This window comes from Bacillus sp. ATD, from assembly GCF_050585765.1.
In the GTDB taxonomy this organism is placed as follows: domain Bacteria; phylum Bacillota; class Bacilli; order Bacillales; family Bacillaceae; genus Bacillus; species Bacillus stercoris.
Map to the genome: position 1 here is coordinate 1 of NZ_JBOBQH010000005.1, position 56847 is coordinate 56847.

At 42.1% G+C, this 56847-nt stretch carries 60 protein-coding genes, 2 tRNA genes, 4 pseudogenes and 1 riboswitch (1 of these 67 only partly in view); of the genes and pseudogenes, 30 read left to right on the forward strand and 36 right to left on the reverse strand.

Features of this window, described 5'->3' with window-relative positions:
* Positions 1-53 precede the first annotated feature (53 nt).
* Together ACQXR1_RS12940 and ACQXR1_RS12945 are read right to left on the reverse strand one after the other, a co-directional pair.
* Positions 54-127 (reverse strand) — tRNA-Gly (locus tag ACQXR1_RS12940).
* Between the two features lie 14 nt (positions 128-141).
* Positions 142-218: transfer RNA gene (locus ACQXR1_RS12945), tRNA-Arg, on the reverse strand.
* 288 nt (positions 219-506) lie between these two features.
* Here ACQXR1_RS12945 and ACQXR1_RS12950 point away from each other — a divergent pair.
* Positions 507-848: pseudogene (locus ACQXR1_RS12950) on the forward strand (manganese catalase family protein); the annotation flags it as partial.
* 131 nt (positions 849-979) lie between these two features.
* On the opposite strand, the gene gmuG reads toward ACQXR1_RS12950, so the two are convergent.
* The 8 genes from gmuG to ACQXR1_RS12990 all read right to left on the reverse strand — a co-directional run bounded on the left by gmuG (position 980) and on the right by ACQXR1_RS12990 (position 8225).
* The gene (gmuG, locus tag ACQXR1_RS12955) at positions 980-2068 is read right to left on the reverse strand and encodes a mannan endo-1,4-beta-mannosidase (protein ID WP_430772275.1); all 1089 of its coding nucleotides are present in this window, start codon (positions 2066-2068) and stop codon (positions 980-982) included.
* Positions 2069-2086: 18 nt separating this feature from the next.
* A complete protein-coding gene (gene manA / locus ACQXR1_RS12960) occupies positions 2087-3034 on the reverse strand; it encodes a mannose-6-phosphate isomerase, class I (protein ID WP_430772276.1) in 948 nt (315 codons plus the stop codon).
* Positions 3031-3930, reverse strand: coding sequence for a fructokinase GmuE (gene gmuE / locus ACQXR1_RS12965; protein WP_430772277.1), 900 nt, complete (start codon positions 3928-3930; stop codon positions 3031-3033). The genes manA and gmuE overlap by 4 nt, the downstream gene beginning before the upstream one ends.
* 28 nt (positions 3931-3958) lie before the next feature.
* Positions 3959-4672 (reverse strand): transcriptional regulator GmuR, encoded by a 714-nt coding sequence (gene gmuR, locus ACQXR1_RS12970; RefSeq protein WP_014662999.1) that lies wholly within the window; start codon positions 4670-4672, stop codon positions 3959-3961.
* 147 nt (positions 4673-4819) lie between these two features.
* Entirely contained in the window at positions 4820-6217 is a 1398-nt protein-coding gene (gmuD, locus tag ACQXR1_RS12975; RefSeq protein ID WP_430772278.1) for a 6-phospho-beta-glucosidase GmuD, read from the reverse strand.
* Positions 6218-6234: 17 nt separating this feature from the next.
* Positions 6235-7563 carry a PTS cellobiose transporter subunit IIC gene (gene celB, locus ACQXR1_RS12980; RefSeq protein WP_040084020.1) on the reverse strand — a complete coding sequence of 443 codons (1329 nt, stop codon included), beginning with the start codon at positions 7561-7563 and terminating at the stop codon, positions 6235-6237.
* An 18-nt stretch (positions 7564-7581) separates the two neighbouring features.
* Positions 7582-7914, reverse strand: a complete 333-nt coding sequence (locus ACQXR1_RS12985) for a PTS lactose/cellobiose transporter subunit IIA (RefSeq protein ID WP_071581909.1) — start codon at positions 7912-7914, stop codon at positions 7582-7584.
* Positions 7914-8225 carry a PTS sugar transporter subunit IIB gene (locus tag ACQXR1_RS12990; protein WP_014475989.1) on the reverse strand — a complete coding sequence of 104 codons (312 nt, stop codon included), beginning with the start codon at positions 8223-8225 and terminating at the stop codon, positions 7914-7916. Before ACQXR1_RS12990 ends, ACQXR1_RS12985 begins: the two co-directional genes overlap by 1 nt.
* A 175-nt stretch (positions 8226-8400) precedes the next feature.
* A riboswitch (purine riboswitch) is annotated at positions 8401-8500 on the forward strand.
* Between the two features lie 55 nt (positions 8501-8555).
* Here ACQXR1_RS12990 and pbuE point away from each other — a divergent pair.
* Entirely contained in the window at positions 8556-9722 is a 1167-nt protein-coding gene (gene pbuE, locus ACQXR1_RS12995; RefSeq protein WP_014662995.1) for a purine transporter PbuE, read from the forward strand.
* A 13-nt stretch (positions 9723-9735) separates the two neighbouring features.
* Here pbuE and ACQXR1_RS13000 read toward each other — a convergent pair whose 3' ends face one another.
* Positions 9736-10356 (reverse strand): YdhK family protein, encoded by a 621-nt coding sequence (locus ACQXR1_RS13000; protein ID WP_430772357.1) that lies wholly within the window; start codon positions 10354-10356, stop codon positions 9736-9738.
* A 145-nt stretch (positions 10357-10501) separates the two neighbouring features.
* Positions 10502-11479: an HD domain-containing protein gene (locus ACQXR1_RS13005; RefSeq protein ID WP_430772279.1), complete on the reverse strand. Its 978-nt coding sequence runs from the start codon at positions 11477-11479 to the stop codon at positions 10502-10504.
* Positions 11480-11560: 81 nt separating this feature from the next.
* On the opposite strand from ACQXR1_RS13005, the gene ACQXR1_RS13010 reads away from it, so the two are divergent.
* The gene (locus tag ACQXR1_RS13010) at positions 11561-12040 is read left to right on the forward strand and encodes a GNAT family N-acetyltransferase (RefSeq protein WP_304592961.1); all 480 of its coding nucleotides are present in this window, start codon (positions 11561-11563) and stop codon (positions 12038-12040) included.
* Between the two features lie 17 nt (positions 12041-12057).
* Positions 12058-12543 (forward strand): YdhH/YoaO family protein, encoded by a 486-nt coding sequence (locus ACQXR1_RS13015; RefSeq protein WP_251199389.1) that lies wholly within the window; start codon positions 12058-12060, stop codon positions 12541-12543.
* A gap of 93 nt (positions 12544-12636) precedes the next feature.
* On the opposite strand, the pseudogene ACQXR1_RS13020 reads toward ACQXR1_RS13015, so the two are convergent.
* Positions 12637-12970 (reverse strand): annotated as a pseudogene (locus ACQXR1_RS13020) (iron chaperone).
* Between the two features lie 267 nt (positions 12971-13237).
* Between ACQXR1_RS13020 and phoB the strand changes: the two are divergent.
* Together phoB and ACQXR1_RS13030 are read left to right on the forward strand one after the other, a co-directional pair.
* On the forward strand, positions 13238-14626 hold the full coding sequence (phoB, locus tag ACQXR1_RS13025) for an alkaline phosphatase PhoB (RefSeq protein WP_251199391.1): 1389 nt from the start codon (positions 13238-13240) through the stop codon (positions 14624-14626).
* Positions 14627-14691: 65 nt separating this feature from the next.
* Positions 14692-15396: a membrane lipoprotein lipid attachment site-containing protein gene (locus ACQXR1_RS13030; RefSeq protein ID WP_430772280.1), complete on the forward strand. Its 705-nt coding sequence runs from the start codon at positions 14692-14694 to the stop codon at positions 15394-15396.
* Between the two features lie 38 nt (positions 15397-15434).
* Here ACQXR1_RS13030 and ACQXR1_RS13035 read toward each other — a convergent pair whose 3' ends face one another.
* The 3 genes from ACQXR1_RS13035 to ACQXR1_RS13045 all read right to left on the reverse strand — a co-directional run bounded on the left by ACQXR1_RS13035 (position 15435) and on the right by ACQXR1_RS13045 (position 18845).
* A complete protein-coding gene (locus tag ACQXR1_RS13035) occupies positions 15435-16622 on the reverse strand; it encodes a macrolide family glycosyltransferase (protein ID WP_430772281.1) in 1188 nt (395 codons plus the stop codon).
* A gap of 160 nt (positions 16623-16782) precedes the next feature.
* Positions 16783-18045 carry a glycosyl hydrolase family 18 protein gene (locus ACQXR1_RS13040; protein WP_429766827.1) on the reverse strand — a complete coding sequence of 421 codons (1263 nt, stop codon included), beginning with the start codon at positions 18043-18045 and terminating at the stop codon, positions 16783-16785.
* Between the two features lie 125 nt (positions 18046-18170).
* On the reverse strand, positions 18171-18845 hold the full coding sequence (locus ACQXR1_RS13045) for a GntR family transcriptional regulator (protein WP_069149052.1): 675 nt from the start codon (positions 18843-18845) through the stop codon (positions 18171-18173).
* A 247-nt stretch (positions 18846-19092) separates the two neighbouring features.
* Here ACQXR1_RS13045 and ACQXR1_RS13050 point away from each other — a divergent pair, with 247 nt between their 5' ends.
* Positions 19093-19830 (forward strand): sulfite exporter TauE/SafE family protein, encoded by a 738-nt coding sequence (locus ACQXR1_RS13050; protein WP_069840397.1) that lies wholly within the window; start codon positions 19093-19095, stop codon positions 19828-19830.
* A gap of 35 nt (positions 19831-19865) precedes the next feature.
* Here the strand turns inward: ACQXR1_RS13050 and ACQXR1_RS13055 are convergent, their stop codons facing one another.
* Positions 19866-21074 carry an MFS transporter gene (locus tag ACQXR1_RS13055; RefSeq protein WP_148343849.1) on the reverse strand — a complete coding sequence of 403 codons (1209 nt, stop codon included), beginning with the start codon at positions 21072-21074 and terminating at the stop codon, positions 19866-19868.
* Positions 21075-21384: 310 nt separating this feature from the next.
* Here ACQXR1_RS13055 and ACQXR1_RS13060 point away from each other — a divergent pair.
* A pseudogene (locus tag ACQXR1_RS13060) lies at positions 21385-21878 on the forward strand (MarR family transcriptional regulator).
* 15 nt (positions 21879-21893) lie between these two features.
* Positions 21894-22523, forward strand: a complete 630-nt coding sequence (locus ACQXR1_RS13065; RefSeq protein ID WP_069840395.1) for a nitroreductase family protein — start codon at positions 21894-21896, stop codon at positions 22521-22523.
* Between the two features lie 161 nt (positions 22524-22684).
* On the opposite strand, the gene ACQXR1_RS13070 is transcribed toward ACQXR1_RS13065, so the two are convergent.
* The gene (locus ACQXR1_RS13070) at positions 22685-25342 is read right to left on the reverse strand and encodes an MMPL family transporter (protein WP_430772282.1); all 2658 of its coding nucleotides are present in this window, start codon (positions 25340-25342) and stop codon (positions 22685-22687) included.
* Complete coding sequence (locus tag ACQXR1_RS13075) at positions 25339-25797, reverse strand: MarR family transcriptional regulator (RefSeq protein ID WP_069840414.1); 459 nt, start codon at positions 25795-25797, stop codon at positions 25339-25341. The genes ACQXR1_RS13070 and ACQXR1_RS13075 overlap by 4 nt, the downstream gene beginning before the upstream one ends.
* A gap of 161 nt (positions 25798-25958) precedes the next feature.
* Here ACQXR1_RS13075 and dinB point away from each other — a divergent pair, with 161 nt between their 5' ends.
* The 3 genes from dinB to vmlR all read left to right on the forward strand — a co-directional run bounded on the left by dinB (position 25959) and on the right by vmlR (position 29993).
* Positions 25959-26477, forward strand: coding sequence for a damage-inducible protein DinB (gene dinB, locus ACQXR1_RS13080; protein ID WP_430772283.1), 519 nt, complete (start codon positions 25959-25961; stop codon positions 26475-26477).
* Between the two features lie 171 nt (positions 26478-26648).
* Complete coding sequence (locus tag ACQXR1_RS13085) at positions 26649-28025, forward strand: amino acid permease (RefSeq protein WP_430772284.1); 1377 nt, start codon at positions 26649-26651, stop codon at positions 28023-28025.
* Between the two features lie 321 nt (positions 28026-28346).
* On the forward strand, positions 28347-29993 hold the full coding sequence (gene vmlR, locus ACQXR1_RS13090) for an ABC-F type ribosomal protection protein VmlR (RefSeq protein WP_430772285.1): 1647 nt from the start codon (positions 28347-28349) through the stop codon (positions 29991-29993).
* Between the two features lie 135 nt (positions 29994-30128).
* Here the strand turns inward: vmlR and ACQXR1_RS13095 are convergent, their stop codons facing one another.
* The 3 genes from ACQXR1_RS13095 to ACQXR1_RS13105 all read right to left on the reverse strand — a co-directional run bounded on the left by ACQXR1_RS13095 (position 30129) and on the right by ACQXR1_RS13105 (position 31675).
* On the reverse strand, positions 30129-30602 hold the full coding sequence (locus tag ACQXR1_RS13095) for a GNAT family N-acetyltransferase (RefSeq protein ID WP_430772286.1): 474 nt from the start codon (positions 30600-30602) through the stop codon (positions 30129-30131).
* Positions 30603-30743: 141 nt separating this feature from the next.
* A complete protein-coding gene (locus ACQXR1_RS13100) occupies positions 30744-31079 on the reverse strand; it encodes a DoxX family protein (protein ID WP_069840391.1) in 336 nt (111 codons plus the stop codon).
* Positions 31076-31675: a TetR/AcrR family transcriptional regulator gene (locus ACQXR1_RS13105; RefSeq protein ID WP_430772287.1), complete on the reverse strand. Its 600-nt coding sequence runs from the start codon at positions 31673-31675 to the stop codon at positions 31076-31078. Before ACQXR1_RS13105 ends, ACQXR1_RS13100 begins: the two co-directional genes overlap by 4 nt.
* 356 nt (positions 31676-32031) lie before the next feature.
* On the opposite strand from ACQXR1_RS13105, the gene ACQXR1_RS13110 reads away from it, so the two are divergent.
* The 3 genes from ACQXR1_RS13110 to cotP are packed head-to-tail and all read left to right on the forward strand — an operon-like array spanning position 32032 to position 33004.
* Entirely contained in the window at positions 32032-32304 is a 273-nt protein-coding gene (locus tag ACQXR1_RS13110; protein ID WP_003243854.1) for a spore germination protein, read from the forward strand.
* A gap of 13 nt (positions 32305-32317) precedes the next feature.
* A complete protein-coding gene (locus ACQXR1_RS13115; protein ID WP_014478992.1) occupies positions 32318-32560 on the forward strand; it encodes a spore germination protein in 243 nt (80 codons plus the stop codon).
* Between the two features lie 12 nt (positions 32561-32572).
* Entirely contained in the window at positions 32573-33004 is a 432-nt protein-coding gene (gene cotP / locus ACQXR1_RS13120) for a spore coat protein CotP (RefSeq protein ID WP_014662972.1), read from the forward strand.
* An 11-nt stretch (positions 33005-33015) separates the two neighbouring features.
* Here the strand turns inward: cotP and ACQXR1_RS13125 are convergent, their stop codons facing one another.
* Positions 33016-33723 carry a DUF421 domain-containing protein gene (locus ACQXR1_RS13125; RefSeq protein WP_014662971.1) on the reverse strand — a complete coding sequence of 236 codons (708 nt, stop codon included), beginning with the start codon at positions 33721-33723 and terminating at the stop codon, positions 33016-33018.
* A gap of 209 nt (positions 33724-33932) precedes the next feature.
* Here ACQXR1_RS13125 and ACQXR1_RS13130 point away from each other — a divergent pair, with 209 nt between their 5' ends.
* From ACQXR1_RS13130 to ACQXR1_RS13145, 4 genes are all read left to right on the forward strand, one after another.
* The gene (locus tag ACQXR1_RS13130) at positions 33933-34514 is read left to right on the forward strand and encodes a DUF421 domain-containing protein (RefSeq protein ID WP_227099468.1); all 582 of its coding nucleotides are present in this window, start codon (positions 33933-33935) and stop codon (positions 34512-34514) included.
* Positions 34515-34637: 123 nt separating this feature from the next.
* A complete protein-coding gene (locus tag ACQXR1_RS13135) occupies positions 34638-34868 on the forward strand; it encodes a spore germination protein (RefSeq protein ID WP_151256622.1) in 231 nt (76 codons plus the stop codon).
* 33 nt (positions 34869-34901) lie between these two features.
* Entirely contained in the window at positions 34902-35195 is a 294-nt protein-coding gene (locus ACQXR1_RS13140; protein ID WP_014662968.1) for a hypothetical protein, read from the forward strand.
* A 228-nt stretch (positions 35196-35423) separates the two neighbouring features.
* Positions 35424-35660, forward strand: a complete 237-nt coding sequence (locus ACQXR1_RS13145) for a spore germination protein (RefSeq protein WP_014662967.1) — start codon at positions 35424-35426, stop codon at positions 35658-35660.
* Positions 35661-35831: 171 nt separating this feature from the next.
* Here the strand turns inward: ACQXR1_RS13145 and ACQXR1_RS13150 are convergent, their stop codons facing one another.
* From ACQXR1_RS13150 to ACQXR1_RS13165, 4 genes are all read right to left on the reverse strand, one after another.
* Positions 35832-36170, reverse strand: coding sequence for a thioredoxin family protein (locus tag ACQXR1_RS13150; RefSeq protein ID WP_430772288.1), 339 nt, complete (start codon positions 36168-36170; stop codon positions 35832-35834).
* A 181-nt stretch (positions 36171-36351) separates the two neighbouring features.
* A complete protein-coding gene (locus ACQXR1_RS13155; protein ID WP_014662965.1) occupies positions 36352-36741 on the reverse strand; it encodes a DoxX family protein in 390 nt (129 codons plus the stop codon).
* 101 nt (positions 36742-36842) lie between these two features.
* The gene (locus ACQXR1_RS13160) at positions 36843-37781 is read right to left on the reverse strand and encodes a ring-cleaving dioxygenase (RefSeq protein ID WP_069840385.1); all 939 of its coding nucleotides are present in this window, start codon (positions 37779-37781) and stop codon (positions 36843-36845) included.
* 15 nt (positions 37782-37796) lie between these two features.
* Positions 37797-38417, reverse strand: a complete 621-nt coding sequence (locus ACQXR1_RS13165; RefSeq protein ID WP_040084051.1) for a nitroreductase family protein — start codon at positions 38415-38417, stop codon at positions 37797-37799.
* Positions 38418-38871: 454 nt separating this feature from the next.
* Between ACQXR1_RS13165 and mneP the strand changes: the two genes are divergently transcribed.
* The 3 genes from mneP (at position 38872) to ACQXR1_RS13180 (ending at position 41471) form a co-directional block, all read left to right on the forward strand.
* On the forward strand, positions 38872-39765 hold the full coding sequence (gene mneP, locus ACQXR1_RS13170; protein WP_430772289.1) for a manganese transporter MneP: 894 nt from the start codon (positions 38872-38874) through the stop codon (positions 39763-39765).
* 114 nt (positions 39766-39879) lie between these two features.
* Positions 39880-40692 carry a MerR family transcriptional regulator gene (locus ACQXR1_RS13175; RefSeq protein ID WP_416723331.1) on the forward strand — a complete coding sequence of 271 codons (813 nt, stop codon included), beginning with the start codon at positions 39880-39882 and terminating at the stop codon, positions 40690-40692.
* Between the two features lie 89 nt (positions 40693-40781).
* Entirely contained in the window at positions 40782-41471 is a 690-nt protein-coding gene (locus tag ACQXR1_RS13180) for a DUF554 domain-containing protein (RefSeq protein ID WP_136654803.1), read from the forward strand.
* A gap of 264 nt (positions 41472-41735) precedes the next feature.
* On the opposite strand, the gene ACQXR1_RS13185 is transcribed toward ACQXR1_RS13180, so the two are convergent.
* From ACQXR1_RS13185 to azlC, 4 genes are all read right to left on the reverse strand, one after another.
* On the reverse strand, positions 41736-42110 hold the full coding sequence (locus tag ACQXR1_RS13185) for a hypothetical protein (protein WP_014662958.1): 375 nt from the start codon (positions 42108-42110) through the stop codon (positions 41736-41738).
* 147 nt (positions 42111-42257) lie between these two features.
* Positions 42258-43580 carry a branched-chain amino acid transport system II carrier protein gene (gene brnQ / locus ACQXR1_RS13190; RefSeq protein WP_286315092.1) on the reverse strand — a complete coding sequence of 441 codons (1323 nt, stop codon included), beginning with the start codon at positions 43578-43580 and terminating at the stop codon, positions 42258-42260.
* A gap of 161 nt (positions 43581-43741) precedes the next feature.
* Positions 43742-44074, reverse strand: a complete 333-nt coding sequence (locus ACQXR1_RS13195; protein ID WP_040084057.1) for a branched-chain amino acid transporter permease — start codon at positions 44072-44074, stop codon at positions 43742-43744.
* A complete protein-coding gene (gene azlC / locus ACQXR1_RS13200) occupies positions 44071-44832 on the reverse strand; it encodes an azaleucine resistance protein AzlC (RefSeq protein ID WP_014662955.1) in 762 nt (253 codons plus the stop codon). Before azlC ends, ACQXR1_RS13195 begins: the two co-directional genes overlap by 4 nt.
* Before the next feature lie 114 nt (positions 44833-44946).
* Between azlC and ACQXR1_RS13205 the strand changes: the two genes are divergently transcribed.
* The 3 genes and pseudogenes from ACQXR1_RS13205 to ACQXR1_RS13215 all read left to right on the forward strand — a co-directional run bounded on the left by ACQXR1_RS13205 (position 44947) and on the right by ACQXR1_RS13215 (position 47916).
* A complete protein-coding gene (locus tag ACQXR1_RS13205) occupies positions 44947-46335 on the forward strand; it encodes a PLP-dependent aminotransferase family protein (protein WP_071582107.1) in 1389 nt (462 codons plus the stop codon).
* A gap of 271 nt (positions 46336-46606) precedes the next feature.
* Positions 46607-46817 (forward strand): annotated as a pseudogene (locus tag ACQXR1_RS13210) (DUF554 family protein); the annotation flags it as partial.
* A gap of 196 nt (positions 46818-47013) precedes the next feature.
* Positions 47014-47916 carry a carboxylesterase gene (locus ACQXR1_RS13215; protein ID WP_430772290.1) on the forward strand — a complete coding sequence of 301 codons (903 nt, stop codon included), beginning with the start codon at positions 47014-47016 and terminating at the stop codon, positions 47914-47916.
* 464 nt (positions 47917-48380) lie between these two features.
* Here ACQXR1_RS13215 and ACQXR1_RS13220 read toward each other — a convergent pair whose 3' ends face one another.
* From ACQXR1_RS13220 to ydfH, 3 genes are all read right to left on the reverse strand, one after another.
* The gene (locus ACQXR1_RS13220; RefSeq protein WP_430772291.1) at positions 48381-50552 is read right to left on the reverse strand and encodes an MMPL family transporter; all 2172 of its coding nucleotides are present in this window, start codon (positions 50550-50552) and stop codon (positions 48381-48383) included.
* Positions 50553-50667: 115 nt separating this feature from the next.
* Positions 50668-51309, reverse strand: a complete 642-nt coding sequence (gene ydfI, locus ACQXR1_RS13225; protein ID WP_430772292.1) for a two-component system response regulator YdfI — start codon at positions 51307-51309, stop codon at positions 50668-50670.
* Positions 51302-52525: a two-component system sensor histidine kinase YdfH gene (ydfH, locus tag ACQXR1_RS13230; RefSeq protein ID WP_430772293.1), complete on the reverse strand. Its 1224-nt coding sequence runs from the start codon at positions 52523-52525 to the stop codon at positions 51302-51304. Before ydfH ends, ydfI begins: the two co-directional genes overlap by 8 nt.
* 189 nt (positions 52526-52714) lie before the next feature.
* On the opposite strand from ydfH, the gene ACQXR1_RS13235 reads away from it, so the two are divergent.
* The 3 genes from ACQXR1_RS13235 (at position 52715) to ACQXR1_RS13245 (ending at position 53568) form a co-directional block, all read left to right on the forward strand.
* Entirely contained in the window at positions 52715-52864 is a 150-nt protein-coding gene (locus ACQXR1_RS13235; protein WP_014662946.1) for a hypothetical protein, read from the forward strand.
* On the forward strand, positions 52861-53037 hold the full coding sequence (locus ACQXR1_RS13240; RefSeq protein WP_080478167.1) for a hypothetical protein: 177 nt from the start codon (positions 52861-52863) through the stop codon (positions 53035-53037). Before ACQXR1_RS13235 ends, ACQXR1_RS13240 begins: the two co-directional genes overlap by 4 nt.
* A gap of 87 nt (positions 53038-53124) precedes the next feature.
* Positions 53125-53568, forward strand: a complete 444-nt coding sequence (locus ACQXR1_RS13245) for a carboxymuconolactone decarboxylase family protein (protein ID WP_069840375.1) — start codon at positions 53125-53127, stop codon at positions 53566-53568.
* Between the two features lie 82 nt (positions 53569-53650).
* On the opposite strand, the gene ACQXR1_RS13250 is transcribed toward ACQXR1_RS13245, so the two are convergent.
* Complete coding sequence (locus ACQXR1_RS13250) at positions 53651-54331, reverse strand: ArsR/SmtB family transcription factor (RefSeq protein ID WP_430772294.1); 681 nt, start codon at positions 54329-54331, stop codon at positions 53651-53653.
* 88 nt (positions 54332-54419) lie between these two features.
* On the opposite strand from ACQXR1_RS13250, the gene ACQXR1_RS13255 reads away from it, so the two are divergent.
* Positions 54420-55043, forward strand: coding sequence for a flavin reductase family protein (locus tag ACQXR1_RS13255; RefSeq protein WP_069840373.1), 624 nt, complete (start codon positions 54420-54422; stop codon positions 55041-55043).
* Positions 55044-55160: 117 nt separating this feature from the next.
* On the opposite strand, the gene ACQXR1_RS13260 is transcribed toward ACQXR1_RS13255, so the two are convergent.
* Positions 55161-56609: a PLP-dependent aminotransferase family protein gene (locus ACQXR1_RS13260; protein ID WP_430772295.1), complete on the reverse strand. Its 1449-nt coding sequence runs from the start codon at positions 56607-56609 to the stop codon at positions 55161-55163.
* Between the two features lie 132 nt (positions 56610-56741).
* Here ACQXR1_RS13260 and ACQXR1_RS13265 point away from each other — a divergent pair, with 132 nt between their 5' ends.
* A protein-coding gene (locus ACQXR1_RS13265) for a DMT family transporter (RefSeq protein WP_069840371.1) crosses the window boundary here: on the forward strand, positions 56742-56847 show its start. 815 nt of this gene lie beyond the right edge of the window; only the first 106 of its 921 coding nucleotides appear in the window; it begins with the start codon at positions 56742-56744; the stop codon falls past the right edge of the window.

Consider the following 56847-nt stretch of genomic DNA (forward strand, 5'->3'; position numbering starts at 1 on the left):
ATGAATTAACAGGTACGTTTTGTCTTGTTTAGTTTTCAAAGATCATTCAATAATGGAGCGGGTGATGAGAATCGAACTCACGACATCAGCTTGGAAGGCTGAGGTTTTACCACTAAACTACACCCGCGTGATATCTTATATTGGCGCGCCCGAGAGGAGTCGAACCCCTAACCTTTTGATCCGTAGTCAAACGCTCTATCCAATTGAGCTACGGGCGCTTATCAAGCGACTTAACTATCATACTATCATTCGTTGTTGAAGTCAAGAAGTTTTTTTAAAAATGTTTTTCGAATCTTTTTCAATTCGACTTTTCTTATTATACACATTTTAAAATTCTTGTAAACACCTTAGAAAAACTTTTTTGTTTTTCGTTTTGTTTCACGCTGTTCATCAGCGACGTTTAATAATATACCATGCCTGTTTTATTTGGTCAATACTTTTCCTGTGTTTTTTATTTTCTTCTTTCACGCCTTTGTTTTGTATATATTTTATCTCAACTTACAAACAATATTAGATGGGTGTATAACAACGGAAACTTAATTACTGACCTGTTGGATAACTTGCTTCTTGAGTCGACAGGCGTACTGCCAAAAACAAGGATTTATGAAATGAGCTCTAATCAGACGTTTCGGGAAACACTTGCTTTTTTGATTGTACGCGACAATGCTCACCAGAATGCATTTGCGAAATCGCTCGAGACATTGGGCGTTGAGTTGGCGAAGCTCTCCCCTGTTCCAAATTATGATATTAACAGTGCAGAGAGTATGTTGAATTACCATGATGCACAGTTTACCTTCAAGTTGGATGAAACGAGAATCGGGGAAATCTATCAAGGGAGATCTCCAGCCGAAATGGCGGATAGTTACAAGTCATAGACCCTTCGGCAGGGTAGTCCGGGGTTAGGCGATATGAATGCCTAATCAAGGCGGGAAGGTGCTCAATGAAACTTCTTGAGCACCTTCTAATTTGTGAAAATCATTCATTCAACGATTGGCGTTAAAGAATCGCCATTCCATATTTCTCCCTTATTGAGCGTCCAGCTGTCATGATATAAAGCTGAAGCACCCTTGTTTACCGCTGGGCTCCATTCATCATTCCATGCGAGAAAGTAAATGGTTTTAGGATATTTTTGTTTTATTGCATTGATGAACAGGCTGTAATCGAAGCTGCCGTTTGCTGTTTGCGGGCCCACTTCTGTAAAAGCAAATGGTTTATTAAGCGCCGTTAGCTGATCATATCCATTTATCGAATAGGCGTCTTGGAAATACGCATCTAGTCCGACAATATCCACGTAAGACGCACCAGGGTAAAAATCGGTTTTGAATTCTCGGTTGGCATCGGGAGAGTAAATCCAAAGCAAATGATCAAGTCCTCTTGTGTCGGTCATATAATGATAGATTTTCTTGTAGAGCTGTTTATATAGAGAGATTCTTTCATTATCCTTTTGATTATATGATGTAAGTCCCCACCAAAACCATTCACCGTTCATTTCATGCAGCGGCCTGAACAGAACAGGCACACCTTGGTTCTTCAGCTCTTGAAGTCCGTCAGCAATTTTGCTGAGCATGGCATTTAGACGCTTCCCTTCTACTGTTGAAGAGTCTAGTATTTTTTTATACTGATCATTTGTAATCGCTGTTTTAAAATGCCCTGACTGAAAAGCAGGGTTCGCCAGGTGCAAACTGATTTGCGGAATTCCGCCATTTTTCCAATACGAAATTAAATCGCTGTTGCAGCTTACATCTATTGAATCTTCAATATTTGCTGTTTCTAGCCACCCTCTGGCATAATCACAGCCGTATATAGCAGGCGATTGCCCGGCGGCGCTTCGGATTCTATCAGCCTCAGCCATAGAAAATGTGTCATGACTGTAACCTCCGAACGCGCCAGAAAGAACTCTGTTTTCCGTACGGTTCGGCAGATGAGCAAGCCAATTCATCACTGCTTTTGTTGTCTGCTGTGCATTAGGATTTACAGGAGACACAGTATGCGCTTCAATTGGTTTTGCTAAAACAGCAGACGCAAGCAAAAATAAAATGAGCAAAGAGATCATATATTTCTTAACCACATCCAACTCCTCCATTCATTAAGGGTGAGATATCATGAATTCACAGTTTCCTTCTATTGAAAATTCGCCAAAATGCGCAGGCAGAATAAAGTGTGAGCCTGCAGTGCATTTATACTGAATACCATTATTGATGATTCGTCCTGATCCGCTCAGAACACTCCCCAGCAAATAGGTTTGATGAGAAGGAAAAGAAGCTCGGCCGCTAATCTTCCATTTGTACACTGAGAAATAATCTGATTGCACGTAAACAGTGATCTCCGCGTTACCAGCTTCTTTCACTTCAGGTGTATACGCTTTATCAATATGCGGTATCGCTATGACTTCCATGGCTTTTTCTATATGAAGAGATCTTTTTTCGCCCTGATCATTACAGCGGTCATAATCGTATACGCGATACGTTGTATCAGAGTTTTGCTGGATTTCAAGGACGAAGGTTCCCTCACATAAAGCATGGAGTGTACCGCTTGGCACATAAAAGAAATCTCCGGGCTTAATTTTGATTCTCCTCAGCAGCCCGTTCCAATCACCGCTTTCAATTCGCTGTTTGAACTCTTCCCTTGTGCTTGCGTGATGTCCCAAAATCAGTTCGGCGTCATCTTTGCAATCTATTATATACCAGCACTCTGTTTTACCAAGATCACCGTTTTCGTGCAGCTTTGCATAATCATCATCAGGATGGACTTGCACAGAGAGATCCATATTTGCATCAAGCAGCTTTACCAAAAGCGGAAACACCTTACTATCCGGAAACCCGAAGAACTCCGGATGATCTTGCCATACTTGATCAAGTGTCTTTCCTGCCAGCGGACCGCTTTTTACAACCGACGGACCATGAGCATGTGCAGAAACGGCCCAGCATTCACCTGTTTTTTCTGAGGGTATTGTGTAGCCGAAAGCATCGTAAAGCTTTGTTCCCCCCCATATTCTTTCTTTAAAGACAGGTTCCAAAAATATAGGGTGCTTCATGATCGCACCTCCCCGGATGCTGACTCTGCTTGCAAGGCCTGTTGCGCTAAAACCAGCGTGCCGATGATTCCTGCATTACTGCCTAAATGTGGAGGTACTATATAATCACTTATATTTTCCGATAATTCAGAAAAATCAAAGTAGCTGTTCATGATCTTCGGTACATATTGATAGATATAAGGAAACACTTGTTTCTGTTGCATGACGCCGCCGCCAAGAATGATTTTTTTAGGTGCAAGGATCAAAATATACTGAGCCAGCGCTTGGGCAATATAGTACCCTTCCAGTTCCCAGACTTGGGTTAGATCTGATAAATCAGCAGCTTTTTTTCCCCAGCGGGCTTCGATAGCGGGGCCTGAAGCTAAGCCTTCAAAGCAATCTCCATGATAAGGGCACTTCCCTCGGTATACGTCATCCGGGTGCCTCCGGATATAAATATGGCCCATCTCTGGGTGTGATAGCCCCTGAAGGAGCCTCCCCTCTACAATAGCCCCCGCGCCTATGCCAGTGCCAATCGTTATATACAGGCAGCTGTCGAGCCCCTTCGCTTCACCGAAAAGAAATTCACCCAGCGCTGCAGCGTTGACATCCGTACTAAATCCGACTGGGATTTTCATTTCGTTCTTAACGGTCTGCAAAAAGGGATAGTGTCTCCAGCCCGCTTTCGGCGTGGCCGTGATGGTACCGTATGTTTGACTGGTTTTATCGTTATCAACAGGTCCAAAGGAGCCGATGCCGATTGCCTGTAATGAAAATTGGCGAAAATATTGAATCACTTTCTCTATCGTTTCATCCGGCATCTTTGTAGGGAATTCTATCCTGTCAATGATCGTTCCATCTTCTCTGCCGACAGCACAAACAAACTTTGTGCCGCCTGCTTCAATACCGCCAAGCATGCAGATGGCCTCCTTGTTGTCTCCGCAATCAGCGCCGTATGTTTACAGAAGTCACAACAAACTTGTCATGCCGATGACGTGAAAAGGAATATTCAAATGGAATCCCGGTATCTAAGAAGCCCACATGTTCCACTTCAAGAATTGGATCATCCTGTTTGCAGCCCAGATGCTGCTGGTCAATATGATCAGATTTGCAGGCTCTGATTTTCCGGTGCGTTCCGGCGATTTTGAGCTGCAGCACATTTGTAATATGATTGTAGATCGAATCATGAAGGACATCGTCATTAATGCCTGGGATTAAATGCGTCGGCATATATGTTTTTTCCAGTACATAGGGTTCACCTTCTACAATCCGCAGCCGAACGACATAATAAACCGGTGTTTTCTGATCAATAGACAAATGGGCGGCCACTTCCTCAGTGGGAAATTGCACTTCAAACTGAATGACCTTGCTTTTGATTTTTTTATCTTTCAGCAAGTTGGTCAATCCGAGAATCTCATTGCTGACTACATGGACATGGTCATCCTGTATTGCAGATTGAATAATAAACGTGCCATGGCCGCGTTTTCTGAACAGCAGACCCTCGGCAACTAAATTATCCAAGGCTCTCTTCATCGTCATACGGCTTGAGTTAAATTCTTTTGCAAGAGATACTTCATCAGGAATGGGCTGATCGATCGGATATACGTTATTTTTAATTCTTTTTCTCATTTCATTTGCAATGATTTCATATTTATTCATTGGTATCCTCCGGCAGCTGTTAGAGTCTGATATCACATAAGCTTTTACGGATATCATAAGTTCTTTTCCCTATTTCATCAATGTTGCGGCTGTTCGTCATCTCTATTCATCATGATGATTGCCGGAAGATCTTGACCTTAAGAAAATCTAGAAACCGTTTTGCTCAGCAACCGTTTTGAACCATTTTCCGCTCTTTTTGACGGTTCTTTCTCCGTCTTTCTCGAGATTGACTGATACAAACCCGTATCGGTTTTTGTAGGCATTTGTCCAAGACCAGTTGTCCATGAACGTCCATAAGTGATAGCCCTTTACGTTCGATCCTTCCTGCATGGCGCGGTGAATCCATTTAAGGTGCTCTTTTATAAATTCAATCCGGTAATCATCCTGAATCATGCCTTGTTCATCTCTGAAGCGCTCTTCGCCTTCAACTCCCATGCCGTTTTCAGAGATAAAACACTCGATATTCCCGTAGTTTTCTTTTAAATTGACCAAAATATCATAAATGCCTTTTTCATAAATCTCCCAGCCCCGATGCGGATTCATTTTGCGGCCCGGCATGACGTAAGAATCAAAATACCTGTCCGGCAAAAAAGGAGCGTCGGGATTCGGAAGATGTTCTTTTGCTTTCACACGTCTCGGCTGGTAATAATTCACTCCCAACAGGTCAACCGTGTTCATTTTGATGATGTCAAGATCTTCAGGGTTGTAATCAGGCATAAAGCCTTCATTCTTCAAAATGTCAACCAGCTCTTTCGGAAACTCGCCTTTGACAGATGGGTCTAAAAAGGATCTGTTAAAAAACGCGTCTGCGATTTCCCCGGCTTTCACATCCGCCGGATGGCTGCTTCTCGGGTATGATGGGGTCAAATTTAAAATGATGCCGATTTTTCCGTCCTGTTCCATCTCCCTGTAAGCCTGAATCGCGCGGGCACTTGACAGCATCGTATGAAATCCGACCTGGACAGCCTCTTTAAAGTCGACCTTGTTTGGATAATGAAAATCATATAAGTAGCCGCCTTCTACGGGAACGATTGGTTCATTATGCGTGAACCATTTTTTCACTCTGCCGCCAAACAAACGGAAACACGTTCTTGCATAGTTTTCATAAGCGTCAACCGTCTCTCTGTTTCCCCAGCCGCCGATTTTTTGAAGCGCCATCGGCATATCGAAATGAAACAAATTGACAAAAGGTTCAATTCCGTTAGCGATCAACTCATCAATGACATTATTATAGAAATTTACGGCTTTATCGTTGATCTCGCCTGTTCCGTCTGGTATGAAACGCGACCAGGAAATCGACATCCGGAACGAGTTGTGGCCAAGCTCCTTCATCAGCCTGATATCTTCTTTATAATTGTCGTAAAATTGGGATGTGGCTGCGGGTCCGACATGGTCAAAAAAACGATGCGGTTCTTTCTCAAACCAATAATCCCATATATTCTGCCCTTTTCCGTCTCTATCGGCAGCACCCTCCGTTTGTGTTGCTGAAGCGGATGATCCCCACCAAAAATCTTTCGGAAAACGATATTGTTCTGTTTGTGCCAAGTCTCTCTCCCCTTATGTCACATTTTAATGCTGTTATCATTTTGCTGAGCAGCTGTTTCCTGCACAGCCTGTTCTTTTTCTTTTGCCAGATTTAATTTATCCATTGCTTTTAGGAACGGAAACCAAATCACGAAGACAATCAGCAGATTGATAAGCTGCATCACGCCCCCCATGATCGAGTTCGTCGCCATGATGCCATTAATGAATAATGGAACCGTCCACGGCACCGTCACACCAGTCGGAGGCGGAACGAGCCCCGCTGACATGGCCAGATAGGTGACGAGCGTAACAACCATCGGCGCCAGCACCCAAGGCACAATGATGATCGGATTCATGACAATCGGAAGCCCGAAGATAATCGGTTCGTTTACGTTAAAAATACCGGGAGCGAGGCCAAGTTTTGATACTTGCTTCATCTGCCTGCTTTTCATGAAGATGAGAATGGTAAACACAATCGCAAGCGTCATCCCCGTTCCGCCCATCCCTACTGTATAAATCTCCATAAACGGTTTTGAAATAATATGAGGAATTTCTTTTCCCGCCGTGTAAGCAGAAAGGTTTTCTACCTGCAACGTATTCCAAATCGGGTCCATTACGGAGTTGATAATGATCTGTCCATGCAGGCCGAAAAACCAAAGAATTTGAATGAAAAACACGGCAATCAGCGTCGGAATGATACCGCTTCCAAGTCCGACAAGCGGAGCCTGAATCGCGTGATAAATGACGTCGTGCATATTTGTTTTGAAAAACAGAGTCACCATTACGTTAATCAGCAAAAATACGGTCAATGTGATAAAAGCCGGAATAAGTGCGGCAAATGATTTTGCTACAGCAGGCGGAACGCCGGCTGGCATTTTGATTGTCAGGTTTTTCTGAACGATTCTTCTGTAGATTTCACCAGAAAGAAATGCCGTAATCATGCCAAGAAACATCCCTTTTGCACCGAGACGGTCGACCGGGATAACCCCTGTAATGGCATCTCCTGTTTCCGGCTGAACGATAAATGGCGTTAAGAGCAAAAAGGAAACCAAAGCGATCGCTCCGCCAAATACAGCTTCGACCTGATAGCTTTTTGACAGGTAATAGCCTATCCCGAACACAACAAAGACAGACATAATGCCCATAGTCGCCGTGGAGGCAATGCCGAAATGAGACTGAAACGATGTAAGCATTGAGGTGTTCATGATTTTGTTTAGAAACGGCAAATTCGTTAACACCACAAAAATGGACCCAAATATCGTCAGCGGGAAAGCCAGCATAAATGCATCACGCAGCACTTGCAAATAACGGTTATTGTTTAACCTCCCTGCAATTGGAACAAGGAATTGGCTGATTTTCTCGAACACCCTATCCACCCCGATTATTTATAGATTCTTGGTTTTAAAGAGATCAAGCATCTCTTTCACTAATTCTTTCATGGATAATGTTGACATCAGGTGATCCTCCGCATGCATAAGCAGCAATGAGAAAGCTGCTGCTTCTCCGCCGGATTCCTTCTGTATCATTTGAAAGTGAATGTCATGGGCCGCGGATAAATCCTGATCCGCCTTGGCAATAAGGGCATCCGCCTCATCCTTGTTCCCTTCTTTATAGGCGCGCAGTGATTGTATGATGCAGCTGCGGGCATTTCCGCTGTGCAGGATTAGCTGAAAACTGATTTGCTCGTCTGTTAAATTCGTGATTTTCATCTGTTCCATTATTGATTCACCATTAAGGACAATGCCTGCTCATACGCTTTTTTCCCATCCGCCATTCCGTAGGCCATCATGTCAATGACTTCAACTCGAATGTTGTATTGATCCGCCTCTTTTTGGAGTTCGCTTTTCAGAAAGCTCATTTGCGGACCAATCAAAACGGCATCCGCTTTTCTCATGTCTTCTTTTGCCTTATCTTGGCCAACAGCCCAAATCTCTGCTTCCTCACCGATAGACTGTGCGTATTCCTTCATTTTTGTCACCAATAAACTGGTAGACATTCCTGAACTGCACGCAAGTAATATTTTTTTCAACTGCTATCCCCCCTGTTATTGAAACGCTTACATGAATTATTATAGTCATTTAATTTTAAATGTCTATACTTTTATAAAATAAATATAATCATATTTTTGTCCGGTTCATCGTTTTGTAAATTTTTCTATGGAAGATTCATTCATAATGTGTTACACTCATCAACGGAAACGAATCAATTAAATAGCTATTATCACTTGTATAACCTCAATAATATGGTTTGAGGGTGTCTACCAGGAACCGTAAAATCCTGATTACAAAATTTGTTTATGACATTTTTTGTAATCAGGATTTTTTTTATTTATCAAAACATTTAAGTAAAGGAGTTTGTTATGAATTTCAAAGTTTTCCTGCTTGCAGCTTCTACGATTGCAGTCGGATTGGTTGAGTTAATTGTGGGAGGGATTCTTCCTCAGATCGCAAATGATTTAGACATTTCCATTGTTTCAGCCGGACAGCTGATCAGTGTATTTGCGCTGGGATATGCAGTATCTGGGCCTTTGCTTTTAGCATTGACTGCGAAGGTTGAGCGGAAGCGCTTATATTTAATTGCTTTATTTGTTTTCTTCCTTAGCAATCTTGTCGCCTACTTCAGCCCTAATTTTGCAACACTGATGGTATCCAGGGTATTGGCGGCGATGAGTACAGGGCTGATTGTTGTACTTTCTTTAACGATTGCCCCGAAAATTGTAGCGCCTGAATACAGAGCCCGCGCAATCGGAATTATTTTTATGGGATTCAGCTCCGCGATCGCATTGGGCGTGCCGCTCGGTATCTTAATCAGCGATTCTTTCGGATGGCGGATTTTGTTCCTTGGCATCGGCCTGTTGGCGCTGGTCTCCATGCTGATTATTTCAATCTTCTTTGAAAGAATACCAGCAGAGAAAATGATTCCTTTCCGGGAACAACTCAAGACGGTTGGCAATCTGAAAATCGCGAGTTCACATCTCGTCACGATGTTTACATTGGCTGGGCATTATACACTATACGCCTACTTCGCTCCGTTTTTAGAAGAAACTCTTCATCTGAGTTCTTTCTGGGTCAGCATTTGTTATTTCCTTTTCGGGATATCCGCTGTATGCGGAGGCCCTTTCGGAGGAGCGCTTTCAGACCGGCTTGGTTCCTTTAAGAGCATTTTGCTGGTAACCGGTTCCTTTGCCATCATTATGTTCTTACTGCCGCTGTCTACATCGTCTATGATTTTCTTTTTGCCTGTCATGGTCATTTGGGGTCTTCTGAGCTGGAGCCTCGCCCCCGCTCAGCAAAGCTATTTAATTGAAATTGCACCAGATTCATCTGACATTCAGCAAAGCTTTAACACATCTGCCCTCCAAGTCGGAATCGCCCTTGGATCAGCCATTGGCGGTGTTGTTTTGGATCAGACGGGTACTGTGGTGTCAACGGCATGGTGCGGCGGATCGATTGTGATCATCGCTGTCCTGTTTGCTTTCATTTCTTTAACAAGACCTGTTCAGACAGCAAAAAAATCCTCCTTGTAAAAGGAGGATTTTTTTATGATTTAGCTGAAAGCTCATCTTCGGTGACCCATTTGTGGTTTTTCACTTTTTCGCCGCTTGTTGTCGATGTATAGTCAACCATGTATACAGTTGTTTTTTCCGCGGAGTCGATCTCAGCTGTTGCTCCTTTCATGCCTTTCATATGAGAAGCCTCTAAAATCACCTGATCTCCGGGTTGTAACGTTTTATCTCCGGCATCTTTGATTTCTTCTTGGATGACCCATTTGTGATGATCCACGCGCTGTCCCCCGTTTGTCGGAGTATAAGAGACAACATACGCCGTTGTATCGTAGGCGCCTGTCACTGTGGCTTCGGCACCTTTCATGCCTTTCATATGGGAAGCCTTGATGATTACCTGGCTGCCTACTTTGTATTTTGGATTTTTAGATTCCTGTAATCCCTCTGGAACGTCAGCTGATCCGGAATGGTCCATCTCTTCATGTGTTGAGGAGTCTGAATGATTGTCATGTGTGCTTTGTTTCGTACTGTTGTTATTGCCGCATGCTGATAAAACAAAAACAAGAGATAACATCAGAATTCCCAGTGCATTTTTAGAGATTTTCATGTTCATTCTCCTTTGCTTCATTTTTTTACTGTAACTATTGCCCGCGGACAATGAAAAATAACATGCCCTCTCGATAATACTATACCCCCGAATGGTATGTAAATGCGCTGATGTTCTCATAAAACGTTCCCGCAGTTTGTCCTATTCCCCTCAACTTGTAAAGCCAAACATAAAAAAAGCCGCTGTCAGGCGGCAATTACTGATTTAAGATTTTGATATACACACCTTTTTTTGCTTTTTGATAGGCGGCCTCACCCATTTTCCTCACCTGTTCAGAAGCATCTGAGGATTTGATCCATTTGTCATCGTGAAAAATGGATGGGTCGATAAGACGCATTTTCTTCTTTTGATGGAAATCGTACTGGATGTCATCTTCTATTACTTGTATGCTGGGATGAATGGATGTAAGCAAGCTCAGAACTTCTTCATTTTTTGATGACCACAGGATGTTCAGTACCTCTTGATCCGTTTTCAGCAGATCCTTTGCGGATATGACATGATGCCGCAGCGCTGCTTTCAACGCTCGCGCTAAATATTCATATCCATATACATTCACGGGATCTAAAAAGAAATCAATCACTTCTTTGTAATACACACCGACAAACCATTCGGCGGCTTCGATACCGTCCGGAAACATCTTTCCGTTTCTCACAATAAGATGATCCAAAAAGGTTTGCGCTTCGTGCAGACTAATGTGCCCATATCGGTACATATCACGCAGCGTATAGTCTATCCGATCAGCACACAGCTCCGGTGCAGGCTGTTCGAGCAACGTCCATCTTGAATCGTCAAATAAAAGTTCTTCGCTTTGATAGCCGTATTTTTGTAAAATGTCCGGGATTTCAGAGTGAACAATGACTTGTTGATAGATGTTTTCATGATAGTCTTCGGCTTGAGTTTCAAAAACAATGTCGGCCACATGCGAAAAAGCCGTGTGTGATACATCATGGAGCAGGCCTGCAATCTGCTCTTCTATCGTTCCTCCAAGCTTTTTGATGAGGAGCATCACGCCGATGGAGTGCTCATACCTGGTCACATTCCACTTTCGATTGACTAAAAAGCTTGCTCCGCCTTGATAGATTCCTTTTAATCTTTGCATCGGAGCGCTTTTGATAAGCTCTTCCAGCACTCCGTCTATATGGTGCTGTCCGTAAATAACATCGTTGATTTCCATGCCGTCACCTCAACATCTATTTTCTTAGTGTTCATTTTATTGTATATATTGATCGTATACTTTCAATAGAGGAGTGTTACGATGATCATCATCCCAAACAATGAGATAGCGAAACAGATGTTGACCGATTTTTTTGCCAAGCATTGGGGTACACCCGAGATGGCGATTTCCAGCGGCATTTTTCGGTGTGATGAAATAGATGGATTTGCCGCCGTAAATGAGAGCGGCGAAATCATTGGCTGCATTACATACACAATAGATGGGAAAGACTGTGAAATTATTTCATTAGATAGTATGATTGAAAATAAAGGAATCGGCACAGCTTTACTTCAGCAGGTTGAAGCGACAGCTAAGCATGCACATTGTCAGCGAATAAAGCTTATCACAACAAATGATAATGTACATGCGATGGCGTTTTATCAAAAGAGAGGCTATCAATTCGCTGCAGTGTTTCCAAACGCAGTTGAAAAAGCGCGGCGGCTCAAGCCGGCGATTCCCGTGATAGCTGAAAACGGCATTTTGATTCGGGATGAAATTCTTTTATTGAAGGTAATAGATTAAACGAATAGGAGTCTTTTATGTCCAGTCATTATAAATACCCTCTCATTTTCACGGCATTTCTCTTCATCGCTTTCTGCCTAATCTTTTTTTCCTATCGCCTGATTCATCATGTGCGTTTGGAGTATCCGAATTGGCAGGGAGAAAGCAAAGATCAGAATTGGGAAGCTGTTTTCAAAAAAAATGAAGATGCACCGAATGAATACAGCGGCGAACTTTATTGGATCGGCGATACAAATGAAACAGCCGACACTTATTTGGAATCACTGATTGTAAAAAAGGATAATGAGGTTCTGCTGAATTCTAACACAGAAATTCCAATGCGTGACTATTCCGGTGGCACTTTTCGTGATGGAAGCGCAAAAGAAAATTCCGTTTCTTTTTTAGAGCGGTTAGATGAACATGAGCTTGAAGGCCATGATATAACCATTGAAGTGAAATGGAAGCAAGGTGATCATTATTCTGCGAGTCAGCTTACGCTTCATGAAAAGACCTTGTTTGAGTAAAAGCAGTAATAGATGATCAAAATTAAAAAAAAGACAAATGAAAAGGCGTAGCATATTTTAAACAGCTAATATGTTATGCCTTTTCTACTTTTTTCATTTCCGCCAAAAAGTGGAGCAGTCCGCCTTATCCAGAATATTAAACTCAATCATTTTCTCAAGTAGCGTGTAATCAACTGGACCGTTCCAGGGGATACGTATCATCCTTTACGTGCGCTATCGTTACTTTTTCAGGAGCGACAGCTAAATGCTTTTTAGAAACACTAAAACCAATAATAAATGTACCGTGATCCGTAAACATCGGTTGGTTCCATTTTATTTCTGTATGTAAATTTGGATATTTATTTTTTATCCAAGTCAATACCTCATCGGTTCTATCGCGGTGGAGCGGGTCATCAATCCCCGCTAAATACTCAGAAAAAACGTCCATATTGTTCCCTCCTAAATAAATGATGCCGTTCAGAGAAGTTCTATGCGACTATAGCAGATTTCAGTTTACCTACCCACGGCCAGTATCTCCAATTAATTCTTTAGTGCTATCTCTCTTTCCTTCTAAAACTTCTCATAAAAGAAGAACCATTCTTTTGATAGCAGACTCTTGTAAACCCAATCTTTAAAATCGATTAATACCAGCTTAACAGTTTAAAAATATAATTGGGTTGTCATTGAGATTTAACTATTTTAGGAGGTTATCCAGTTGAAAAAATTTCCGAAGAAATTACTGCCTATCGCAGTTCTATCATCGATTGCGTTCAGCAGCTTAGCCGGCGGCAGTGTGCCTGAAGCCAGCGCCCAGGAAAAGAAAAAGGGGAACCAAGACGAAATTAAGAATGTTATTGTTCTGATTGGTGATGGTATGGGTGTGTCTTATACGTCTGCTTATCGATACTTAAAGGATAATAAAAAGACAAAAGCTGTGGAGCCTACTGCTTTTGATCAGTATCTTGTCGGCCAGCAAACAACTTACCCCGATGATCCAGAACAAAATGTAACGGATTCTGCAGCGGCGGCAACGGCTATGTCTGCGGGAATTAAAACATATAATAGTGCTATAGCCGTGGATAACGACGGGTCAGAGGCCAAAACGGTGCTTGAAGCTGCGAAAGAAAAAGGAAAAGCAACAGGACTTGTGGCTACTTCAGAAATTACACACGCCACTCCGGCCTCTTTCGGGTCCCACGACCACAGCCGAAAAAACATGAATTCAATTGCAGATGATTATTTTGATGAAATGGTCAACGGCAAGCACAAAATTGATGTTCTTCTAGGCGGAGGAAAGAGCAATTTTGACCGTAAGGACCGTAATTTGATCAAGGAATTCAAAAAAGCGGGATACAGCTATGTGGATAACCGGAAAGACATGCTGAAAAATAAAGACAGCCAAGTTCTCGGCCTATTCGCTGACGGCGGCCTGCCTAAAAAGATTGACCGGACGAAGGATATTCCTTCACTTAAAGATATGACAAACACAGCGATTAAAAAGTTAAACAAGGATAAAGACGGATTCTTCCTCATGGTGGAAGGCAGCCAAATTGACTGGGCGGGCCATGACAATGATATCGTCGGCGCCATGAGCGAGATGGAAGACTTCGAACAAGCTTATAAGGCGGCTATTGATTTCGCCAAAAAAGACAAGCACACATTGGTTGTAGCAACGGCTGACCACTCAACCGGCGGATATTCCATCGGTGCGGACGGCATCTACAATTGGTTCAGTGAACCCATTAAAGCCGCCAAGCGCACACCTGACTTTATGGCAGAAAAGATCGCTGACGGCGCGAATGTTGAAAAAACGTTAAAAACATATATCGATCAAAAGAAATTGGCTTTAACAAAATCCGAAATTCAATCGGTTGAAGAAGCGGCCAAATCGAAGGAAGTGCTGGATATCGATAACGCCATCGAGAACATTTTTAATAAACGCTCTCACACTGGATGGACAACAAGCGGCCATACCGGTGAAGATGTTCCCGTCTATGCGTACGGTCCGTCTAGTGAGACATTTGCCGGCCAAATCGATAATACAGAAATCGCCAAAAATGTCTTCAAGGCTTTACAATACAACATTAAGATTCACGATAAGTAAAAGAATACAAGGTGTCCCGTTGCTTGTATGAAGTAACGGGATCTCTTTTTAATGGAGGAATCATCATGAGAAGAATTCTTTCAATTTTGGTTTTTGCCATCATGCTTGCGGGCTGCTCATCAAACGCCAGTACTGAAAAACAGCATGCAGGCGGGGAGAAAACAGTAAAAGCCGAGCCGCAAAGCACTTTATCCCAGAAGGATAGTACAGATGATTATCAGCCTAATTCCCAGGTAACTGATGACCGGTCATTGCTTAAGGTCGGCCAAACGTTTTCGGATGATAAGGGAAAAGCTGTCTTAAAAGATATCAAACAAGTGAACAAAACCTATAAGATTGGCGACGTGGAGTTAACGGTAAAAGAGATGAAGCTGATCCACTTGCGCCCGGACTACAGCATGATTGATTATTTTCATGAGTTAACACACGATGAAGAGTTCGATTTCGTTAAGGTTTTCGTTGATATTAAGAACACCTCTTCAAAAAAAGTAAATGTTGCGCCGATTGCCTTGATGAAAACAAATACAGGCGAAACCTTTGATTGGAACAAAGATATTTATCTTGAAGAGTTAAACGGCGAATTGGAAGGCGGCGCCGAAAAGTCCGGTAATCTAGGCTTTATTGTAAACGCATCAAGCGACCATGCTCATGATAAAGAAGCAGATCAGAAGAAAGCAGAGATCAAGTGGATCGAAATCACGACAAGCGACGTCTTTGACCATAACCATAAGAAAATCAGTGATGCTCAAAAGATCAAAATCAAGTTTTAAATGAAGAACTCCCGTACAAGGTACGGGAGTTCTTTTTCTTATCTGTTTTTTTGGCGAATCAATTCCTCAATCCGCCCCATCACTTCTTCCATCTCCATGCACTCTTTGAAGCTTTGATTGATTTTTTTAATGCCCGCCGTATACTGATCGTTGTGTAAAACCTCATCTACAGCCTGTTTTAATAGTTGGACATTGACTTCATCTTTAGAGATGACATAGCCTGCTTGCAGTTCAGAGAGACGCTGCGCCACCATCGGCTGGTCCTTGTCATGAGGCATGACAACTAGTGGCACGCTGAAATGAATCCCTTCGTTTACGCTGTTCATTCCGCCGTGTGTAATGAAAACATCCGATTGCTCCAGCACTTCCAGCTGAGGGACATACGGGGCAATGATAAAGTTTTCCGGTGCCTGCTTTAATTTCGTCAAGTCCGCTTTTTCTCCGGCAGCGATGACGACTTTTCCGTTAAAGCCGGAAAATGCATCGATACAAAGGTTGAAGAATTCCTCTGTATGATCCAGTACAGTCCCCATTGAAATATAAATGACCTTTTCATCTTTTAGCTGTTCAATCGGGAAATCTGTTTTTTCCGCTCTCTTTGGAAAGCTCGGGCCGATAAACAGACACTCGTCCCCGAAACGATCACTTTCCGGCTGAAAATAACGGCTTGTATACACTACGTTCAATTCCCCTTTATTGTTCATGAATTGAACCAGGTTTTTCGGGGCAACACCGTACGTTTCTTTCATTTTTGCCAAAAGGTCTTCGCACTCTTGATCCAATTCAAGCGGCGCTCCAGACTCCGGATGCAGCGGCAGGATTTTCAGATGCTCCTCGCCAAACAGGAAAGACGCCGATGAAGAGACTCCTGGAATATCTAAGTAATCCCTCACCAATTCCCCCGCGCCGAATTTATCATAATAAACAAAATCAAATTGAATGCTTTCAGATAAATCTTTGACAATCTGTAAAATGTCCAATGACGTTTTGATATGGATTTTGACGAATTCAAGAATGCCATTGGGCGAACCGACATGAATAGGTGTTGTTCTCAGCAGATCCCTGTGAAGATGGACAGTTGCTCCCGCTGCTTCTAAACGTTTTTTATATTTTTCAGTGGAGATATAATGGACATCATATCCCTTATCGGAAAACGCTTTTGTAATGCCTAAGGTAGGATTCACATGGCCTTCCGCAGGAAAATTCAAAATCAATACTGTCTTCATGTAGACAACTCCCTCTCAAATCGTATTCTGAATCTTTGTTTGATCAGACTACTACTAATCGTAAGATGGGAACGCACCCCCATGCAAGGGACAAATGAATGAACTATTCTGCTGCTCTGGACGTAATCAAAAAAAGACACCCCAGCTGTGGTGTCTTTTTTTACACTTTTCTGATCGTAAAAAATTTCCGCAGAAGCCATGGGCCCGGTGTAAAGCCCAGCGTTAACTGCCAAGCGCCAATAGCCTGCAGTCTGTATTCGCGGACGATCTGCATCTTCCTGCTCATGCTTCTGACATCCTCAAACCATACCTCATGCGTGCGCCCCTGCTGATCACTGTACCGGAAAAATGGTGATTGATATTCGGTAGAATATTGTATCGGGGCTTGGTACCTCATCGCTCTTTCGATTGCGTTTTGATTTGAAATCGCTGAAGCAACTGTACCCGGCTGGTACGGGATGATCCAGTCGTACCCGTAGAGCGGGACTCCGATAATGATTTTTCTGCTCGGCACCTGTGCAATCGTAAACTCAATGGTTCTCCTTATTTCAGTAATCGGCGCTACAGGGCCCGGCTCACTTCCCGCATGATGCCAATCATAAGCCATGATAAACATATAATTGACAACCGATCCTATCCCTCCGTAATCGTAGCCTCTCAGCCATGGAATATTATCGCTTGTTTTTGCCGGAACAGCTATCGTCAGCACATACCCTCCCGCCTGAAGGCGATCTCTCAGCTGGCGCAAAAAGCCAGTGAAAAGATCGCGGTCCGCGGCGCTCACCTGTTCAAAATCGATTGTGACACCCCCATAGCCCCTTGTAGAAACTAAGTTATAAATGTTGTTGACCAGATTGGTTCTCGCTGTTGGATTGTTCAGCACTTGGTGAACAATTTCCGTACTGAAGCCTCCTGATGTAAGGTTCGTTATTGTTGCCAGCGGCGTGACTCGCCTTTGCCAAGTTGTCTCGATAGCAGCCGCATCATTTAATTGGTTTGCAATATCGCCGTTAGGTGCAATACGATATTCAAAAATCGAAATTGAAGACGAGTATGGCGCATAATCATTGATTAGCTCCCGATCAAGGTCAGGATTTCGGAGCACGTAAAAACTTAATGTTCCCGCAATGTAATTTGAGATCGAAGGAATCGTTATTTTTGATCCCGCTTGTAAAGCATTTGGGCTGATGCCCGGATTGGCTGCCCGCAGGCGCTCTAATGGAACAAGCGCTTTTGCCGCAATGGCTGTAAGCGTGTCTCCCGGCTGGACTGTATATACATAAAGAGGGATAAGCAGAGCCTGCCCCGGCACGATATTCGTTTCATCTAAACCATTCACACCCCGTATTTGATCAACAGAAGCACCGTATCTTCTGCCTATCGAAAACAAAGAATCACCAGGCCCGACGATATGGATAAACATGTTTAACCCCCATTATTCGTTAGTCAAACCATCATAAAATCTTATTAACGGGGCCGCTTAGATATGTGGTGAATGCATAAAAAAATACCAAGGGTTCTGCTCCCCCTTGGTACCGGATCATACAATCAATTCTCTTTTCCTTCTTCAAGCACATGCTTCAAATGCTCACAGTCATGATTGAAATGAGCCAGCACATGCTGTTTGGCTGCTTCTTTGTTTTTCTTTTTCACTTCTTTAAATATCCTGCGGTGCTCACGTAGTATCGTTTCTGCACGATGGTCGCCGGTATAATTAAGGATTCTGCAAAAGTGAATCAGATCATTTACATGCTCAAGCAAATTTTTCAAATGTCGGTTATGGCTGAAATCAACAAGCAGCTCATGAAATTTTTGGTTTAAACGAATGATTTCCGTATCTTCCGTGCCGTTGTGAATCGCTTTCTCTGTTTCTTCAAGCTGCTTTTCAAGTATGGTCAGCTCTTCTTCATCCGCTTCGTCTATGACCAATTCGACTGCCAGCTGCTCCAGCGGAATTCTGATTTTATAAATCTCATCTACATCTTTTGCCGTTAATGACGTGATCGAAAATCCATTTCGGTCATCCGCTTTTAACAAACCATCTTTCTCAAGCAATCGCATGGCTTCCCTTATCGGCGAGCGGCTGACGCCAAAGCTTTTGGCCAGCTGTGTTTCGTTTATCCGTTCCCCAGGCTTAAAAGTCCCGTTAAAGATCATTTTTTTCAGCTGATTATAAAATTGCAGGTAGTAGGGAGTCGGCTTATCTAATTTAAAATCGTCCATATATAATACCTCTTTTGAATATATTCAAGGGCTTTTCTTCATCAAAATCATATAACAGATGGTAATGGGAAGCAACAAACTGCCTTGTCAGATCCCAGAATTTGAGGTACGATATGTTTGCTGAACGACGGTCGACGGACTACTGGCAACTAGAAAACCGGCGTGTTTTTTTCGTCAATAGGACACGATACCTCCGCCAGAATAGCGCACGATTACATTTTTACATCTTTTCAATGGAGGAAAAAATATGCTCATTATTCTTGTTATGTTTCTTCTCGGAATTATTTTAGGCTTTATTGGCGCCGGTGGAGCGGGCTTTGTCATTGCTCTTTTAACGCTGCTTTTTCATATCCCGATCCATACGGCTTTAGGCACTTCTCTCGCCGGCATGGCTTTCACCAGCTTATCAGGGGCATACAGCCACTATCGTGAAGGCAACATCCAAATGAAAATCGGCTTAATAGTCGGAGGCTTTGCTGCGGTTGGCTCATTTTTCGGCGCCAAGCTGACATCTTTTATTCCGGCTGATTTGCTTCATTATTTGACGGCTGGAATGTTATTTTTATCAGCGATTCTTATTTTAATCAGATTATTTATTTTAAAAGAGAAGGCTCAAATGAATCAAAGCACTCTTTCAACGTATACGAGAGCGGTTATCTTAGGAATTGCAGCAGGTGTACTTTCCGGAACATTCGGCATTGGGTCGGCACCTTTTATTCAAATCGGGTTAATGATTATGCTGAATCTGTCCATTCGCCATTCTGTGGGAACGACGATGCTTGTGATCATCCCTCTGGCTGTAGGTGGAGGCATCGGATATATTACAGAAGGTTTTGTTGATTACGTTTTGCTTGTCAAAGTTCTAGTCGGGACAATGTGCGGTGCCTATGTAGGCGCGAAATTCACCAACCTCATGCCAAAGGTGGTTTTGAAATCAGCCATCTTTTTGACTCCGGCGATTGCGGGTCTGCTGTTGTTATTCTAAATAAAACAAAAAACCTGACGTCATGTCAGGTTTTTTTATGAATTCTGCCCTACTCGTTCTTTCGTCAATCCAAAAAACGCCAGTGAGCCGATGACAGCTGTCACAAACATAATCGCTCCCATCGGAACGGCTGTTGTCTCATTAATGCCAACAAGCGGTGACACAATCGAACCGAGGAGCAGCGGAAGCATTCCAAGCAGTGCACTTGCACTTCCGGCGCGGTGCCCCTGCTTTTCCATGGCCAGCGTGAACGTGCTGGTCAGAACCATGCCGATCGTAATCATGTAAATGAAAATGGATATGACTAATGTGGCAAGAGGACCGTGAATGATGGTCATGGTTAATAGCACAGCCGTCGCAATCATAGCCGTAATGACCGCCATGCGAAGCAGGCTTTTTTCGTGAATGATTCCGCCGAAGCGCCCGATGATAAAGCTGCCTGATATAATGGCCAGGCCGTTAATGCCGAAAAGGATACTAAATACCTGCGGAGACACCCCGTAGATATCCTGGTATACAAAAGGCGTACCGGACACATATGCAAAGCTTCCTCCGTGAATAAACCCGACAGTTAACGCGTACCCCATAAAGGACCGATCCTTCAGCAGGCTGCCCATCGTTTTGACGGATGTTCCGATTGAGCTTGGAATCCGTTTTTCCGGCGGAAGCGTTTCTTTTAACCTCAATGCAATCAGAAGAACCAGCAAAAATCCAATGATCATTAGGACATGAAAAATTGTATGCCACGTTGCGAACGGCAAAAGCAAAATGGCACCGCCTGTCATAGGCGCAACCATCGGCGCCACGGCGGTAATCACCATGAGCAGCGAGAAAAATTTAGAAAGCTCTCTTCCGGTAAACACATCACGGACGATTGCGCGAGACAGGACAAGCCCTGCGGAAGCAGTGAATCCCTGTAAAAAACGCGCAGCCACTAAAGTTGTAATATTGGGCGACAGTGCACAAAACAGAGAGGATAACGCAAATAAAAAAATACAGATTAATAGCGGTTTTCGTCTTCCCTGCGCATCACTGACCGGCCCGACAATCAGCTGGCCGATCGTAAGTCCGACCAGACAGGCTGTTAAACTTAACTGAACAAGTGAAGCACTCGCTGATAAATCTTCCGCGATTTCAGGAAAACTTGGCAAATACATATCTATATTAAGCGGGCCCAATATAGCAAGCATGCCGAGCAGAAACGCCAGTGCCAAGCGTTCTTTTCCAGTTGGATTGTGCTGCATGTTATCAAACCTTCCCTTCAACCTAATCCCTTATATAATGGATGTCAGCTCCAATAATGGATTGAAGCTGTGAAACATTTGTATATTGTATCATAACTTTCAACCTATGAAAGCCGCTTGATTACTGGCTCGGCAAAGCGATATTCCAAACACCTCAAAAGGGAATGGGCCGGGGAATCATCGTGATCAGCGCCATCTGAAGAAACGGCCAGCTTTTTTTGCTAAGCTCTAGCCTAGCGAGTTTTATATACTGGAAATTTTTTAAAAAACGCAAATGACTTGCAAGATGAAATCAATCGTTGTATATTAATTGACGTGTCAATCATTGATATATCAATTAATAATTTTGACAGGAAGAAGGGATGGGTTTTGGCGTCATTTTGTTCAGAGGAAGCCGAGATTTTATATCAGCTGCAAGGCGTGAACAAGGTGATTGGTGTGAAGTTCGAGGCATGCACGGGCATCAGCCAATCTCGTTTGGAATTGCTGACATTGCTTTATCATGCAGATGAGATCAGTCAAAGCGACCTTCAAAAGAAAGTAAATATCGATAGCGCAGCCGTTACCAGACATCTGAAACAGCTGGAAGCTAAAGGCATGGTGTCAAGACGGCGCAAGCCTGAGGACAATCGCATCACCCTTGTTCGGCTTACAGATCAGGGAAGAGAGCGAATCGAGTCTTCTAAGAAAGAAAAGGAGCGTTTCATGAAGGAAATGCTCGCAAATGTAAGCGCAGAAGAGCGCCGCCTGCTCATTGATGTGCTGGGGCGCATGCGGAACAACATAAACAATATTGAAGCATAAGAGGAGTGTATCAACATGATCAAAACAAACGATTTTATGGAAATTATGAAAGGCCGCCGTTCGATTCGCAACTATGATTCGACAGTGAAAATCAGCAAAGAAGAGATGACTGAAATCTTAGAGGAAGCAACAACTGCGCCATCTTCTGTTAACGCGCAGCCATGGCGTTTTCTTGTCATTGACAGCCCGGAAGGAAAAGAAAAGCTCGCACCGCTCGCAAGCTTTAACCAAACACAAGTCACAACATCATCTGCTGTCATCGCTGTATTTGCAGACATGAACAATGATGACTACTTAGAAGAAATCTATTCTAAAGCCGTTGAACTCGGTTATATGCCGCAGGAGGTCAAAGACAGACAAATCGCCGCGCTGACCGCTCATTTTGAAAAGCTTCCGGCACAGGTGAACCGCGAAACGATCCTGATTGACGGAGGCCTCGTTTCCATGCAGCTGATGCTGACTGCACGCGCGCACGGCTACGATACAAACCCGATCGGCGGATACGATAAAGAAAACATCGCGGAAACCTTCGGATTGGATAAAGAACGTTATGTACCGGTCATGCTGCTTTCTATCGGAAAAGCAGCAGACGAAGGCTATGCTTCCTACCGCCTGCCGATTGATACAATTGCAGAATGGAAATAAAACAAAGAGCCCAGGAATGTTTTCCGGGCTCTTTAATTTTAAGTAAAGCCGCCGTTCGATCGCCTGACCTTTTGGTTAACATGTCTGAAGTTAACCCTTGATTTGATTTTGTCGTTTAGTCATGAAAAAAGAGTGATGACCACTCATCACTCTTCTTTCTATTATTCTTTTATTTTCTTCCTGCCGAACGGCCACCAGTTTCCTTCTCCGAAGGTCGCAATGATTGCCGGAATGAAGAGCGGAAGAATGACAAGGCCATATAGCAGGAGCCCGATAATGATAACACTTGCCACCTGCATCAGCGTATTGACGCCTGAAGGCATCATCGCCGCGAACGTACCGGCCAGTATAATGGCAGCTGTAATAATGACAGATCCCATTTTGCTCATTGACCTGACAACGCCTTGCTGAATGCCAAGGTGCACCTCTTCCTTAAATCGGTCCAGCAAGAAGATCGAATAATCTACCCCTAACGCGATCAGGATGACAAAGCTAAAGAACGGTACTGCCCAGCTGACGCCGGCGTTTCCTAAGCCGTTTACAAAAATCAATTCTGTGATAGATATGGACGTATAGTACGTCAGCAGCAGTGACGCGATCATATAAATCGGCATGATCATGGAGCGGAACAAAATGGTTAACACGATAAACAGGCCTATAATCATGATCACCATCGTTCTGGAGAAGTCCGTTGTGGACAGCTCTTTTAAGTCCGCATTCATACTCGTGACCCCGCCGTACACGATCTGAGCATCCTCCAAAGGAGTGCCGTCAACTTCGTTTGCGACAGCTTTTTTGATTTGGTTGATTGTCGTAATGGCTTGTTCTGAGTAAGGATTTGAATCCAGAACGACGCTTAATTGAACACCTTTGCCGTCTGCAAAGGAATATTGGTCAATTGACTTCTTAAAGTTTTTGTCCTTCATTACTTGACCAGGAATGAATATGCCTGTATCTCTTACAGTTGGACTTTTGCTCATGTCCTCTAACATATCACTGGAAGCTGTAATGCCGTCAGAGACTTTCGTCAGGCCTTCATTTGCGCTCTTCACGCCTTCTGACAGCTTCTTCAGGCTTTCTGTCAATGTTCCGGCTTGTGCCTGCTGGCCTGAGAGCTGCTGGTTCGCTTGTTCAAGGCCGGTTTGAATCTGGCCAAGCTGTCCGCTGATTGCCGTAAGCTGCTGCACGGTCTGTGCGGTATTTCCGGTTTGGGAAATCTGTTTGCTCACGAGCTGCAGCTGCTGATTGATTTTGCCCAAACCACCTGCGGCATCGCCCAGTGAACCGCCAGAGCCGCTATTTGAGGCCGAGCCGGTTTGCCCTGCCATTTGATTCAGGCCGTTTTCTATATCTGTTAATCCGTTTTGGACATCGACAATCCCTTTTACCGTCTTATCCAGCCCGTCTGAAACCGACCCTAGCTGGTTATCAATATATAAATCTTTGATTTTTTTACCAGTCGGCTGCGTGATGGTCATGACAGAGTCAACATGATCGACTTTCTCGATCGCTTTGCTGATATTCCCGAGATAAGGGATTGTATCAGCTGTTGTGAGATCTTTGTCTCCTTTTACGACAACGTTGATCGGGAACGCTTTTCCTTCCCCGAATCCGTCCTTGATGGCCTCGAGAGCTTTGATTGATTGATAATCACTGCTGATTTCCGCAGTTGAATCGAATGATATCTGGTCATCATAGGTCAAGATGAACGGAAGCGTAATCACCACCGTGATGGCAATGAACAGAAACGGACGCGCAACGGAGTGTCTGCCAAGAAACGCCCATAATTTGTTGTCACTGTGCGACAGCACTTTCTTTGATGGCCAGAATAATTTTTCACCCAGTGTCACCATAAATAATGGCAGCAGTGTATAGAGAATGATCATTAAGATTCCCACACCGACCGCTACTCCTACGGCGGATTGGAAAATCGCAAACTTCGCAAATCCTAACGCGGAAAATCCGATTAATACCGCGAATCCGCTGATGAATAAGGTTTTTCCCCCTGTGCGGTAAGCGATAAGCGCCGCTTCTTTTTTGTCATGCCCGTTTGCCAATTCTTCACGGAATCGTGTAAGCAGCAGAATACAGTAATCTGTTCCAATGCCGAACAGAATCGCGACTAAGAAGGTTTGCGTAAACGTCGAGATAGGAAAATCAACATAGTATACAAGGATGCCAAGTATGGATTGACTGATCAGATAAGAAAAACCCACTGCTACAATCGGTATAAAAGGCGTCACAACAGATCGGAACACGATCAGCAGTAAACCGATGATCAGGCAGACTGTGATCACTTCCGTTTTCTTAAGCCCTTCCTCTGAGCTGTGAGCGAAATCCTGATTAATAAGGGAAGCTCCCGTAATATATGCCGTCAAATCATCGGGAACGATTTGATAAATCTCGTCCGCGATTTTTTCCGCCTTTTTATCAGAACCTGTAATCGTGACAGGAATGAGAACGGTTTTCTTGTCTTTCGACATCAACTGGTCTTTGACTTCTTTTTCCGCTGACAGAGGAGATGTTACCTCTTCTACACCATCGATCTTTTTGATTTTATCGATCATTGTCCGGAGCTGATCCTCTGTTTCTTTCTTTAGAGCGTGGTCTAATGTAAAGACGACACTAATCGAATGATTGTCTTCTCCCGCTTGTTTTAAAATGGCGTTTGCCCTTTCTGAAACAGCATCAGCGGGAAGCTGGGCCTGCCCCTTTTGATTGGCCAGCTCCGTTAAGTTCGGAGAAAATAAACTCAATACGACGGTAAGCGCTAATATAATGGCTGCAATTGCCCACTTGAATTTGATGATGGCTCTCATTCGGCAGAATCTCCTCCTTTAAATTTGCTTTTTAAAATAGTGAATATCTCTATGATGGAATTTACGTGTTCCTCATCTATATCATCGATCAGCTCTTTGAGCGCGTTAAAGATGGCAGAATCTAATTCCTCTAGTATGTGTTCACCACTGGGTGTAATGTTAATAAGCTTAGAACGCCTATCACTTTTTGCCGGACAGTCGTCCCATTGAACCAATCCCTTTTCGAGCAGCTTTTTCAGTCGGTTAGAAATCGCGCTCTTATGTACATTTTGGTACATGGCCAGGCTGCCGGGAGAGGTTGGGCCCTTGACTTTTAAAATCTTCAGCAGGTCTGCCTGTTCCCTTGAGATATGCTTGAAGACATCCTGATTGATTTCACGATGCACAAACTCTGTCCCTTCAAGCAGGACTTCCACAAACAGGTTTATCGCCTGACATAGCTTTTGTTCATTCAACATCTTCCCCTCCTCATTATAGTTTACCCTGCTAAACTTTATGATTAATGTTAATTAGTTTATTCCTCTAAACTATATCTGTCAACATATTTTATTTATGAACACCTGGAACACTCGTTCGTGTATAATAGGAGTTATAACCTTGAAAGGGGAAAATTGACATGTCAGATTTTGCACTGAAATTGTATCAATATAACATCTGGGCCAATCAGCAAATCTTCAACCGATTAAAAGAGCTTCCAAAAGAGGTATACCATCAAGACATTCAAAGTGTGTTTCCGTCGATATCCCATGTATTGTCTCATGTTTACCTTTCTGATCTCGGCTGGATTGAAGTGTTTTCCGGCAAAACGATGAGCGATGCTTTGGCGTTAGCTGAACAGCTAAAAGAACAGACAGAGGCAAAAGAAATGGAGGAAATTGAAGACCTGTTTCTGAAGTTATCCGAGCGCTACACACTATTTTTACAGCAAAAAGAACAGCTCAATCAGCCCCTCCAGATTCAAAATCCCTCAGGCGGAATCATGAAAACAACTGTTTCCGAACTGATTCCCCACGTTGTCAATCACGGAACATACCACCGCGGCAATATCACGGCAATGCTGCGGCAGGCAGGATACGCATCCGCACCGACAGATTATGGGCTTTACCTGTACATGCAAAAAACTGAACAGGCATAGGAAAGCGGCTCCTACATGGAGCTGCTTTCTTTCGCTAAATAGTCCAAATCACTTTAAAATTTCCTTTCATATACCCTTTATAGTAAAAAAGATAGAAATTTTAGTGTTATAATAATCATTAAAAATAGATTGCTGACTCAATAATCAATTTTTAATGGAGGAACACATAAAGTGACAGACGACATGACGAAAGACAATATAAATCAGCAAACATTGCAGAGAGGCTTGAAAAACAGGCATATCCAGCTTATCGCCATCGGCGGAGCCATTGGGACAGGCTTATTTCTCGGCTCAGGCAAATCGATTCATTTTGCCGGACCGTCGATTTTATTTGCTTATATGATCACAGGAATCATTTGCTTTTTAATTATGAGATCGCTGGGTGAACTGCTGTTATCAAATTTGAACTATCACTCTTTTGTGGATTTTGTCCAAGACTATCTAGGCGATATGGCAGCCTTTATCACCGGCTGGACATATTGGTTCTGCTGGATTTCCATTGCGATGGCTGATCTGACAGCCGTCGGGCTTTACACTCAATATTGGCTCCCTAGTGTGCCGCAATGGGTGCCCGGCTTAATCGCTCTTATTATTTTACTGATTATGAACCTGGCGACAGTCAAGCTTTTTGGAGAATTAGAATTTTGGTTTGCTTTGATTAAAGTCATTGCCATTTTGGCGTTAATCGTCATTGGCCTTGTGATGATTTTCAAAGGCTTTTCCACAAGCTCAGGAGTGTCCAGCTTCACAAATCTTTGGAGCCATGGAGGCCTGTTCCCGAATGGCATGCACGGGTTTATCCTCTCGTTCCAGATGGTTGTATTTGCTTTTGTCGGCATTGAGCTTGTCGGGCTTACGGCCGGTGAAACAGAAAATCCTGAAAAAGTAATCCCTAAGGCGATTAACAATATCCCTGTCCGTGTGCTGCTTTTTTATATCGGTGCTCTTCTCGTGATTATGAGCATCTATCCTTGGGATGTCATCAATCCTAGCGAAAGCCCATTCGTACAAGTATTTGTCGCGGTTGGCATCGTCGGGGCTGCAAGCATCATTAACTTTGTTGTGTTAACATCCGCTGCTTCAGCATGCAACAGCGCTGTATTCAGTACAAGCCGTATGGTTTATTCCCTGGCGAAAGATCACAATGCGCCGGAGTCAATGGCGAAACTGACTCAGCGTAAAGTGCCTAGAAACGCTTTATTCTTTTCAGCTATCGTGATTTTAATCGGTGTTACGTTAAACTACATCATGCCAGAAGGCGTATTCACCCTGATCACAAGTATTTCAACCGTATGCTTTATCTATATTTGGGGGATTACGGTCATCTGCCATTTGAAATACCGTAAAACAAGACCTGAATTAGCGAAAACAAACAAGTTTAAGCTTCCGCTTTATCCGTTTACAAATTACCTGATTCTTGCGTTCCTGGCGTTTGTTCTGGTTGTGCTGGCACTGGCACAGGATACTCGTGTTTCCTTATTTGTCACACCGGTTTGGTTTATTTTGCTGATTGTGATTTATAAAGTGAGAAAAGCGAAGCATCAATAAGACTCGAAACTCCTGCCTCAAAAATGAGAGCAGGAGTTTTTTTGATGAAAATGACCTTTGCTTTTGAATTTGAAGGTATGCTATAGTGTTTGTAATCAAAACAAGAAGGGATGATGGGTGGACAATGATTAACTAATCTTATTTTTACCGTTTGAAATCAATATTTCAAATCAGAAAAAATAGGATTAGTCTGCCCATTTTCTATATAAACGACACCGCTATTTATAAAGAATAGCTTATTTGATCATGCACAGGCACGGCTAATCCTTCCAACACATTTGGGAGGATTTTTTTATTCTCCCTTTAAAGCGAGGGATATGGATGAAAGAGATGATAACATTAACAAACGTGAGCTACGAAGTGAAGGATCTATCTGTTTTTAAAAACGTAAATGCCAGTGTTCAGCAAGGAGATATCATTGGGATTATCGGCAAAAACGGCGCTGGGAAATCTACGCTGCTGCACCTTATTCACAACGACTTGGCCCCTGCACAAGGACAAATCCTTCGTGCGGATATAAAAATGGCTTTGGTCGAACAGGAAACCGCGGCGTATTCCTTTGCCAATCAGACACCTGCCGAAAAGAAGTTACTGGAGAAATGGCATGTGCCCCTTCGTGAATTTCATCAGTTAAGCGGCGGTGAAAAACTGAAAGCGCGGCTGGCGAAAGGACTCTCAGAGGAGGCAGATCTGCTGCTGTTAGATGAACCGACAAACCACCTTGATGAAAAAAGCTTGCAATTTCTCATCCAACAGCTGAAACATTATAACGGCACTGTGATTCTCGTTTCTCACGATCGATATTTTTTAGACGAAGCCGCCACAAAAATATGGTCTCTTGAGGATCAGACGCTAGTTGAATTCAAAGGGAATTACTCCGGGTATATGAAGTTGCGGGAGAAGAGAAGACTCACCCAGCAGCGCGAATATGAAAAGCAGCAAAAAATGGTTGAACGAATTGAAGGACAAATGAATGAGCTCGCTTCTTGGTCGGAAAAAGCCCACGCCCAATCGACGAAAAAGGAGGGGTTTAAAGAATATCACCGGGTAAAAGCGAAGCGTACGGATGCCCAAATAAAGTCCAAGCGGAAGCGGCTGGAAAAAGAGCTGGAAAAAGCAAAGGCGGAACCCGTTACCCCAGAATATAAAGTCAGCTTTTCAATCGATACAACCCACAAAACAGGAAAACGTTTTTTGGAAGTTCAGAATGTAACGAAGGCTTTTGGAGAAAGGACTCTCTTTAAAAACGCAAACTTTACAATTCAGCACGGCGAAAAGGTTGCGATCATAGGCCCCAATGGCAGCGGAAAAACGACATTGCTGAATATCATTCTTGGACAGGAAACAGCAGAAGGAAGCGTATGGGTGTCGCCGTCCGCAAACATCGGCTATTTAACGCAGGAGGTGTTTGATTTGCCTTTAGAACAAACACCGGAAGAGTTATTTGAGAATGAAACATTCAAAGCAAGGGGGCACGTTCAAAATCTGATGAGGCACTTAGGTTTTACAGCCGTCCAATGGACTGAACCGATCAAGCATATGAGTATGGGTGAGCGTGTAAAGATCAAGCTGATGGCATATATTCTGGAGGAAAAAGACGTGCTGATTTTAGATGAGCCGACAAACCATCTCGACCTGCCGTCACGCGAACAGCTGGAAGAAACACTGTCCCAATACAGCGGCACATTGCTGGCGGTTTCACATGACCGCTACTTTCTCGAAAAAACAACAAACAGTAAACTCGTCATCTCAAACAACGGCATCGAAAAGCAATTAAACGACACTCCTTCAGAAAGAAATGATGAGCGGGAGGAGCTTCGGTTAAAGCTTGAGACAGAAAGACAAGAAGTGCTGGGAAAGCTCAGTTTTATGACGCCAAATGATAAAGGGTATAAGGAGCTTGATCAGGCTTTCCATGAGCTTACGAAAAAAATCAAAGCGCTGGATCATCAAGACAAAAAAGGCTGAGGGGGAAAGTTCAAGCGGCATTGAAAAGGACAACAGCTGTTGTCCTTTTTCTTTATATTTTCAAAAAGATGACTTATAGTACCCCTATCACCGCTTCCGGATAGGCATGCTGTGTTTGGGTAACGTAGCGGCTTTTCAGCTTAGCTGTTTCCGCATACGTATATTGGTCATGGCATAACCCATCTTCTGATAAAGATAGACGGCTGTCTCGTTGTGCGCAAACACATGAAGGGCCAGCCTTTCCGCACCAAGCTTTCTTGCTCTTTCATCAAGCGTTTGAAGCGCCAATTGAGCCAGCCCTTTTCCGCGAAAGGCTTCATACAATCCAAAGGAATAGATAAACGCTTCCTTTTGCGGATGAAACGGATCAGCATACAGCCAGAGCCAGCCCATTCTTTCCCCTTGTACATTTGTGATGTTCCAAAAATAATGATTGCTGCTGTCTCGCCCGTTCGGAATCATGTTCTCATATGCCTGCTCCGATTTCTCAAGCGCCTCTTTTTCCGTCCAAGTTCCCGACATTATGTTTTGTTTCGCATAATTTTGCACGGACATCCCGCGAAAGGCTTCGAATTCTTCCAAAGTCATGGCTTCTAAAGTTAATGTCATTCTGTACTCCTCCTTTATAAAAAAAGCCCAGCTGATGCCGGACGAATAACGCAGAAATGGAGCTCTATTTCAATTACCCGGTTAATACCTGGGACTTTCTATTATTCAATAAGAGAAGGAGATCTCCTGCATATAGGTTTGTTACACCATGATTATCATGATAGACACAATCAAACAGATCATCGCAGGTATCGTCATAAGGACCGATTGCCGCGCTCGAAAAATATGCGCATGAATTGCTCCCGCCATGAGAACGACAAACAGCACACCTGCTCCTAACGCTGCATACCGATTCCAAATTCCCGCTGTCATAGCAAGTGCCCCGGCTATTTCAAGAATGCCAGTAACAGTCAGAAACCATAATGGATATTGATAATGCCGCCAATGCTCAACTTGAAAGGGAACGCGGCTTACCTTGATGATGCCTCCCACAAGCATAAAAACTGCCAAACTGACTTTCAAAATAGTAGATATCATCTTACGTCACTCCCTTTTGGAAGCATCCCGTATATTAAAAGATTCACAACCTCTGCGGCGAGGCTTGCCGGATCTTTGATTCCGGTTAACAAAAAGGAATCCGTTAAATGTTCGATCATGCCGATCAAACATTCAGCGACCGTTTCCATGTCCAGCTCGGAGTGAAAATAGCCAAGCCGCTGTTCTGCTTCTAGGTTTCCTTTCAAAACCATCGCCAGGTCTTTTTTCATTTGTTTCGCTTCCGGGTTGAGAAAAAAGCCGATCCTGGTTACATCCTTGTCTTCAGCCAGACATTGAAAAACAGTTTCCACAGCAGACAGCACCCGTTTTGACACATCCTCCGTGTGTAATCCGTTTTCCAGAAGAAGTGACTCTGTCAGCTTTCTTACTCGGGAGTGAAAATCGGTGATTAACTCCTCAAAGATGGCTTCTTTGCTTTGAAAGTACAGATAAAATGAAGGCTGTGTGAACCCAGCTTTTTTTACAATCTCACTTATCTTCGTGTCATGGAATCCCCGAATCGAAAATTCATTAGCGGCAGCTTTGAGTAATCGTTTTCGGCTTTCTTCTCCTTTACGTCCTTTTTTACTTTCCAAAGAGGACCACCCCCCAAAAATAATACTCACAAGTAATGTTACTCGTGAGTATTATTTCATGGCATTAGCTTCCTTGTCAATGATTTCAAACTGATCTTGTTTGCCAGCTTCCTTTATTAAAGGAACTCATGTATTTCGAATAACTCAATCAATTCATTGATTCCTATATCAATGGCTTTTCATTCACTGATAAGTATTTGCTGAATAGATTGACATTCAGGCTGTGACAAACTTTATTCTTTTTTTCTAACGAGCATCACTCCGGGACCAGATAGAGTTTTGCCAGCAAATGCAAGGAACAATTGGGTGCAGCGGCGCATAATGTACTGTACAGAAAGATGGAAGGGTGTGATGGGATGCCGTCTACAGTAATCAACCTATATTATTTGAAGATCAACAGTATTTCGGGCAATGGTTCAATTACAATAGGCGAAGCTGCTTATAACAGCCCTACCAACAATCAAAAATCTCAAGGGACCAATTCTTCTTTCGGTGATACCTCACCTACAGAATCGGTTATGGAAAACTTCTTAAACGATCCTGATGTAAATGACCAGACATCTATCGGCAACTCTGATACATCCAATGTTAATGCTCCTCCGATTGCACCACCGCCAATTTTAGATTAAAGGGGTTTCGTCTATGCCATATCAAATTAACATCGCAAATATTAAGATCAACGGCGTCACGCAAAACGGAAATATAGATGTCGGTCCGACTGTGCACAACAGCCATACTGCGAACAGCAAATATTTTGGAGCAAACTTTTCCTTAGGGGATCTTTCGCCTACGTCTTCACTTTTGAACACTGGAAATATTGATTCAGACGTTAGTGACCAAGACCAAATCGGAAACCCTTCTGCGCCGATTGCAAATCAAATTTAAGGAGAATCTCATATGGATTTCGAAAAAATTCGAAAGTGGCTTGAGATTACGAATGAATATAAACAAAGTGACTTTTGGACAAATGTGCTCAAGTATAAAGCCCCGGAACATTTTTTTGATTCCGAAGCTTCTACGTTTGTTTACGACTTTTATCAAGATGAAGAATATAATTTTATCATTGTGGAAATGCCCGGTGTGTATGAGGAAGAATTAACAATCCGCTTATTATCTAAAACCCAGCTGTTAATCAAAGGAACGCTCACGCCTGTTTTTCCAGACGAAATGGTGGTGCTGCGTGAACGGTATTACGGAGAAATTGAGCGAACCATTCAGCTTCCTGAAGCCACCGAATCCCATTTATTACAAATTCAGCTGTTAAACGGGCTTCTCCACATTTCGTACCCAAGACAAGTCGAAACCATCCCGTTGCAAAAAGGGCTTTAAGATGGTTCCTTTCATTCCTTATCCACAGGGGCTGATATATGGTCTTTATATTGATCCACATAAATATCCCCATTACCAAGCAGCACTGCGTATACGGTCTCTTTCACCTTTATGTCTCTTTTTCGCAATTCTTCCAAAAGCCAGGATTCTGTCAATCGATTCTGCTGTAAATTATTCTGAATGATTTCTCCGTCCATAATAAGCTCTATCGGAAGCCTGTGTTCTTGGTTTACCGCAATCATTAAATCCTGTTTGGTTACATGCCGGAATTGCGGTTTTCTTAACACAGTCAGCTGACCATTCGTTTCAAGGATTGCAAAAAGTACTTCTTCGATATTAAATATTTCTTTTTCACGTAATTGCTGATTTAAATAATCAAGTGTGTAACGCATTTTCCTCATATTCGATTCAAGTATCTTTCCGTTTTGAATCAGCACTGTAGGATCTCCGGCAAAAAATTTTCTCAGCTTCCTGTTCTTTATCGACAGGAACGAAATAAGAAAAATGGTTAGCACAAAAATACTAAACGAAATGGCCATATTGTGCGGTTTTATTGAAGTATTGTAAGCTAATCCGGCAGCAATCGCCCCTAATGTGATCGCCGCAATAAAATCAAAAATCGTCATTTGAGAAATTGTCTGTTTGCCTAAAATCCGTTCTGCGATTAACAGCAATCCAAAGCTGGCAATCGTTCTAATGACAACTTCTAGTTCAATCATGTTATGGCGCTCCCCGCTTCCCAGATTGTGTTGGCCAAAAAACTCCTGCCGATATCATTGTTGGGCTTAATATATCCCATCTACCCCAAAAATATTGTTCGGTTCAGAGCAGAATGAACCGGCTGCCTTTCGGATATATTAAATTGCGATTGGCCAGAAGGAAAGCCAATCCCAGGACAAATCTAATTCCTCATTGGTCAGGTGGTAGCATGAAGTTCACTTGGGAATCTCTTGTTCTCATTGTAGCCGGGGTCATTTTGCTGAGAATTTCAGGAAGGAAATCAATCGCACAAATGACGTCAACTCAAACGGTTGTCATGATTTCGATCGGAACGATTATCGTTCAGCCAATCATCGAGTACAGCCTCTTCAAAACATTAATTGCAGCGGCAATTTTCACAAGCACACTCATCGTTATGGAATGGATCCAAATGAAATCGAACACCATTGAAAAGATGTTAACCGGAAAAGCAAAAATCGTCATTGAAAACGGACAGCTTCATATCGAAAACTTAAAGAAGATGAGACTTACAGCTGACCAGCTTGAAATGCAGCTAAGGCTTCACGGCGTTACGGCTATACAAGATGTTAAAATAGCGACATTAGAGGCCAACGGGCAATTAGGAATAGAATTGACTGATGACGCCAAGCCTTTAACAGTCAGGGATCTGAAAAAACTCATTCACCCGGATTTCATAAATAAGGACGGACAAGCCCAGTCTGGCAATCAGAATATTTTTGATGAAGTTGGTAAAAAAAACAAAAAAAACGTCCCTAAAAAGCTGCATTAACAAAAGGCGCTTGTGGCATTTTGCAGGTTTTTGTCTCTTACTGAAAGTTTTTGCCGTTTTGTTTAAGCAACTGCTGCTCACACACCATATTGTATAAACAGTCATAACGGAGAGGAGAGATGAATGATGAAATGCCCAGTTTATATTCATTCGATATCCGGGAACAGCGTTTTTAATAACGGATTTGCAGTTTCCATCAGCCCGTTCTCTGTGTCTAAAACAACAGAGGGTTCCGGTGGGAGTAATACAGGTTTGGTTTTTGAATCCAATACTTTAAGCCAAACAAACTCCGCCAATCAAGCCCAAAATGTAACATATGCGATCCAAGAGCTGCTTTCCAAGCTTTTAGCGTAAAAATTAAGAAATAAACACTTCATGAGGTGCCATATGGCTTTTCCAATTATTCATACAAACTTTTGGGATGCTGTGATAGCCATTCCAATCATCATAGTGATAACCCAAATCCTCAAAATATTATTGAAAATCCCCAAAACATTTGTGCCATCAGTTGCCTTAATAATAGGTCTTGTCATTTCTGTTTTCATAAGCCATCGACACAGCCTCTTTTCCGGCGTGTTTATGGGCTGGTTTTATGGCTACGCCGCTATAGGCTCCTACTCATCATTAAAAACGACCATCTTATCCTTCAGGCAAACGAAAAACGATACATCAAATTCATAGATGACATATAACGATCTGCCGCCTCTTGATCAGGCGGCTTTAATTCTGCTGTAGGTTTGAATGCTGGTACGATCATCTTCAAAAGAGATCCTCATTCACTCGCTTAAAGAGGCACTGTTATTTTTACCATTATGTTGATGCAATGAAATTAAAACGAAATATCATAGAAGTGAATAGACTGCCAGCGTCCTCTATGACATCTACTTCTGAATGAAAGGAGCTTGAAGCATGCGATCTCAAATCAACATCTCAAATCTCACAATAAATGGGATGACACAAAACGCCAATACAGATATCGGACAAAACTTGCAAAACAGCCATACTGCGAACAGCAAAAACTACGGTGTCAATTTCACATTAGGAGATTACTCTCCTTCTAATTCCATTATTATTTCAGCAAGTTGTGATAATGATACAAGTGATCAAGGGCAGAATGATAACCCTTCTTCACCTAGTGAAGAATAACATGATGCACAAAAAAAGAACTCATATGAGTTCTTTTTTAATCGTTTGTCTCGTTTGATATGATGCTTCTTTTCTGAAAAGCCCAATGGTGTGAGTGCTGAGGATATGATAAAGTGAGGACTACTAATATGCTGATGGATTCATGATGACCAATATAAATGTATAAACCCTTTATTCGCCTTCATATAATCGATAAACCCTATCCAGCTTTTGTTCAAGCTGTTCAAAATGAACAAAGCGGGCTTCTCTCAAATACTCAGTCCCATTAATGAACAAAAGAAGCACGGGAACAGTAAAGACTGAAAATCTGCCGGCAACCTCTGCTACATCGTCAGCATTGACATGCCCCAATTTGATGTTTGGAAACTGATCCAATACTATTCTAAGCTGCGGCAGAACTGCGTGACATACTGTACAGCCAGGCCTTGATATATAGATAAAACTGAATTGGTGCTGTTTGATAAAATGATCTATAGAATCTAATGAATGTAATGCTGTCATTTCTTTCATCCATTTACTCCTTCAAATAGGTCTGCCTTTCATGACCAAGCTAATATATACCATTCACTATACAGATTTATATTTAGTATTTCCGCTTTTTTGCTTTTCAGATTACCTGCAAGCTTGCCGAAAATGTAAATACAAAAGAACAGTTACTGCATGACAGTAACTGTTCTGATTTACTTTCGTATTAAAAATGCAAAGCGTAAGCTCCTGAACCGATGAGTGCAACCCCTATGGAGACGGCAATGAGCACCACGTTATATTCAAAACCGCCGGCGCCATTCGCAAAGCCTTTCGCTCCATGAACTTTTACGATCGCACCTAGCATAATGATTGTGATGATAGCAGCTCCAAGCGGGAGGAACACACCTAAAATAAATAGAATTCCGCTTACTAACTCCCCAAGGCCTGACAGAGCGGCCGCAGCGTTACCTGGTTTTACCCCAATTGATTCGAACCATTGTCCGGTCCCTTTAATTCCGTATCCCCCAAACCAGCCGAATAATTTTTGTGTGCCATAAAACAGAAACACCACACCAATCATAATCCGAATTAGCAACAGTCCTGCATCTTCCATTTTTATCTCTCCTCATCTTTGATTTCATCTGATTCTTTGCTGCAATACCATCCAGCAATCATCAATTGAATATATGTTTCTTTATTTTTTTATGTGTCAAATCAATCTAATTCTCTTACTTCAAACGGCAGCAGCCCTTGTTCAATTTGTGCCCGATGCGGTTCATATTGCACAGGCAGCATCAATTTTCCGCCCATTGTTTCGTGTGATTCATCATGGGCAAAGCCCGGTGGATCAGTTGCGATTTCAAACAGAATTTCCCCGTGTTCCCTGAAGTAAATGGCATTAAAATAATGTCTATCCCGAACAGGCGTTACACCGTATCCGTGAGAAGCAATATATCTTTGCCAATCTAATTGATCTTGGTCATCACTAGCCCGCCAAGCAATGTGGTGCACCGTGCCGGCTCCCATTTGACCACGGCCAATAGACGTTAACTTAAGGTCAATCACATTTCCGATATCACCGGCAGAACGATAACGAATGAAGTCTCCTTCCCTGCCGACTCGTTCCAGCCCCATAATGTTTTCCAATAGCTCCGCGGTTTTGTCAGGCTGCGCTGATAATAAAGTTGCGCCCCCAAAACCTTTAATGGCAACATCAGGCGTTACATCTCCGAAGGTCCACGTGTTAGCCGCTCCTTCTTCTCTTTCCACGATTTCTAAGTGCAGGCCATGAGGATCATCAAACTCAATATATTGTTCTCCAAAGCGCTCGATTTTGGTGTATGGAATGTTGAACTTTTCTAGTCTCTTTTCCCAAAATGCCATAGCCCCCTTCGGCACGACATATGACGTTACGCCAACTTGGCCGTCTCCAATGACGCCTTGGCTGGCTCCAGCCCACGGAAAGAAAGTGATGATTGTTCCCGGCTCCCCGCCCTCATTTCCAAAATAAAGATGATACGTACCTGGATCATCAAAATTGACAGTTTGCTTGACCAAACGAAGCCCAAGCACTCCTGCATAGAAATCTGTGTTCTCTTGAGGATGGCCGACAATCGCTGTAATATGATGAATTCCCATTGTTTTTTTAGCCATTTTTATCTGCTCCTTTTACATATACTCAACAAACTCATTCACAGGCTTACGGTAGCCGCGCGGCCTTCTGCTCTCTGTTTTTTCTTTCCCAATTGTAATCATCATGACAACCTCAAACTGGTCATCTATGTTCAAAATCTGTTTTACGGCTTCCGCATCAAAGCCGATCATCGGGCAGGTGTCCCAGCCTTTTTCTTTAGCACTCAGCATAAACATCATCGCAGAAAGTGAAGCGTTCCTTATCGCCTCATCTCTCTTAAATTGCTCTCCCCTGTTTTCATAAAACGAAACGGTGTCTTGAACCATATGGTCATACTCTTGCTTATTTAATACCCCTAACACCTTTAATCCTTCATAGATGTCAGCCGCTTGCTGATATGCCTGTTTATCCCCTAATACCAAAAGAACCGCAGATGAGCTAAACACTTTATATTGTCCGTTTGCGGCCTGTTTCAGCTTTTCTTTTACATCCGGGTCTAGAACCGTCACATATTTTGTATGCTGCAAATTAAAAGCCGATGGTGCCAATGCAACCAATTCAAACATCTCATTGAGGTCTTCTTTTGTGATTGGATGACCTGAAAGAAAATTGCTTGCAGATCTTCTTTCATTGACTAACTGTGTAAATTCAGCCATTACGATACACTCCTTTTTATCTCGAATTCGAGATATTATTCTATAAAAAATCTCATTGAATTTTTAAAAAAGAACTGACTGCGATTGGACCTTGATCGTTGATCTTATTAACTTAATATCTCGAATTAAAATATCTTGAATATGAGATAATAGTAAAATACAGATCATCTAATGTCAATAGTTTTTTTATAACAGATGGAATTTTTCCGCTGAAGGCAGCATTATTATTGCCACTCCTTGTTACATGAGAACTCATTTGTTTGCAGTGTGAGCTTTTAGCACAGCTCCAACTTTTTTTCTGTTACCTTATTTATTAGTAACCAGGAAACAACGTTGCTATAGACCCACTCGAAATTGAATTGGTATGATAAGCAAAGTGATTACACAGAAAAGGATACGGAGAGCGTCTAAAGAGCACTCCTATTTTTTTTGTGCAGTTTTATAGGAGGAAAAAATGGCAAGTGAAAGAGAACAAATCAGCAGAAAAGTTGCTTTGATTGCATTGATCGCCAATCTGATCCTAATGGCAGGAAAGGTCTTTTTTGGACTGATAGGCGATAGTGAAGCCGTTTTTGCAGACGGAATCCATTCTGCGGCAGATGTCGTTGCTTCGATTGCGGTCTTGGCAGTGATCGGCATTTCCAATAAACCGCCCGATCAAGACCATCCTTTTGGACACGGAAAAGCAGAAGTCATTAGTGAGGCGATTGTAGGAATAATCTTAGTGATCGTATCCGTTTATATCCTCATTGAAGCGATTTTGTCCTTTGTTAAAGGGCCAAGCGTTCCCCAATACAGCGCATTATTTGCGGCTCTTATTTCGTACGTGGCTAAGGAAATCTTATATCGTTATTCTATCAAGCAAGGGAAAAAATGGAACAGCAAAGCGATTATAGCGATTGCATACGATCATAAAGGCGATATCGTTGCCTCCCTTGCCGCTTTTATCGGCGTCCTATTGGCTATCATCGGAAACACACGCGGCTGGTCCTATCTGTTGTACGCCGATGCAATAGCCAGTGCAATCGTTGCTTACCTCATTTTTAAGATTTCTATGGAATTAATCAGGCCGTCTGTTGATGTGCTTATGGAAAAGAGCGTTGACCCCAAGCTGATCGAGGAATATAAAGCTGTTATTTTTCAATGTGATCAGGTAAAACGAATCGATAGAATCCGCGCGAGAGAACACGGCCACTATAAATTGCTTGATGTCCGTCTATCTTTGGATCATGATTTGACAATTAAGCAGGGACATGACATTGCCCGCGAAATTCGAAATGAAATCAAAAGACAGTTTTCCGATGTTGAAGAAGTGCTCATCCATGTGAATCCTTATTTCGAAGAATGAAAAGCTCCTTTTGAAAAGGAGCTTTTGCTTTATGCTGTTAAACTTTCCCTTTAGAACTCGCTGTACTATATAATATGGATGTATATCAATCATAGGGACAGAAAGGTTGTTAGAATGAAGGAATTTTTTTCGATTGGGGAAGTGTCAAAGTTATTCAATGTGAAAATCTCTGCTCTTAGGTATTATGATGAAATTGGTCTTTTGAAGCCGGAATATAAAGACGAGAAAACGAACTATCGATATTATTCCACCCAACAGTTTGAGCGGCTGGATACCATCAAGTATTTGAGGGCCTTAGGTCTGCCAATCCATAAGCTGCTTGATTTTTATAACTCTCAAAATACAAATACCCTTCTTCATTTACTAAAAAGCCAGCAAGCTGAAATTGACCGCAAGAAAAAAGAATTGGAACGCATTGAACGAAAGATCTCCCGCCGCATCACACATATAGAAGATGCCGTTCACACACCGTTACATCACATTTCAAAAATCAAACTTCCCGCAATTCGTGTGGCTTATTTACAGCATGAATATGTTCTCGGCCATGATATCGAACATTCGTTAGCGGAATTGAGAACTCACCTGAATGTGAACGAAGATATATTTATAGGCAAAATCGGTTTATCCATTTCAGCAGCAAATGTGAAGGCAAGACAGTTTGACAAATATTCCAGTATATTTATGATTCTTGAAGATGAAAATGAAAAAACTTCATCAGAAATCATTTTCCCTTCAAGAGAATATCTGCAAATTAGGTTTAGAGGGTCACACCTAGAAGCCGAACCCTACTACAAAACATTACTGGCGTATATGGAAGAGCATCATTATGAGGTAGCAGGGGATTCTATCGAAATCACGCTCATTGATTATGGCATTACGAATAACCTAGACAATTATGTGACTGAAATCCTCTTGCCCATCAAATAATCTCATGAATATGTTTTGATCTCCCTTGACTCTCTACTAACTAGAGGGTTTATTTTTTATGCAGGAATCATTATTGGAGGAGAAAGCTTATGTTTGGAACGATTTTTAACACAGTGATGATCATTGCGGGAAGCATAATCGGGGGGATATTCAAAAAAGGCATTAAAGATGAATACCAGGATATTTTAATGCAGGCAATGGGATTCGCTGCAGTCGCGCTGGGAATCAACGCCGTTACACAGCATTTGCCTGATAGTAAATACCCCATTCTTTTCATCGTGAGTTTAGCTATTGGAGGTTTGCTTGGCCAGGTCATTAATCTGGAATTACGATTCAACAAGCTGGTGAACAAATTTTCGAAAAGCAATTTAGCGGAGGGGTTATCCACTGCGGTCTTATTATTTTGTATAGGCTCGCTGTCAATATTGGGTCCTGTTGAAGCGGCTTTGCATGGAGATTATACGTACCTTCTGACAAACGGGATGTTAGATGGGATCACCTCCATTGTGCTCGCCTCGACTTTTGGTTTTGGAATAGCGGCAGCTGCCATTGTATTGTTTGCTTGGCAGGGCTCCATCTATTTATTTGCTAAAGTAATGGAGAGCGCAATCAATACAGACCTTATTAACGAAATTACTATTGTGGGTGGCATACTCATCCTCAGTTCAGGTCTAAGCATTCTTGGAATCAAGAAGTTCAAAACACTGAATCTGCTGCCTTCCCTGTTGATCCCTCCTGTTGTGATTTTTGTGATTCAATCATTTGGATTGCATTTTTAACAAATCGCCATCAATTAAGCGCAAATCATGAATGCCGGCCATGTTTTATTACTGGAACAGACGGTGAATGGTCATATGGGCGTCAATTCATTCATCACAATCTTTGCGATCGTCTTTGTACATAAACCGATCGATGGCCGGCAGTTCACAACAAAAATACCAAGGTCGTCAAGATCCTTGGTATCATTCATGCTGAACATGCGCTGTGTTTGTGTTTCTGTCTCTGATCTACATTTGTAATGCTGAGTCTTTGATACCATGCATTCAAATCACAATGTACTGCCCTCTATAAGGCTTTCTCACCTCGGGGTGTGTTTTCATCAAAGTATTCATAAATGATGTCATATTCGAAATGTGTACGCCGGTTTCCTTTTCAATCCTTCTTTTCAAATCGATACTGCTCATTGGCTTATTCTGCTGCTTTAATATGTTTAATGCTGCTTCACGGGAGGCTTTTGATTCAGCTCTGCCCTGCCTTCTTTTTTTCTTTTGGATAGGTTTTGATGTTACACGATATGTCTTTACATCATTTGCAGCTTGTGCCATGAACGCAACTTGAGATGGGCTCGTCTTTGACCGTTGTAGCTGAAACTCACGAAGGATCGATCTTTCGTGTTTATCTATGTGTGCTAATCTCATACACAAAGCTTCTCCCCCCAATTAAGCAGGCGGAAAAGAGCTTTATTCCACCTGCAGATCTGAGTCATTGTTCAACTCTTTAGAACACGGATCAGGGAAATCACCATCTATAAAGGTGAGTGGTTCTATCGGCCCTACAGCGCTAAATCATGATTTTTTTGCTCGGAACATACTCAGTATATAGCCGCCTATCCCCCCTGCAATGGCTGGAATAAGCCACCCAAGCCCTATGCTGTACATAGGAAGAACCTGAGTGAAAACGCGATTCACGACTTCAATCTTTATCCCAGCTGCATTCAAACCGTCAAATAGGCTGATGATAAACGTGAACAGTAAGCTCCCCTGATACACTTCAGCCTTCCCTTTAAATACAGAGTGCAAAAACGTTAAAAATATTAAGGAAATCGCGATTGGATACATCGTCATTAAGACAGGCTTGGACACCTTAATGAGCTCTGTTAATCCTATATTTGCAACAAGTGTGCTAAACACCGCTAACATCACAGCTATTTTTTTATAAGAAATGCCCGGAAATAATTCATGAAAAAACGAAGAGCACGCTGTGATGAGTCCGACACTTGTCGTCAAACATGCTACCGTAATCATTAAACCCAATAAAATAGAACCATAGGATCCAAAATAATAGGATGAAACCTTAGCCAAAACCTCGGCCCCATTTTCTAAAAACCCCAGCTTTTCAACGCTGGAGGCCCCCATATATGAAAGGGAAGTATAGATAAGGGCTAAAAGTGTCGCAGCAATCGCAGTGGCTTTCGCACAAATGATGATCAGCTGTTTTTTGGTGGCTGCCCCTTGTTCTTTCATTGCATTCACCACAATGATTCCAAAAACGAATGCTACAAGGGCATCCAGTGTAAGGTATCCCTCCTGAAAGCCTTTAAAAAACACATGCGATGTATACCCTTTTGATGGCGCTTGAATGGTTCCAATTGGATGAACAAGAGCTACCACTACAAGCAAACCGATAAATGTCAATTTAATTGGTGTTAAAACTTTTCCGACCACATCCACTATTTTTGTGGGATTAAGTGATAACAGACATGCAACTGTAAAAAACAATATTGTAAATATGATCAATGAAACAGGGCCTGCATCATCTGATAAAAAAGGTTTCACTCCAATTTCAAACGATACGTTCCCCGATCTTGGGATAGCGAAAAAAGGCCCGATGGCCAGATAGAGAATCGTTGTAAACACAATGCCAAACACCGGATGCACACGGCTGGCTAACGATTGTAAATTATCTTTACCTGAAAAAACAAATGCAGTCATTGCCAGCAGCGGCAAGCCGACTCCTGTCACCAAGAAACCCGCATTGGCAATCCATACATTTTTTCCAGCCATTTGCCCAAGCATAGGCGGGAAAATGAGATTTCCCGCCCCAAAAAACAATGCAAATAGCATTAGTCCTATAATGATGATATAGGAAGCAGACACTTTTTTTGACATGATAAATCCTCCGAATAAAGTAGACACCTCTTGAATGGCAAGGAAACACTACAGATGCTATATACATTGGCACGGTGCTGAGTCCAAAATAAGATTGTGTCAATTTCATTAATTTTTAAAAAGTTCAATAAAAGTTTGATCATTGATCGTTCCCCATACGGTTAAAAAACCAATTGTACCATAGCCATATAAACAACGGTTCCCCCCGCTATAGAAAGTAGCATATTTTTTTTCCAAAAGTGAAGCAGTGCAACTGCAGCTGCTCCAATCAATTCAGGAATACCGTGACTCCCAGAAAGTAGACTCACGTCTTTAAAACAATAAATAACCAGAAGCCCGATTACCGCTGATGGCAGCACCCTGCCCAAAAATTGTATGTATTTCGGCGTCGGTTTCCCAGACGGGAAAATCATGAATGGAAGGAACCGTGTCAGCATTGTGCCAAGCACGACCATAGCAACGGTAATGATTTGCTGCGTTATACTCATCGTCATACAGAAACCTCAGCTTTCTCTAATGGTTTTCTCAGAACAGTAAGTATCCCTAAAATGGCGAGCATAGCAGGAATAATGAAATGGTTTCCGCCAAAAATGATAAGGCTGGCAGCTGAAAGCCCAAGGCCTGCGAGAGCACTGTGATGTTTTTGCTCTTTCATCCACTGCTCAATGAAGATCACAATAAAGAGGGCGGTCATCACAAATTCAAGCCCTTCGGTATTAAATTTCACATACGATCCAAAAATACCGCCTATCGCTGCTCCCGCGACCCAATATAAATGATTAAGCAATGTCACAAAAAACATAAACCAGCCCTTGTCAACATTCGCCGGAACATTAGCGGTATAATTGATAGAAAATGATTCATCGCACATCCCGAAGATCAAATAAAGCTTTTTCTTTCCAGTCCCCCTGTACTTATCCAACATGGAAATTCCATAAAACAAATGTCGGGCATTGATCATCAACGTCAAAAAAAGGGCATTCAACGGATTGAACGCGCCCAGCAAGAAATGGGCGGCAACAAACTCCATTGATCCTGCAAATATAATAAAACTCATGATGATCGGATAAATTGCACTAAACCCTATAGAATGCATAAAGATTCCATAAGCAATTCCCAAAAATAAAAATCCGGCAAAAATCGGAATCGTATACGGGAAGGCCGAACGAAATGCTGCCCCTATTTGATTTCTTTTTGTCATAAGATTCACACCTTGCAACATTTTTATTTTAAAGTACCATATTAAATCCATACAACAAACAAGATAATTGTATGGATTACAATTATCCTTTGTATCATAATAGAGAAAACTTGCTGCACTCCTTTTAAAAACCATTCGTGGGAAATGAAACAATAGAGGTGGATTATGCCGGTCAATTCATTCGACAATTACCCAATGTCTTGGAAGCCAGAAAGAGAGGCGTTAAAGCGGCCTTTCTATGAATCAATCGCTGCACTGCTTGAACACGATATCAAAAATGGTTTTTTGGCACCGGGTACAAAGCTCCCGCCCCAGCGAGAATTAGCTGACTTTCTTGACTTAAACTTCACTACAATTACCCGAGCCTATAAAGTGTGTGAGGTAAAGGGGCTGATCTATGCGGTCACCGGAAAGGGAACCTTTGTTTCTCCTAGCGCCGCTCGTTCAATTACGATTTCTAAAGATAAAATCACCAACTGTATCGATCTTGGTTTAATCGCCTCTTTTGAAGAAACCAATCAAATTGTAACGGAAGTGATTCAACAGGTTGCGAGTAAACATTACGTAAAACAGTTACTCAATTACAATGATCCAACAGGCATTCCGCATCAAAAAACAGCAGGGCTAAACTGGATGAAATCGTTTGGCATTCAAACTGACCAAGACCATATCTCAATTGTTTCCGGTGCCCAAAATGCGCTGGCCATTTCATTGGCCGCGCTGTTTGAGCCAGGGAATCGAATTGCCACTGACTTATACACGTACTCAAACTTTATTGAACTTGCAAAAATGCACCACATTCAGCTAGTGCCGATTCCCGGAGATGAGTATGGAATGCTGCCGGACGAACTAGAAAAGCAATGTACTCAACTCAACATTCATGGCATTTTTTTGATGCCTTCTTGCTGTAACCCAACTACTGTTATGATGTCGAGTGCCAGAAAGAAAGAAATCGCGGCAGTGATCCGCAAGCATCGTTTATTATTGATTGAGGACGATATTCATGCGTTTATGACCGCAGGCTTGATTTCTGATTATCAGGAGCCCATGTTCAACTTGCTCCCAGAACAAAGCGTATATATTTGCAGCACCTCTAAGTCAATCTGTTCAGGATTAAGAGTAGCCTATATGGTCTATGGAGATGCCTTGGGCGAGAAAATCCATCAGGCGATGTTCAACATTAATGTAAAAACGTCTTCTTTTGATGCAGAGGTCATAACAGAACTGATCTTATCAGGAAAAGCGCACGATATTGTTTCTCAAAAAAAACAGCTTGCCCAGTCGGCTAATGATATGTTTGCAGAGTTTTTTCCTGAAACAGAGCTGAATGGACATCCTCTCAGCTTTTATCGGTGGCTTTCCATCAATGATGATACCGATGCGTTACAGCTGGAAACGGATTTGAAGAAACATGGAATCCGCGCATTTCATTCTGATCGCTTTTTGAGCGGGTCTGCCACTCCTCATAAGCATTTGCGTGTTGCGCTTTCTTCAACAGAATCATTAGACGAGTTGAGAATAGGATTAGAGAGATTGAAACATTATCTCGGCTAACTTGATCAAACACACCCTATACCGCTTGATGTCCTCTACCTGCGTAAAAACAAAATGGCGGCTTCACCTTCTAAATACTGCCACATTGAGTGGCCATAGAATCGCCTACAACATGATCAGGCAATGAACGTGAAGCAAAAAAGCAGATCATAAAAGATCTGCTTTTTAAAAGGGGCTTTTTCATTATGACGCAAACTTTACCTTTGGAACTCACTGTACTATTTAATGTGAATGTATAAATCATATGAACAGAAAGGTTGTTAAAATGAAAGAATTACGATTCAACATGCTGGTGAACAAAGCAATTTAGCGGGGGGTTTATCAACTGTGATCCTATTATTCTGTATCGGTTCCCTTTCAATTTTAAGCCCTGTTGAAGCCGCTTTGCATGGAGATTATCATACCTCCTGACAAACGGAATATTAGATGAGATCACCTCCATTGTGCTCGCTTCAACTTTTGGTTTTGGAATTGCTGCGGCGCTCCCAAAAAGGAGGTTAATATTCTGTTATATTGATTTTCAATAATCTGTTCCAATCGTTTTATTCCCTTTTTTATCTTGGATTTGACGTTGAATAACCTCTGTATTATATTGTAAATAAATTCTGTTATACCAAAATCAGACTCCCCATCACGAAACGGCACATTCATTTAAACAAAATTGAGAGGGGCACTTGTATGTCAAACCATTCATCTAGCATTCCCGAATTAAGTGACAGCGGTATCCGCTATTTTCAAACTTATAATGAAAGCCTTAGTCTTTGGCCGGTCCGCTGCAAATCATTCTACATATCTACTCGTTTTGGACAAACCCATGTGATTGCTAGCGGGCCAGAGGATGCCCCGCCGCTTGTATTACTCCACGGAGCATTATTCAGTTCCACGATGTGGTATCCCAACATCGCCGATTGGAGCAGCAAATACAGAACTTATGCAGTTGATATCATAGGTGATAAAAACAAGAGTATTCCTGAGAATCTAAGCGGTACGAGAACGGATTACGCAAATTGGCTTCTTGATGTGTTTGACAATCTGGGGATCGAAAAGTCCCACATGATCGGACTTTCGCTTGGCGGTCTCCATACGATGAATTTCCTTTTACGTATGCCTGAGAGAGTAAAAAGCGCAGCTATACTGAGTCCGGCAGAAACATTTTTGCCATTTCATCACGATTTCTACAAATACGCTCTTGGCCTTACAGCGCCAAATGGAGTTGAAACATTCTTACATTGGATGATGAATGATCAAAGTGTGCTGCACCCGATTTTTGTGAAGCAGTTTCAGGCGGGGGTAATGTGGCAGGATGGATCAAGAAATCCAAATCCTAAAGCCGACGGATTTCCGTATGTTTTTACCGATGAGGAATTACAATCAGCAAGAGTCCCTATTCTATTATTACTTGGTGAACATGAAGTCATCTATGATCCCCACTCAGCCCTGCACCGAGCCTCTTCATTCGTTCCTGATATTGAGGCGGAAGTCATTAAAAATGCCGGACATGTTTTATCGATGGAGCAACCCGCATACGTAAATGAACGTGTAATACGTTTTTTTAATGCAGAAACAGACATTTCACAATAGGTGCTTATTAAGATAGTGATTCGCATTCATAAGACCTGCAATATGCTTCTAGCCAGCCATTTCAAAAAATAGAGTCTCTCTCATGGACTCTATTTTTTACACATCATTTTGTTTTTATATCATGATCGATTGGACAAGACCCAGAACTGGTTTTGTGTGCTTGTTTCATTTGCATTTTTTACAGATCAGTTTTAAATTCCTTAATTTTTAAAAAGGATTCTCAAGATCCTTGGCATCAAGGAGTGAATGCAAAGTCAAAAAAATCATTTGATGTGCTTTATCACTTTTCCTGGGATGCCTGCTAGTATGACGCAGCTTCTGCCACATATCGAAAATGAGTGATGGCGCCATAAGTGTCTCCTTCACTTTCCAAATACCACCACAATGTTCGGCTATAAAATCGTTTACAGCTTGATCGGGAATAGTAAGCAAAAAAGCAGATCATAAAAGATCTGCTTTTTCTATTACATGATTTGTTTCTTTTGTTCATGAGCTATTTCTGGCTGTATTTCCTTTGTGAGTTGATGCCCTTCTATGTCCACATTCGGGATGATCTTGTCCAGCCATTTCGGCAAATACCAGGCTGCATTCCCCATCAGTTTCATCACACTTGGAATCAGTGTCATTCGCACAATAAATGCGTCAAAGAGCACACCAAAGGAAAGGGCCAATCCGTTGGCTTTCACAGTAGCTTCTCCGGCAAAGATAAATCCTGCGAAAACGAAAATCATGATTAAACCAGCCGCGGTGACAACAGGACCGCTGTGTTTTAATCCAGCCTGAATGGCTTGTACTGGATTCTTTGTTTTTACATATTCTTCACGCATTCTGCTGACAAGAAATACTTGATAATCCATAGCTAAACCGAACAGAATCCCAATCGATAAAATCGGCAGGAAGGCGAGTATCGGCCCTTTTTCAGGTATTTTGAAAAAGTCGATGAGATTGCCGTCTTGTAAGATAAATACACAGATCCCAAGAGTGGCTGTCATCGTTAAAATGAAACCTGCAACTGCAACAAGCGGCACAAGCAGCGAACGGAAAACAATGGTCAGCAATACAAATGCAAAGCCGACAATGAGTACAGCAAACACCGGTATCGCATCATTCAGGCGATCTGAAATGTCAATATTCACTGCAGTCGATCCAGTAACAAGCAAATCTACTCCGTTTTTATCTGACAAACTGCGTACATCGTGTACCAAGTCTTTCGTTGCCACATCATTTGGACCTGTTTCCGGAACGACCGTAATGATGGCAAAGTTCCCTTCTTTATTAGGCATTGCAGGGGTGACACTTGCTACATGGTCTAAGCCCTTTATTTCTTTCACTGCATCTGCGAAAGCCTCCGCTTTATTTCCTTTGACACTTGCGGCATCCGCTACGATGGTTAATTGGCCATTGAATCCTTCTCCAAACCCATCGGCAAGCAAGTCATATGCCCGTCGATCCGGATTATCCTTCGCTTTCATCCCCGCATCAGGCAAGCCCAGTTCCAATTGCATAGATGGAATACTAATGACGATCAAAATGAGAATGCTGCAAACACTTAGCAGAATAGGATGTTTTGTGACAAAACGCCCCCATGCATTTGTGGCAGCTCTTTGTTTTCCTTTTTTCTTGTTTGCTTTCGGAATCATCCGTTTCCCTGCTATTGATAAGACGGCAGGCACCAGCGTGATAGAAGCGAGAACAGCCATCAGTACACTAAGCCCTGCTGTCAGCCCCATTGCAGACATAAAAGGAATGTTAACAACCGTCAATCCGCAAAGTGCGACGATCACAGTAAGTCCGGCAAAAACGACTGCACTCCCAGCTGTTCCGGTGGCTCTTGCAATCGAGTCATTCTTTTGTATGCCTTCACCTAAAAACTGGCGGTGTTTCGTAAAAATAAATAAAGCATAATCAATCCCAACAGCAAGACCAATCATTCCGGCTAATGAAAGACTGACGGAAGCAATATCGAATACTTGTGTCCCAATCAAAACCAGTCCAATGCTTACCCCTAAACCAAGCAGCGCAGTTAAAATCGGCAATCCTGCTATTAATAAAGAACCGAATGTAATAGCTAAAACGACAAAGGCCAAGATAATGCCGACAATTTCAGAGACACCGCCTATCTCCATCTCGGCTCCCGGTACATCTCCGTTTAGCTCAGTTTGCAACCCCTCATCATCAGCCATTTTCAAACTTTCTTTTAAGTGTTTGATAGAGTAATCCTTTATATCATCTGCTGATGATTTATACTTAATATCAGCATAGGCAACTGTGCCATCTTTCGCGATTGTTCCTGTCACAAAAGGACTTGCAATCGAGTCAACAGAATCATCTTTACTGATTTCCTTGAACGTTTTTTCTATAGCTTTTTTCGCTGGCTTTGAAGTCAGTTTCTCCCCATCATCAGCACCGAAAATCACCCGTATGCTCCCTTTATCAGGACCGTGAGGAAATTCTTTTTCAATCACATCCATCGCTTTTTCCGAAGGTGTGTCAGGTATGGACATATCCTCAGAAAAACTTGGCTTTAAGGTAATTGCAAGGCCTATCGAAGCAACTAACACAACGACCCATGCACATATTACTTTTACGCGATGCCGAGCAACCCATCCTCCTAATGTATATAACATTTTTGACATGATAATCTCCTTTCAACACATTGCTTAATCACATTCTTTCTCATTGTAGTTGACCACGAAATAAAAAAAACGTACATTCGGGCATGTACGTTTGGGCAATTTTCAAATATGCAGTTTATTTGTCTAATGTCAGAATACCTTTTTGCATGGCAATCGTTACTGCTTCAGTTCTTGAATTCGCGCCTAATTTATTGTAAATGGACGTTAATCTGGCCTTTACTGTTCGCTCAGAGACGCCCAAATCAAAGGCAATCGCTTTGCTTTTAAGCCCTTTAGCAATTGCTTTTAAAACAATGACTTCCTTTTCTGTCAGCTGCGTCTCACTGCTCTGCTTCTTCATCCGCTCAAATTGGATTTCTTGCAAGCGTTTAAGGATATCAGGCTGCAATAGCACATTTCCTCTTATCGCTGCATCCATTGTGTGAAAAAGGGTTTCTGAACTCGTATCCTTTAACAGATATCCTTTCGCTCCTAATTCGATCCCTTCAATCATTAGGTGATCTTCATTATATGTAGTCAAAATAATGATGGGGATATCGTGTATTTCTTTTATTTTTTTAATGGCTTCTAACCCTCTCATCTCCGGCATATACAAATCCATAAGAATGATATCCGGTTGCAATTCATCTGCTAGACGGACTGCTGCTCTGCCATTTTCCGCCTCTCCTATAATGGTGTATTGATTGTTCGTTTCAATTAAAAGCTTCAGACCTTCCCTCACGACAAGATGGTCATCAACGATTAAAACTTTATTCATCTTGCATCTCTCCCTGAATTGGTACAGTAATCTCAATTTGTGTCCCTTTCAATTTTGTACTCTTTATATTGAATTGGCCATTCATGGATCTGACACGTTCTTGTATGCCAAGAAGCCCATAATGCCCTCTCTTTTTCTTTCCTTTTTCAACATCAAATCCTTTGCCGTTATCCTTAACTGTTAAATGGAGCCTCCCCTTCTCATCATCCCAAATGGAAATCCAGATTGTTTTTGCTTCAGCATGCTTTGCCGCATTCGTCATGCATTCTCCAATGATGTAATAACAGTTTTCAGCTGTACGCACATCCAGCACCTGATGCAATCTGTAATCTAATAAACAAGCCATGCCTGTCGACTCTATAAAATGATCCATTAGTGAGGTAATTCTTTCTTTTAAAACACCGATTTCTTCTGATTTGCTGCGGAGATCATCAATTGCTGAACGTGCATCAGCTAATGTGCTTTTCACTCTTTTCATCGATTGTTGTATGATTTCCTTCGCTCTCTCTGTGTTGCCTTTGGAGAGATGTACATGAATCGCGTCCAGCTGCATATTTAAACTGACCAGCCCTTGAGCAAGCGTATCGTGTAAGTCTCGGGCCATCCGCTGCCTTTCGTTCTGCAGCGTCAGCTGTTCGACCTGCTGATGAGCTAGCTCCAGCCTTTCAAGAGTCAATTGAGCTTTTATTTTTTCATCAACTTGGGCAAAAAATGTTGCGGCATAAGTGATGATGACAATCATGATCGGAGCAGCAATAACAATAAAATGCAACACTTCACCTTTATTAAGGTGATACGCCGAATTTATGCCCAGCAGCAGCAATAGATAAAGAATGGGAAAAGTCCTTCTTCTGTCTGCCATTCCTATGATTTGCCCAATTAAAAATGCATAAAGGCCGATAATGACAAGTATAAAGAAGCCAGTCATGAGATTAGCAAGTGCAAAGGTGATCAAACCTTGTACCACGAAATACAGAATCACTCTTTTCTTAACCCAGCGATATGAGTGCCAATGAAGCAAAGCAAAAATGGCGATTAATATGGTAAACACATAAAACAATAAAATGGACCAGCTCCCAGAAACAAATTGCAGCACGATAGAGGCTGTATAGATCATAAGAATAAAAGCCAGGCCAGGCACTCTAAGCGCAAGCATGTTTAATGCACGCCTATCATGTGAGTAATATTTATCTTTGAAAGGATTCCTTATCAGCAAACCTTATCCACTTCCTTTACCTGTTTCACCACATCAAAATTCATGAGAATCGAACCCAACATTAGAGGTTCCAACAAGTGATCATTGCCCAAACGTACATGAACGTTCTGCCTTTATGTACGTTTTATCTTTTCAAATTTATCTTTAAAATCAAAAGGAACATACTATTCATTGAAGGAATGATCATCATTGAAATCAATTGATCTTACAATTTTATCATTAAAAAGAAAAGGAATCCGGACTGAGAAGGTATTAAAAAATCAATATCCTGATCGATTAAGCCATATGACAGATAAAAATACGCAGCCAAAAATCAGATGCAAGGAAAAAGAGGAATGAACATGTATTGGTTTTTAGGTGCTTTATTATATTTTCTCATCGGTACTTGTGTATTCATTGGAATCATTAGAGACAGCCACTCAGGCTCGTGGACCCTGCTTGCCTTAGCAGCTCCACTCATCATTTTGGGTTACCCTTATTTTTATTCTAAGCAGCTTTTTGCTAAAAAATAGTGAAATAACGCCATACAATTCGCACATTGGTAAAGATATCAATATCGAGATACAATTTAGATATACGACGGAAAGGAGTTTTGCCTGATGAGTCAAAGAGTGTCCTACTATGAGATTGCACCTGAAGGTATGAAAATCATGATGGATATGGAGAAATACACGAAACAATCCTCAATTAACCGAACTACGAGAGAACTAATCAAAATCAGAGTTTCTCAACTAAACGGCTGTGCCTTCTGCATAGATATGCATACTTCCGATGCCCGTAAAATGGGAGAAACTGAACAGCGAATTTACTGTTTACATGCTTGGAATGAATGTGATTTTTACTCCCCTGAAGAGAAAGTTGCTCTCGAACTGTCTGAACACATCACGCTCATTCCATCTAAAAGGGTTCCTGATGAGCTATATCATCGGGTGCGGGAACATTATGATGAAAAACAATATGTTGACCTTGTTCTCATCATTAATCAAATAAACAGCTGGAACCGCATCTCTATTGCAATGGGGAATCGAGCTGCTTCAAAATAATAAGAAGAAGTAAGATTAAAACGAATCTTACTCCTTCTCCTGGATATCGTGCCGCATCATCATGTGTTTCCGTTTCAAAATCCTAAAGCTTCACGTTTAGGTGCTTTTCAAACGCGATTTTCCCGCTTTGTGTAATCCTGATCGCTCTCGTTTTAGGCATACGAACGATCCATTCTTCTTCTAACATGCGCATCAATAGGGCGTTTCCTAATGCTCCTGCAATATGATGCTGCCGTTCACTCCAATCCAAACAGCAGCGGGCAAAGGCTCTCCTCTTATTCCGTTGTTGCTCTTCATTGATGCCTAACTTCGAAAAGAACAAAGCCCCCTCTGAAGTCACCTCAAAGTTTAAATCAACTTTTTTTAACATCCCTTGCTTAACTAGTGAATGTGCCATTTGCACGCCCACATAACCTGCCAAATGATCATAACAGGTACGGGCGAAATGCAAGTCCTTTTTCTCTTTTGACTCTTTTAAAGATTTGACTTTACCTTCAGGCGCAATATGAAGCAATTGTTCAATCATGTTGGCAGCATCTGAGTTAGACAATCTGTAATACCGATGTCTTCCATGCTTTTCTACGCTAATCAGCTTCGCATCAAGCAATTTATTCAGGTGAAAACTTGCGGTTTGAGGTTTAATGTTAGCGAGATATGCAAGCTCTCCCGCAGGGTGTATCCTTCCATCCATTAGACTCAAAAGTATGGAAGAACGCGAGGGATCTGATAGCAACGAAGAGATTTTTGCAATATTAGGATTCATGGTTTTCCTCCTTACATTCATATTTCGATGATAGTTGAAATGTTAATCCTTTACAATATAAATGTAAGCATGACAAGGAGGAATAGCGTTGGACATTAAAAAGCGAGACAATCTTCGTTTTAAAGAAATCAAGCCAAAGATCATGTATTATGGAACCTCGACATTTCTTCTAACCACGTTGAATGAGGATGGAACCACCAATATCAGTCCTATGTCTTCTTCTTGGGCTCTTGGACATTATATAATCCTTGGAGTAGGACTGGGCGGAAAAGCCATCGACAATTTGGAAAGACACAAAGAGTGTGTCATAAACTTGCCTGGCCCGGATTTATGGGAAAACGTAGAAAAAATTTCATCTTATAGCGGAAAAAAAAGTATACCGCCTTTAAAGAAGCAGCTCGGATTTACATATAAAAAAGAAAAATACGAGGCAGCAGGGTTAACGCCTTTACAATCAAAAACAGTATCACCAACACGAATTAAAGAATGCCCTATCCAAATCGAAGCCGAAGTGAAACATATTCGGATTCCAGAATATGATCAATCATTTGCCATTGTAGAGACGCAGGCACTGCACTTTCATGCCGATGAAAGTATTATACTGGACGAAAACCATATCAACCCCTCCAAATGGAGCCCACTGATCTATAATTTCAGACATTACTTTGGTTTAGGAAGAGAAGTCGGAAAGACCTTTCGTTCAGAGACATGATTATTTTAAGACCGAACCATGATTTGGTTTATTCTAGTAACTCTTGTTATTATCAGATCAAGCGATCTTTAGGCTTGATCTCTTTTTTAGTGAAACATCCATTTAAGGATATAAAAGTTACTTACTTGCCAATTCTTTTACCATCAAACCCAACTCATAAATCCCTTTTTGAAGGTCTTCAAGAGTTGCATAAGCATATGATAAGCGAATATAATTCCCTTTTTCCTGAGCATAGATACTGCCGAGATTGAGTAGAATCCCTTTTGATAAGGCTTTAGTATAAAGTAATTTCATTGATATGGAAGGCAATATTTTTATCCAGACAAAAAACCCCCCTTTTGGGATATTCCATGTCGCCACATCTTTCAAATGAGTTTCTATAGCACTCAAGGCCAATTCTCTTCTCACCTTTAAATGCTGCCTAACCTTTTCTACATGCTGCTGGTAGTGGCCGGAAGTAAACCACTCCGCCGCTACTCTTTGGGATAGCGAACTGGATCCGTAATCTGTTTGCATTTTAATATCAGATAAACGTTCAATCACCGGTTCCGGTCCGACGATCCAACCAATCCTCAAGCCTGGGCTTAATGTTTTCGATAAACTTCCTATGTACAGTACGTGTCCATTTTTATCAATTGTTTTAATAGGATATGGCGGAATTTCATCGATCCATAACTCACGATAAATGTCATCTTCAATAATAGGAAGCTGTGTATTCTCACTTGCCGCTAGGATTTCTTCCCGCCGCTTTTTAGACATGAGAATACCAGTCGGATTGTGAAAACATGGATTTGTATATAAGATAGCCCTTCCCCGCTCACCTTTTGTCAAATGAAGACTTTCCGGCAAAAGCCCGTCTTGATCCATAGGAAGACCAGTGAGTTTCATACCGGCAGATTGAAACACGTGTAATGAATAAAGGTAGGAGGGCTGATCAAGATATACGGTTGATCCTCTTTGTAACAGCCCCATTGATATCAGCTGCAGGGCTTGCAATGCTCCTGAGACAATCAGAATGGAAGAAGATGAGACGTTGATTCCAATGGTTTTTAAATAGTTGCTCAATGCCTCCCTCAAAGGAAAGTAACCTTTTGGTTCTTCATATCCGAATGCCTCCATGTGTTGAGATACCTTCCCCATCATCTCTTTCATAACAGCCAAAGGAAAAATCTCAGCTGAAAGTTCACCTTTACTGAGCTGTATAAGATCTGTATTTGATTCTGATTGATTGATCTCTTGAACGATTTTTCGGCTTGGCATTTGAATGCCAGAGGTGACATATCGATCCCAATCGGGAGCAGAATTCTTAGCCATCAGTGTCCATGTGTTGTTGATAACAACTGTGCCTTTCCCCATTGTGCCTTCTATTAACCCATCGGCCATCAATTCCTCTAAGGCTGTAATCACTGTGCTCCGATTCACCTGAAAATCTTTTGCAAGCGTGCGCTGGCTTGGAATCTTGCTTCCAATCGGCCACTCTCCATTTCCTATTTTCTCTTTAATAAAATGAACGATTTGTCTGTACTTAGGGAGCTTTTTCATCTTTTTTTCTTCTGGAAAGCTCATAAAATCGGTCTCCTTAAACTAAATTGGTTGGGTCAAAATCCGTTTAACTGGTTGAAGCCATATCACCAAATCTTTATTAATATAAAAACACATTAAATAACTGGTTGGTTTTTGTAAAGAGGAGAGGGGAATATGCAAAAGAAAACAGTTCAATTGATCACCTCAAACAGTCTGATGATCTGTTTATGGGCATCTGCTTTTCCGGGAATTCGCGCAGGACTAGAAGGGTACACACCAG

Coding starts and splice junctions, on each gene's coding strand:
- dinB (WP_430772283.1), top strand. CDS start 25,959: ATGTCAGATTTTGCACTGAAATTGTATCAATATAACATCTGGGCCAAT.
- ACQXR1_RS13045 (WP_069149052.1), bottom strand. CDS start 18,845: ATGGACGATTTTAAATTAGATAAGCCGACTCCCTACTACCTGCAATTT.
- ACQXR1_RS13115 (WP_014478992.1), top strand. CDS start 32,318: ATGCCATATCAAATTAACATCGCAAATATTAAGATCAACGGCGTCACG.
- ACQXR1_RS13240 (WP_080478167.1), top strand. CDS start 52,861: ATGAACATGTATTGGTTTTTAGGTGCTTTATTATATTTTCTCATCGGT.
- ACQXR1_RS13130 (WP_227099468.1), top strand. CDS start 33,933: ATGAAGTTCACTTGGGAATCTCTTGTTCTCATTGTAGCCGGGGTCATT.
- cotP (WP_014662972.1), top strand. CDS start 32,573: ATGGATTTCGAAAAAATTCGAAAGTGGCTTGAGATTACGAATGAATAT.
- ACQXR1_RS13005 (WP_430772279.1), bottom strand. CDS start 11,479: ATGGAAATCAACGATGTTATTTACGGACAGCACCATATAGACGGAGTG.
- ACQXR1_RS13245 (WP_069840375.1), top strand. CDS start 53,125: ATGAGTCAAAGAGTGTCCTACTATGAGATTGCACCTGAAGGTATGAAA.
- ACQXR1_RS13035 (WP_430772281.1), bottom strand. CDS start 16,622: ATGAAGACAGTATTGATTTTGAATTTTCCTGCGGAAGGCCATGTGAAT.
- pbuE (WP_014662995.1), top strand. CDS start 8,556: ATGAATTTCAAAGTTTTCCTGCTTGCAGCTTCTACGATTGCAGTCGGA.
- ACQXR1_RS13055 (WP_148343849.1), bottom strand. CDS start 21,074: ATGCAGCACAATCCAACTGGAAAAGAACGCTTGGCACTGGCGTTTCTG.
- ACQXR1_RS13260 (WP_430772295.1), bottom strand. CDS start 56,609: ATGAGCTTTCCAGAAGAAAAAAAGATGAAAAAGCTCCCTAAGTACAGA.
- ACQXR1_RS13070 (WP_430772282.1), bottom strand. CDS start 25,342: ATGAGAGCCATCATCAAATTCAAGTGGGCAATTGCAGCCATTATATTA.
- mneP (WP_430772289.1), top strand. CDS start 38,872: ATGGCAAGTGAAAGAGAACAAATCAGCAGAAAAGTTGCTTTGATTGCA.
- ACQXR1_RS13050 (WP_069840397.1), top strand. CDS start 19,093: ATGCTCATTATTCTTGTTATGTTTCTTCTCGGAATTATTTTAGGCTTT.
- gmuR (WP_014662999.1), bottom strand. CDS start 4,672: ATGAATAAATATGAAATCATTGCAAATGAAATGAGAAAAAGAATTAAA.
- ACQXR1_RS12985 (WP_071581909.1), bottom strand. CDS start 7,914: ATGGAACAGATGAAAATCACGAATTTAACAGACGAGCAAATCAGTTTT.
- ACQXR1_RS13150 (WP_430772288.1), bottom strand. CDS start 36,170: ATGAAAGAAATGACAGCATTACATTCATTAGATTCTATAGATCATTTT.
- ACQXR1_RS13195 (WP_040084057.1), bottom strand. CDS start 44,074: ATGACGATGAGTATAACGCAGCAAATCATTACCGTTGCTATGGTCGTG.
- ACQXR1_RS13205 (WP_071582107.1), top strand. CDS start 44,947: ATGCCGGTCAATTCATTCGACAATTACCCAATGTCTTGGAAGCCAGAA.
- ACQXR1_RS13155 (WP_014662965.1), bottom strand. CDS start 36,741: ATGGAAGATGCAGGACTGTTGCTAATTCGGATTATGATTGGTGTGGTG.
- ACQXR1_RS13165 (WP_040084051.1), bottom strand. CDS start 38,417: ATGGCTGAATTTACACAGTTAGTCAATGAAAGAAGATCTGCAAGCAAT.
- ACQXR1_RS13095 (WP_430772286.1), bottom strand. CDS start 30,602: ATGACATTAACTTTAGAAGCCATGACTTTGGAAGAATTCGAAGCCTTT.
- ACQXR1_RS13180 (WP_136654803.1), top strand. CDS start 40,782: ATGTTTGGAACGATTTTTAACACAGTGATGATCATTGCGGGAAGCATA.
- ACQXR1_RS13040 (WP_429766827.1), bottom strand. CDS start 18,045: ATGTTTATCCATATCGTCGGGCCTGGTGATTCTTTGTTTTCGATAGGC.
- ACQXR1_RS13160 (WP_069840385.1), bottom strand. CDS start 37,781: ATGGCTAAAAAAACAATGGGAATTCATCATATTACAGCGATTGTCGGC.
- manA (WP_430772276.1), bottom strand. CDS start 3,034: ATGAAGCACCCTATATTTTTGGAACCTGTCTTTAAAGAAAGAATATGG.
- ACQXR1_RS13220 (WP_430772291.1), bottom strand. CDS start 50,552: ATGTCAAAAATGTTATATACATTAGGAGGATGGGTTGCTCGGCATCGC.
- ACQXR1_RS13135 (WP_151256622.1), top strand. CDS start 34,638: ATGATGAAATGCCCAGTTTATATTCATTCGATATCCGGGAACAGCGTT.
- ACQXR1_RS13250 (WP_430772294.1), bottom strand. CDS start 54,331: ATGAATCCTAATATTGCAAAAATCTCTTCGTTGCTATCAGATCCCTCG.
- ACQXR1_RS13185 (WP_014662958.1), bottom strand. CDS start 42,110: ATGAGATTAGCACACATAGATAAACACGAAAGATCGATCCTTCGTGAG.
- ACQXR1_RS13030 (WP_430772280.1), top strand. CDS start 14,692: ATGAGAAGAATTCTTTCAATTTTGGTTTTTGCCATCATGCTTGCGGGC.
- ACQXR1_RS13215 (WP_430772290.1), top strand. CDS start 47,014: ATGTCAAACCATTCATCTAGCATTCCCGAATTAAGTGACAGCGGTATC.
- ACQXR1_RS13065 (WP_069840395.1), top strand. CDS start 21,894: ATGATCAAAACAAACGATTTTATGGAAATTATGAAAGGCCGCCGTTCG.
- ACQXR1_RS13015 (WP_251199389.1), top strand. CDS start 12,058: ATGTCCAGTCATTATAAATACCCTCTCATTTTCACGGCATTTCTCTTC.
- ydfI (WP_430772292.1), bottom strand. CDS start 51,309: ATGAATAAAGTTTTAATCGTTGATGACCATCTTGTCGTGAGGGAAGGT.
- ACQXR1_RS13145 (WP_014662967.1), top strand. CDS start 35,424: ATGCGATCTCAAATCAACATCTCAAATCTCACAATAAATGGGATGACA.
- ACQXR1_RS13010 (WP_304592961.1), top strand. CDS start 11,561: ATGATCATCATCCCAAACAATGAGATAGCGAAACAGATGTTGACCGAT.
- ACQXR1_RS13125 (WP_014662971.1), bottom strand. CDS start 33,723: ATGATTGAACTAGAAGTTGTCATTAGAACGATTGCCAGCTTTGGATTG.
- gmuE (WP_430772277.1), bottom strand. CDS start 3,930: ATGCTTGGCGGTATTGAAGCAGGCGGCACAAAGTTTGTTTGTGCTGTC.
- azlC (WP_014662955.1), bottom strand. CDS start 44,832: ATGGATTTAATATGGTACTTTAAAATAAAAATGTTGCAAGGTGTGAAT.
- ACQXR1_RS13175 (WP_416723331.1), top strand. CDS start 39,880: ATGAAGGAATTTTTTTCGATTGGGGAAGTGTCAAAGTTATTCAATGTG.
- ACQXR1_RS13100 (WP_069840391.1), bottom strand. CDS start 31,079: ATGATATCTACTATTTTGAAAGTCAGTTTGGCAGTTTTTATGCTTGTG.
- brnQ (WP_286315092.1), bottom strand. CDS start 43,580: ATGTCAAAAAAAGTGTCTGCTTCCTATATCATCATTATAGGACTAATG.
- ACQXR1_RS13140 (WP_014662968.1), top strand. CDS start 34,902: ATGGCTTTTCCAATTATTCATACAAACTTTTGGGATGCTGTGATAGCC.
- vmlR (WP_430772285.1), top strand. CDS start 28,347: ATGAAAGAGATGATAACATTAACAAACGTGAGCTACGAAGTGAAGGAT.
- ACQXR1_RS13110 (WP_003243854.1), top strand. CDS start 32,032: ATGCCGTCTACAGTAATCAACCTATATTATTTGAAGATCAACAGTATT.